Origin of the sequence: Bacillus salipaludis, assembly GCF_030938565.1 — a bacterium.
GTDB classification, from domain to species: domain Bacteria; phylum Bacillota; class Bacilli; order Bacillales; family Cytobacillaceae; genus Neobacillus; species Neobacillus salipaludis_A.
This window is the reverse complement of sequence record NZ_JAVGVR010000001.1, coordinates 4,262,897-4,320,567: the sequence shown is the minus strand read 5'-3', so window position 1 is coordinate 4,320,567 and position 57,671 is coordinate 4,262,897. Positions and strand designations below refer to the sequence as shown.

Genomic DNA, 57,671 nt, shown 5'->3' with positions numbered 1-57,671 from the left:
AGTAGACTAGTACAAAAAGAACGTTAAATTGTACTTAATATTGGAGGGGATTTTTCTATAGAATCAAGAGGACAAAAATTTAAAAACTATTCTTGCTAAGTAATATCAAATTACGTTATACAATTAAAACTGTCAAGCGTAATAGGGAATAGATAAAACACATTCATCAAAATAATAAAGGGGGAACATATGATGAAAGTAGAAATTTGGTCTGATTTTGTTTGCCCGTTTTGTTATATTGGCAAACGTCAATTTGAAATAGGGTTAGAACAGTTTAAACATAAAGAAGAGGTAGAAGTCTTATTTCGTAATTTTCAATTAGATCCATATGCGAAAAAAAATACAGGAATGGATATCCATCAAGTAGCATCTTCCAAGCATGGTATCCCATATGAAAAAGCAAAAGCAAGAAACAATCAATTGAAACAGAAAGCAAAAGAGGTTGGGTTAGATTATCAATTTGATACAATGATTCCTACGAATTCATATGATGCACTTCGTCTTTCTTATTATGCAAAAGAGAAAGGGAAGATACAGGAGTTTATGGAGCGTATTATGAAAGCTCATCTCACGGATTCACTAGATATCGGTGACCATGCAACACTTGCTCAACTTACAAGTGAGATAGGTCTTGATGGCAACGAAGCTTTGGATGTTTTAGCAAATGATAAATATAGCGAGAATATTGCAGCTGATAGAGCCGAGGGATCAAAAATTGGGATTCAGGGCGTGCCCTTTTTCGTAGTGAATGACAAATATGCCATCTCAGGAGCACAACCTAGCCAAGTATTTTTAGAAATATTACAACGGGTTTGGAAAGAAGAGTACGCGAATGCTAAGGTTGAAGAGCATAAATTAGAGCCGTCGCTCGATGATTATTGTTCAGATGGAACATGTGAATTTTAATGAATATTCAAAAAAAGATACAGAAATCTCAAAAGAATAATATAGTATTTCAAGGCTCCGGTATTGTTGTTCTAAATCTTGAAGTAGTGCCAACATCATTTTGGAATTTTTTATCCTATGCAGATTTTAAGAAGGTAATGGACTGTTTTTGAGTCCGCTAAAGACTTTTCAAAAAGGTTTTAGATTTGTTTTGATGGAACTTTGTTTATGGGGAATAAGTTTCGGAACTAAAAACTATCGATTTTCGGTACATTTTAAACTAACTAATTTTTAGTTCCAAAACACTTGTATTGAACCTAATCGGTGCCTGTGTTATATGACTACATTAAATACCACTTTATAATGAATCGTTTATTTCCAAATAAAAAATCAAAGGGGTTTCGCGATATGAAAAACACAATTTTTCAAGGCACAATAGAGCATTCAGGATTTGTAGTACCCAATATCGAAGTAGCTGTTGAATTCTTCACTAACATTTTGGGTTTTGAAGTCTTGTTCCGGCCAAGACGGATGCAGTTTGAAGACGATAGTTTAAAAAGGTACTTTGGGGTTCACGATAATTCAGTTGTAGAAGGGGCGGCATTTTTGCAATACGGCGGTAGAAAGATCGAACTGGTTCAATGGTCGACGCCAGATCAACAGAATGTTCACCTAAAACCCAGTGATATCGGTGTAGCTCATCTAGCTATTACAGTTACCAATTTAGAAGAGGCTTTGAAATATTTTGCAGAACAGTCTGATGTTAAAGTTAGAGAGCTGAGCCCTCTTGGATTTTTCTATATAACAACTTCATGGGGGATGGAGATTCAAATAATGAAACAGAAGTTTTAACTAAAGACCTTCTACTACGTTAAACTTGGGGCAATGGGGGGAAAGAAGACGAATTCCAACCGTCCCTTCTGCTCTTCCAGAAAGAGTTCCTTCATGTATGCCGCCGTCGGCAAAGTTAATTGATCGGAAAAATGCCCATTGAATTCAATAATTATATTAGCTTTAATCTCTTCGGGTCTAATTCCGAGGAGATTGGCGAGACAAGCTGGATTTACGCAGCGAAAAAGTAAGTTCCAGGAAATTCCGAAATAGAAAAGAAAATAATTACGGTATGACGAATGACGTAATAACCATTCCTTCATTTCATCAATCTTTTCAAGTGAACGAATTGGCTCTTTTGCTCCAGGCTTTCGCCCTCCTTTCGACATGTCAATAACCTCCTAACTTTCTGATGTAAACCATTATATGTAAAACTTAATTACATACATAAGGGGACCATACATATGGCGAGACAAGAACTTCTTACAGAAGCACAACGAAAAGAGTTTTATGATGTTCCAGAGTATGTAAGTGATCGCGATGCGATCAGGTACTATACGCTTTCCGATGAAGAATTAAATATTATCTACAAACAGCGTGGTGCTGCAAATCGATTGGGCTTTGCTATTCAAATTGCTTATTTAAGTTTCCCAGGTCGCTCTTTAACACCTGGAGAGAAAATTCCAGAGTATCTCGTGCGTATTATCGCCAATCAGCTTGGGATTGTGCCTTCTGCTATATATAACTATGCACAAGGGCGTGATGTAACACGACGGGAACATCTTAGTAAAATTCGAAAAGAGTTTCATTTTCGCACTTTCACAATTCGAGAATACAGAGAATTAGCACAATGGCTTCTTCCGACTGCAATGGGAACTGATAAAGGTTATTTACTAGTGAAGGCCCTTATTATGGAAATGCGCAAGCGAAAGATTATTTTGCCTGCTATATATGCAGTGGAACATTTAGCATGGTCGGTTCGTGAACGGGCACAAAGACGGACATTCAAACAACTGGTGCAAGGTCTTTCCCCTCATCAAGAGTGGCAATTGGATAAATTACTGCTTGTGAGTCAATCAGGGAAACAATCTGACTTATCCTGGCTTCGCCAGCCGCCTGGCGTTGTTTCTATTAAAAACTTTCATGAACTGATGGATCGATTGGAGTATATTCAAAAGCTAGCTCTACCATTAGACAACGGACGGGAAATACATCAGAATCGATTGTTGCAAATGGCACGTGAAGGCTCACGTTATTCTGCTCAGCATCTCTCCAGGTTTCATACCTTAAAACGACATGCCACCTTAATGGCATTCCTCATTCACATTTATGCATTTTTGACAGACCAGGGGCTACATATGAGTGAGAAACTAATTGGAAGAATCTTTAATCGTGGAGAGAAAGTACATAAGGAAAATTTTCAGAAAGATGGTAAGGCTATTAATGAAAAAGTGCGGCTGTATGCAAAAGTAGGAAAAGCGTTAATTGAAGCAAAAGAAGCGAATTTGGATCCATTTGAATCCTTACAATCTATTATTCCGTGGGAGCAATTTATCCAAACCGTGGAACAGGCGGAAACATTATCACGACCAGTAGAGTTTGATTTTCTAGATCTTTTGGATAATCATTATGGGCAATTGCGTAAATTCGCACCACGGTTACTGAGAACTTATACTTTTAAGGCATCTCATGCGAGTCAATCTCTCTTTCAAGCTATTGAACTATTACGGGAAGCGAATCGTTCAAAGAAACGGAAAATCCCTGAAATAGCTCCCACAAGTTTTATCAAGCAAAAATGGACTAAACATGTATTTAAAGAAGATGGCATTGACCGTCATTATTATGAGTTCAGTGTACTATCAGAGTTATGTAATCATCTTCGGTCTGGCGATATGTGGGTGACAGGTAGTAAACAATACAAAGACTTCGAAGAGTATCTCTTACCTCCGTCCAAATGGAATGCGGTGAAACAAACAGATGGAATTCCTTTGACCATTCCAACCAAAGTAGATCAGTATCTACAAGAGCGAATGGAACAGATGGAAGAGCAAATCAAGCAGGTAAGCTATCTCGTGGAAACACAACAGTTACGGGATGCTACGGTATATGCAAATAAAATTCAGGTGAAATCCTTAGCAAAGGTGGTTCCGGATGAAGTTAAGGATATAACAAGACTGATTTATGATGTATTGCCACGTATAAAACTAACGGAATTACTGATAGAGGTGGATCGTTGGACGGAATTTAGTAAATATTTTGTTCATCTTCATACAGGAGCACAACCAAAAGAGAAGTCTGTGTTATTTGCGGCCATTATGGCGGATGGAATTAACCTAGGTCTTACCAAAATGGCGGATGCTTGCCCCAATATCTCGTATGCGCAATTGGCTTGGATATCTGATTGGTATATCCGGGATGATAGCTATAACAAAGCACTTGGGGCCATTGCAAATTTCCATAACAAGCAGCCGTATTCTTCTTACTGGGGAGATGGATCCACCTCCTCTTCTGACGGTCAATACTTTCGAGCTGGAGGCACCTCAAGTCCACTAGCACAGGTGAATGCAAAGTACGGTCGAGATCCAGGTGTGAGTTTTTATAGTCATATCTCAGATCAATATGATCCTTTTTATGTCCAAGTTATTAGTTCCTCTGAAGAAGCACCACATATTATTGACGGTTTGCTTTATCATGAAACAGATTTACAGATTGAGGAGCATTATACAGATGCAGCGGGCTTTGTAGATCATGTTTTTGCCATGTGTCATATGCTAGGATTTCGGTTTTCCCCTCGAATTAAAACAGTGAAGAATAACAATCTTTATACATTTAATCGATCCTTACAAACACCGTTAAATTTTATGATTGGTGGAACCATCCAAGTTAAAAAGATCAAGGAACATTGGGACGATTTATTACGATTAACAAGTTCTGTCCGGATCGGAACTGTCACAGCTTCTCTTATATTAAAGAAGCTTGCTTCTTACCCTCGTCAAAATGGACTATCAGTGGCTTTACGTGAAATGGGACGTATTGAAAGGAGCCTATACACACTGAAATGGATCCAAAGTCCTGAACACCGGAGACGAGTACAAATAGGACTAAACAAAGGAGAAGCGAAACATGCGTTGGCCCGTGCTGTATTTTTTAATCAGTTAGGCGAGGTACGAGACCGCTCGTATGAAGATCAGTTACATCGAGCAAGTGGCCTTCAACTTATTGTTTCAGCTATTGTATCTTGGAACACGGTATACATTGAACGAGCAATCGAAATGTTACGTTCAAAAGGTATGGAGATTCCAGAGGCATACTTGCAGCACATATCCCCGTTGGGCTGGGAGCATATTACGCTAACGGGAGATTATGTGTGGAACCTAAAACAGGATGGAACTGTTAATCAATTAAGACCACTACGGGTCAAAAAGTAAGAGAATGAACAAAAGCCGGTTCCTTAACCTTAACGTACAGGGAATCGGCTAAAATGTGTCTAAATTGTGTCTAAACGTACAGTTTTTCACTTTTGGTGACGTGACCCCTGATAAGGTAAACGGTCATTTTTTAGATAGTTAATATAATCCCGTAAAATTGAACTTTTGATTTCATCAATGTATTCAATATCTGGATTTAACCAATCCCGGAAATATCGAACTGTATCATAATAACCTTTGATGGTACTGTTCCGTAATCTCTCTGCCTCCTTTGCTTTAATAAAGATTTCGACAGCGTCATGGAGTGTATATCGGTCATCCGGTGTATGTCTGTCATGACGAATCTGTCGGACCCTCGTTTGATTTTTTTTGTCCTCTTTGTGCAACAAATGTACGTCACATAAGTAATTATGCCCTCTATTTTGGTAGATGTGTCCTATAATTACAAAATTTGGTGTCCTACAGTGTGGCGAAAAAAACAACAAAAAAACGCTGATTCTCCGCTACATCTCAACCATCATAAAACAACGGTTAAATAGCGTTAAATCAGCGTTTTCAGGTTTTTGTACGTCCCGAAGAGGATTCGAACCTCCGACCTACAGTTTAGAAAACTTTACGATATGTAATCGCAGTGTCAAACGTTATGTCACCGCATTGTCATTCGGATTGATTGACCGATAGTGTCAGCGGATTGTCAATACGTGTCGATTATAGTTTAGCGTCACCCTAACCAGTGGCGTTTTTTATTAAATTAAAAAAGCGCCAATACTGACGCTATTTTAGGGATCCGAACATTTTGGCCACTTACAATACACTTTTCCCAATATAATTTATGTAACCGTGTCAAATTCGGTATGGTTAAGTAAGGAAACTTCGCTTTTATATTAATGCGAAACGCATGTTCGTGATATAATAAACGCGAGAAGGAGCGGTAAATATGTCCGAATTTACTATCGCGAATGCGATCTGCCATTCGAATGGTTCGCTTATTTTCTATTTGAAAGGGATAAATTCTATGTTTGTTCCGATAACCAAAAGATGACCCGAACATTTGGCCAATATGCTATGGAAGGATTGAGGGTCAGTTTCTAAAAAAATTTTTGAAAACGAATACTCTCTCTATTCCATTTTTAAGGAGGTTTCCATATGATTGGTGTTATTCGTGTATTTACAACGAGCGACTCGACCATTCTCAATCAGACCCAGTACCAGCGTTGCTGTAACCAGGGGCAAAGTGGACATAGTTTAAGCACCGCTTGCCCCATTGGTTACAGTTAGTCTCTTTATTGTTTTGTATCTTACGATACAGAGTTATTCTAGAGATACCAGCTTTATCTGCAGCATCCGTACGATTCATCCTTTGTTCCAAAAGGTACAAGGTATAATTAACCTTTTACTCATCAGTTTTCGGTCTTCCAGGATGTTTCCCTCGTTTCCTTGCAGCCTGAACCCCTTCCTTTGTACGTTCAGAGGTTAAATCTCTTTCAAATTGAGCAATTCCAGCGAAATTGGTAAACAACATTTTTCCATGTGCTGTGGTTGTATCCCGTCATGATTCCTTTAGGCTTTTCAAGTGTGCTCCTTTTTGAGAAATTAGTTTCCGTGATCTCAATCAGATCTTTTGTAGAACGTGGCAATGGAGTTAGATCTGTTAAACTACCGTATCTTACGGACGAAGAAACTCTAACATACGATCCAACTCCCGTCGGTTCCGTTTTGTTCAAGTTACTTTTAATGCGATTGCATCCAAATTCTTCAAGTTGAACTTTTGACAATCTAAATTTTGTTCTTATGTAGAAACACGCATATAGCCAAACTTCATATTCTTTTTTTAACCATAAACGAAAGTTTTTTGTACTTATATACAGATTCTTATGTATCAAGCGATTCAGTCTTAATGTATAAAGTCTGCGAAATGTTGGCGATACCTCAATTGCAGCAAAAAAATTCAAGGCCGGTGGCAAGGAAGAACTTCTAAATGCGAGGAATATTTATTTTAATTAGTATATTGCATATTATCAGAAATCTTGTTATATTATACCTAACTAAATTAGTTAGGTGGAATGTTGATGACGAAAAATAAAATTAAAGAAGTTGCTTACAGGCATTTAGTTGAGAAGGGGTATGAGCGCACGACCCTTTCTAGCATCGCTAAAGAGGTTGGGATTAAGACCCCGTCCATTTATGCCTTTTATAAAAGTAAAGAAGATCTATTTATAGCAGTATACAAAGATCTGTTGCAAGATAATCACCGTCACATTAAAAGTTCAATTGACAACCTATCAAATGGAACGGTCAAAGAAAAGCTCTATCAAATATTAAAAGCGATATGTGATTATCACTTAAGTGAACCTGAAAAAACGGCAGCCTATATGAAATTTACCTTTTTCCTTCCTCCGACTTTGAATGATGAAGTAAGAAAAACGTTTAGTGAGATAGAAGATATGCTTAGTCAGATGCTTAAAGGTATCTTTTCAGAGGGAATTAGACAGGGAGTGTTAAAAAATCAACCTATTGATGATTTAATTGCCTCCTTTCTATGTTTAATGGACGGGATCTTTTTGGAGTTACTCTATCATTCTCAGGAAGAGAAATTTAAAAGACGGGTGGAGCAAACTTGGAGCATTTATTGGAACGGAATTTATAACGATTAAGAATAAGCAGTAAACTCTGACGAAAGTAAAAAGTCTTTGGCAAAAACAATTTGATACTATGAAAAGGGGGCTGCTCTATGAAAGAGGAAAAGGTTATTTCAGATTTTGCAAGGGAGGCCGTACCAAAGGAATTACGAAGGTCTTGGTTATCGATGTTTTTCGTATCGTGCGCTATTGGCGTGGATTTATCTTCGGTAATTTTAGGAGCGGAATTAGCAAATGGAATGCAGTTAAATCAAGCGATCTTATCAGTTTTTATCGGATCGCTTCTTCTTGCCATTTTATGCACGACTTGTGGAATTGTCGGTTCTTACACCAATCTATCTACATCAATGATCACAAAGTATGTATTTGGTAAATATGGTGCTAAAGTGTTTTCTCTGATCCTTGGAACATCCTTACTTGGGTGGTTTGGGGTCCAAGTTGGTTTTTTTGCCACTAACGCACACACGGTTTTACAAGATGCCTTTCACCTATCCATTAATGTTAAGGTCCTTTCTGTAATTGGTGGTTTACTGATGATGACTACGGCTATTTTTGGGTACCGGGCTATTGAGAAATTAAGTGTATGGTCTGTACCGCTAATATTAGGATTAATGCTACTTGCCTTATTTTTAACACTGAAAAGCCACTCATTGCCTGCGAGTGTTCCGAAAGCTGGAGAATTTACATTTGGTAGTGCAATTTCGCTTGTCATCAGTATTTTTATTGTAGGCGCAACGACGCAACCTGATATTACCCGCTGGTCAAAAAGCAGGAAGGATGCTATCATTGCCACCTTTTTCGGTATTTTCATAGGGAATAGCATTATGATTGTCCTTGCCATTTTAATGTTGGAGGCAATGGGGACAAATAATATAATGAAAATTTTTATCACGCTTGGCCTAGCAATTCCGGGAGTACTCGTATTAACACTTGCACAATGGACGTCGAATACAACGAATTTATATTCTTCTTCGCTAGGTTTTTCGTTGATTTTTATGAAAGTTCGTAAAGAATTGTTAACGATTATTTTAGGTATCATTTCAACGATGCTAGCTGTCCTGGGTATTTACGAACAATTTATTTCATTTTTAGATATTTTGGCGATCGTGATTGCACCGATTGGCGGCATTTATGTAGCTGAATTCTTTTTAGTTAAAAAAGAGTTCAAGCGTTATGACCAAAAAATGAAAGCGCAACCAGTTGTAACTCGATCGATCATTTCATGGATAGTAGGAATGCTTATTACATATTTGACATCCGCACAGCCGTTAGGATTATCTTTATTTTCGCTTACTAGTATTTCTTCCCTTGATGGCTTTTTAACCGGGTTCATTGTACAAGCAGTGTTAGGAAAACTATTGAAACACAAGGATTCATTTCAACAAGTGAATATCAATACTGGAAAGAGAGAGGAGTTTGGAGAATGAGATATATAGATGAACAGACAATTGAAAAAATCGCATTAGGTGCAGCCGTTTTAGGAACAGGTGGCGGCGGAGATCCCTATATTGGGAAATTGATGGCGAAAGAAGCTATTCGAAAATATGGACCTGTGAAATTAATTTCATTAGATGAATTAGAGGACGATCAATTGGTAGTAACTGTATCTGGGATGGGTGCTCCAACTGTCGTAATTGAAAAAATACCGTCAGAACATGAAATGACAGCACCATTTGAAACGTTAGAAAAAGTGCTGGGAAGAAAAATCGATGTGGTAATGCCAATTGAAGTAGGGGGAATCAACTCTTTATTTCCAATTATCGCAGCTGCTAAAAAAGGTTTACCAATGTTAGATGCGGATGCGATGGGACGTGCGTTTCCAGAAGCTCAAATGGTGACCTTCTATTTGGAAGGTTTTGACCCATCACCTGTTACAATGGCAGATGATAAAGGAAACACAGTCGTTTTGTATCCACAAGATGGAATGTGGACAGAACGATTATCACGTGCTCTCACGATTGAAATGGGAGGAAGCTCATCTGTTTGCGAGTATAGTCTGTTTGGAAAGGATGTCAAGACATCTGTTATCCCTGATACACTTTCTTTGGTTGAACGAATTGGTGAATTTTTGTTAGATAATCAAATGAAAGAACATGTAAGAATCAATAAAATGTTAGAGGAATTAAATGGATATCGTTTGTTTGAAGGGAAAATTGCGGACATTGAACGGAGGCTTAGTGGAGGCTTTACAATAGGTAGTGCAAAGTTGGACGGTAGTCGTAATGAGCAAGGGAAAACATTTACTATCTATTTTCAAAACGAGTATTTAGTAGCGAAAGAAGGCGAGCATCTATTATGTTCTACACCAGATTTAATTGCTGTATTAGATGTAGAAACCGGTTTTCCAATTACGACAGAACGTATGAAATATGGTGCACGTGTTGTAGTCGTTGCATTTCCTTGCCATGATAAATGGAGAACTCTAAAAGGAATTGAAACAGCAGGACCTCGTTATTTTGGGTACGATTTTGATTATAAACCAGTAGAAGTTCTACGGAAGGAGAGAAGATAATGTATCGTTTAGGAGTAGATGTTGGAGGAACTAATACAGATGCAGCTTTACTAGACGAGTATTTACAAGTCATTCATACGGTTAAAGTACCAACTACAAAAGATGTAGAAAGTGGGATCTTTGAAGCCATCGCAAAAGTGGTAAAAGAAAGCAGAATAGAGCGTAGTGATATTGGATATGCCATGCTCGGAACAACGCATTGTACGAATGCGGTTGTTGAGCGGAAGCGTCTAAATAAAGTAGGTGTCATACGGATTGGGAGGCCGGCAACGACTTCTATCCCGCCATTCACCGACTGGCCAAAGGAACTGAGAGAAAAAGTCGAAGTTGCATCCACGATTATTTCAGGCGGGTACGAGTTTGACGGAAGGTTAATCAGCGAATTAAAAAAAGAAGAAGTCGTTCAATTTTGCAGAGAAATAAAGGAAACTGTGGAAAGCATTGCGATATCGGGTGTATTTTCCCCAGTCAATAAAGAACAAGAACAAGTCGTTGCAAAATGGGCAAAAGAAGAGCTTGGTGATATTCCTGTTTCGCTTTCGCATGAAATTGGCAGCATTGGTTTATTAGAACGCGAAAATGCGACCATTTTAAATGCGGCATTAATGACAACTGGCAAAATGATTGTGATTGGATTCGCTAAGGCTCTAAAAGAACTCGATATTGAAGCAGAAATGTTCTTCAGTCAAAACGATGGAACGCTCATGAATGAGTCTTATGCTCTTCGTTATCCTATTTTAACGATGGGATGCGGCCCAACTAACTCGATTCGAGGATCGGCTCATTTATCAGGTTTGCGAGATGCGATGGTACTTGATGTTGGTGGAACGACAAGTGATATTGGTGTTTTATCAAACGGGTTTCCGAGGCAGTCGTCTTTATCCGTTAATATTGGTGGAGTAAACACAAATTTTCGGATGCCTGATATTTTAGCCATTGCTTTAGGCGGAGGTACACGTATTTGTAAAACAAACGGTAGTTTTACAATTGGACCGGATAGTGTTGGCTATGAAATAACGAAAAAAGCGATTCTTTTTGGCGGTGAAGAACTTACTACCTCAGATATTGTCACTCGTTTAGGACGTGCATTTGAAGGTCATCAGGAACAAGTCGATTTTCTGTCAATGGGCTTCTGTAAGCAAGTATTTGCCAAAATGACAGAGATGCTGGAAGAAGCGATTGATCAGATGAAAACAAGCTCTAAAGATATCCCACTTATTTTATCAGGTGGTGGAAGTATTATTGTAACTGATTCATTAAAAGGAATATCGAATGTTATTTGCCCTGATCATTATGATGCAGCGAATGCGATTGGCGCAGCTCTTGGCCATGTGAGTGGAGAAATAGAAAGAATTTATAGTTTGGACCGGATGAGACGAGAAGAAGCGATCGAAGACGCTAAAAGACTTGCTGCTAAAGAAGCAATGAGAGCAGGAGCAGATGAAAGCACCGTGTCCATTGTTTCGGTCGAAGATATTCCGCTCGCCTATCTGCCGGGGAACGCGTTATTTATTCGCGTCAAGGCGGTTGGGGATCTCGTTAGTTCCCTCAAAGTGTGATTTATGGGTAGTTAAAATATTATAGTATAACTTGTTGACATTTTTCGCATACCAAACATGTGGATTACTGTACATTGATTAAAAGAATTAAAGAGTAAGCAGATGGGTTTTAAGAATCCATAAAAAGTTGATTCATTTGAGTACAATATAATAATCTTACTTCTAGTCATCGTTCATACGATAGGTGCAGGAGCACATAATTATTTAAAAGTAACGATTGATGTTTTGTAGGGTAAGGAGGAAGAAAAATATGATTGAAAGTATAAATAGTCAGTTATTAATTAATACTTACTTGAAAGCCAAAGCATTAAATCTGGATATCCATTTTATTATTTTGTTAGAAAGGGAAAAAAGCAGAAGAGATTTGCATTTTAAAGTTGGGTAAAAATGATATAAGAAAATATGTGACTTTATTTATTTCAATTCATAAATGATTTTGTTGCAAAAAATTATGAGTATCTTATAAAGTCCTATTAAGGTTTCATTAATGGGACTTTACAGGATTAATGATTGAAAAACTGGCCCAGGCTATTCTCTTTTCTTCAGATGATAAGATTGAAGGGACAACTGCATTTTTAGAAAAAAGAAAGCCGCAATATCAAGGAAAATAAGAGATTTTAACTATGAATTAATAAATAGTAACGTATGCTAAGAAAGTAGGACGGTCTTTGCAGTGCCATTGGATTTATCGGACAAACTATAGCTCAACAATATACGACTCCAATGCAAGCGCGCGAGGGGGAATACAGGTAATTTACATAGTGGCGGGGCGTGTATGTTTTCGAGTCTTTGAAATGACTTTAATTTTTTTTTAGCCAATTTGCCTTAGGTGAATCGGCTTTTTAGGTTGTAAATCTAGTCTTTAACACTTTAATAAAATAAAAAACATATTGAAAACTACATTTCAATAATGGTATTAACCCTTCCTGAATGACTTGATCAATCTTATCTTTGTCCTGATACGCTAATATTGCTTTTCCCCCTGCAATGCAGTAGCAAGGAACTTGTTTACCAACCTTTGTAAATACTCGAAAGGGGCGATTGGGCTATTTTGTGAAGATAAACAAGCTTGGTTCCTTCTAGAATTCCGATATGTGCAGTATCGCCAGTTTTTTGTACTAACTTTTGGAGAACAGGGAGGGCTTCTGATGTCCTGGAAACGACCACAATCATTTTTTAGATCGTTTAACAAAGCTTGTCGCAAAGTATTTTTTCAAATATGATATAAATACATTAATTGAAGATGAAAGAATGATGCAGGATGAAAACAATTTCAGATATTGCAAAAATGGCCGGTGTGGCGAAAAGCACGGTTTCCCGTTATCTGAATGGCGGATCTGTTAGTGAAACGACAAAGAAGAAGCTTGAAAATGTGATTAAGGAGACAGGATATATTCCCAATACGTTCGCTCAAAGCTTAAAGGCAAAGAAACCAAATATTATTGGCACCATTATCCCGCGGCTTGATTCCTACGCTACTACGCAAACGCTGATTGGGATTGATGAGGAACTAAGAAAATTAAATCACCAAATGCTTATCTCAAATAGCAGCCAAGACTTGGAACGGGAAATCGAAAATATGTACGAAATGGCAAGGCAAAAAGTAGCAGGAATCATCTTGCTGGCAACGCAAATAACAAATGCCCATTTGGAGGCATTTGAAAAGGTGGACATTCCTGTATTGCTGGTTGGCCAAGAGCACAAAGGTGTTTATAGTATTATCCATAATGATTATGATGCTGCCTATGATATGGGGAAATATGTTCTTGAAAAAGGACACCGGAGAATTGCTTTTCTAGGAGTAACCGAAAAGGATATTGCGGTTGGAGTAAAGAGGAAGGCAGGATTTAAACGGGCCATACAGGAAGTGGATGGGGTCAATGTCAGATTTTATGAAACAACATTTAAAATTGATGATGCTATAGCAATATCATCAACCATTATTGATGAATTTAAGCCTTCAGTATTGGTCTGTGCAACCGATAATATTGCACTAGGTGCGATGAAGGCAGCTTATTTAAAAGGGGTTCGTATTCCAGAAGAGTTATCTATTACAGGATTTGGTGGATATGAAATAACCGAAATCATTCATCCAGCTTTAACAACGGCTAAGTTTTATTATCAAGATGCAGGGAGGATGGCTGCTCAAAGTATGATTCAATTAATAAATTATGAAGAAATAGAGCCATTAATTTTCTCAAAATATAAAATAATTGAGAAAGAAAGCGTTGACAATCTTTAATGCCATGAAATATAATTTCCTAGAACCGGTTTCAAAATACGGTTCTTATTTGAAGGTGAAAATGGAACCGGTTCCGCTCGTATTTATATTTTTTTATTAAAGTTTGGAACCGGTTCCGTCCGTGTGAATATTTTTTTGTGGTTGTTTGGAACCGGTTCCGTATTTTGGGTTTTTATCATGCATTTAAAAGAATTAAATGGGGTTGCAAACTAAAAACTAGAATCAAAGGAGAATGATCATGAATTACAATGATGTTGCTCAAGAAATCCTGGATGCCCTTGGCGGAAAAGAAAATGTTTCTGCAGCTGCACACTGTGCAACAAGGCTGCGGCTCGTCTTGCATGACGAAGAAAAAGTGGACAAAGCTAGGTTGGACAGCTTGGATATTGTAAAAGGAACCTTTTCAACATCTGGACAATATCAAATTATTTTGGGTTCCGGAATTGTAAACGAAGTATATAAGCCATTCATAAAAATGGTCGGAATTTCGGAGATGTCCACAAATGAAGTGAAAAGTGCCAGTACCAAGAAAATGAATCCGCTTCAAAAACTGGTTAAATTACTTTCAGACATCTTTGTACCCATTATCCCAGCCATTGTTGCTGGCGGTCTGTTGATGGGGATTAATAACGTTTTAACAGCAAAAGATTTATTTGTTCATGGGAAATCACTTATTGATGCCAACCCTGGGATTGCGGATTTGGCCGCCATGATTAATACATTTGCAAATGCCGCATTTGTGTTCTTGCCGGTATTAATCGGTTTTTCTGCCACTAAACGGTTTGGCGGCAATGCCTTTTTAGGGGCCGCTTTAGGGATGATTATGGTTCACCCAGATTTATTGAATGCTTACAATTATGGGGCTGCGCAAATTGCGCATAAAGTTCCTGCTTGGCACATCCTTGGATTTACGATAGAAAAAGTGGGGTATCAAGGAACGGTTTTACCAGTTCTTGCATCTTCATTTATTTTAGCAAAAATTGAAACCTATTTACGGAAAGTGATCCCGTCCGCATTAGATAATCTTTTAACACCATTACTGTCCATTCTTGTTACAGCCGTATTAACTTTCACATTTGTCGGTCCCATTACACGGACTGCTGGTGACCTTTTTACAAGCGGACTGGCTTGGTTTTACAATACAACAGGCTTTGTTGGTGGAGGTATTTTTGGTTTATTCTATGCTCCTATTGTTATAACGGGTATGCACCAAAGCTTTATCGCTGTTGAAACACAATTGCTTTCCAATATTGCAAAAACAGGCGGAACCTTCATTTTTCCTATTGCCGCAATGTCAAATATCGCACAAGGGGCAGCAACCTTGGCTGTACTGCTGGTAATCAAGGATAAAAAGATGAAAAGCCTAGCCTCTGCATCCGGAATTTCTGCCCTATTAGGGATAACGGAACCAGCCATGTTTGGTGTGAACTTAAAACTGAAATATCCATTCATTGGGGCCATTGTTGGTTCAGGAATCGCTTCCGCTTTTATTACATTTTTTAAAGTAAAAGCAATTGCATTGGGGGCTGCCGGTCTGCCAGGTATTATTTCCATTAAACCAAATGCGATTGTTATTTATGTAATTGGTATGGTGATTTCATTTGTGGTTGCATTTTCCTTAACACTTATGTTGGCAAAAAGAAACGCCAAGAAGCACCCGGTTGAATTTAAGGAGAAAGCAGCTTAATAAATGAAGAAGTAAAAGGGGGAATCCAACGATTCTCCTTTCATTGTTAAAGGGAGATTGACATTATGTTATGGACAAAAGAACAACGTTATCGGCGTATTGAAGATGCCAGTCAGGAGGAAATCCGAAATTTAAAAAAAGTGGTAAAAAGTTGCCGCTGGCGCCAAAGCTATCACATTCAACCAGAAACGGGTTTATTGAATGATCCCAATGGATTTTCCTATTTTAATGGCGAATACCACCTATTTTATCAATGGTTTCCGCTTGGCCCCGTACATGGGTTGAAATATTGGTATCACACGAAATCAAAAGATCTTGTACATTGGGAAAACGCAGGGATTGCTATTGAGCCCACAAACCAATATGACAGCCACGGGGTATATTCAGGAAGTGCAATCGAGCATGAGGGCAGACTGTATTTACTCTATACAGGAAATACTCGTGATGAGAATTGGGTAAGACACCCCTATCAATGCCTGGCCGTCATGAATGAAAGGGATGAAATTAAAAAGCTGGAAACGCCTGTGATTGCTTCGGTTCCAAATGGATATACAGACCACTTCCGTGATCCAAAGATATGGAAAGAAGGTAGCTTGTTTCATGCCATTATTGGGGCACAACGCGAAAATGAAACAGGCTGCGTTGTATTGTACAGTTCCACAGATTTAGTAAACTGGAATTTTAAAGGTGAGATTAATACAAATTTGAAAGAATTCGGCTATATGTGGGAATGTCCGGACTATTTAGAACTTGATAATCAGGGTATTCTCATTTTTTGTCCCCAAGGTATTAAGCCGGAAGGGGATCATTTTTACAATATCTATCAATCGGGATATATAATGGGTGATAAGATGGATAAAAACAAAATGACAATGGTACATGACGCCTTTCAAGAATTAGACAGAGGTTTTGACTTTTATGCACCGCAAACAATGACGGGCCCGGACGGACGTCGAATTTTAGTTGGATGGATGGGACTTCCAGATATTGAATATCCAACGGACAAAAACGGGTGGGCACACTGCTTAACAGTGCCAAGGGAATTATCGATTTGGAATGGCAAGTTGATTCAACAGCCTGTCAAAGAGCTTGAATCCCTACGTAGGAAACGGCAAGATATTAATGAGGTCCTGGATCATGAAACGAAAGTTTTCGATGAATTTTCAGGAACCGCTTTTGAGATGATTTGTAAGTTCGTGAACTTTGATTCATCTGAATTCGGAGTTGAATTTAGGGCAGGGGAAAAGGAAAAGACCGTTATCAAATATGATGCGATGGAAAAGAAAGTAGTTCTCGACCGAACTTTTTCTGGAGAACCCGTAGCGGAAGAGTATGGAACCGTAAGAAAGTGCTATTTGGATGCCCAATCGATAGAATTTCACATGTATGTGGATACATCTTCCGTTGAGATTTTTGTCAATAATGGTGAAGAAGTATTTACGAGCAGGATTTTTCCGGAAATACAGAGCCAAGAGATTCGCTTTTTTTCGAACGGAAAGACATTATTTCAGGCGACAAAATGGGATTATAAGGGTTAGGATAGGTGGAAGTCATGAAAAGCTTATATTCAATTGGTGAGGTTTTAATTGATTTCATTCCTCTTCAAAAAGGAAGAATGCTTAAAGATGTAGTAGAGTTTGAACGGGCACCAGGAGGGGCTCCAGCCAATGTAGCTGCAACGGTTGCCCGCCTTGGAGGAAAATCCTCGATGATCTCAAAATTAGGCACGGATTCCTTTGGAGATTTTCTGGTTGAGACGCTGCATCAAGCTGGGGTAAAGACAGATAAAATTTTAAAAACGGATAAAGCCAATACTGCACTGGCATTTGTTTCACTACGAAAGGATGGGGAAAGAGATTTTTCTTTTTACCGTAGCCCTTCAGCGGATTTATTAATGAAAGAAGAGGAAATTAACGGAGATTGGTTTACGAGTGGAGACATCCTTCATTTTTGTTCAGTTGATTTGGTTGAAAGTCCTATGAAGTATGCACATATAAAAGCAATTAAAGAAGCGAAACAAAACGGTGCACTTATTAGCTTCGATCCAAATGTTCGGCTTCCGCTCTGGGAGAAGCCGGAAGATTGCAGAGAAACAATATTGAGTTTTATTCCGAAAGCACATCTTATAAAAATTTCTGATGAAGAATTATCATTTATTACGAATATTGAAAATGAAGAAGAGGCGATTCGTTCTTTATTCATCGGTGATGTTACAGTTGTTATTTACACAAAAGGTGCGAAGGGTGCGGAACTTTATCTTAAAAATGATAAATTCACATCGACCGGATATAAGGTTGATGTTCAGGATACAACAGGTGCAGGCGATGCGTTTATTGGCGGCTTCTTGTACCAGTTGCTTTTAAATGAAGTGACTCCTGTTAATTTGAAGGATACTTGTAAAGTTAAATATCACGAATTTCTTCAATTTGCCAATGCAGTTGGAGCTCTTACCACGACAGGAAAAGGAGCGATTAGTTCTATTCCTGATAAAGAACAAGTATTAAAGCTAACTCAGGGATAATCCCTAATTTTTGGATTCGATTAAAACTATTTTACGATAACTTTGTAATGAAAATTGTAATTTTGCTGTGATGCCTACTCCAAATCGAAAAGAATTTTATAAACAGTATAAGAACTATGTAATAGAAGAAAATGAAAAATTCATTTAGCTTGATCAACAAATGAAACTTAAAGTGAAATATAGGAATAAAACCAAAAAGGGACTCCTAAGAATCCCTAGTTTTGTGGAATGGGTTAGTTAGAGTGGCTGAGATGTCACTCTTTTTTTCTGCAGTAAGTTTGCAGTATGCATTCAGTTCTTTAAATGTTATTGTGTAATTGTATTATTGTGTTAGATTAATTGTTATTTACTAAAAAAAATTTTTGGAAAAAATGCTAAAAAACTCTCCCCCCATCATTTTTTCGGTTTAATGGAGATTGTGAAGCATTGTACTTAAACTATCCTGAAAAATAGTAATGGTGAAAGGGCATTTTGGCAATACGAAACTAAACCCTATAAGATCAATTTTTTTAAAAAGATCTGGGTCTCGAGTTTTAGCTATATTTTTTTGACCATAATTACGCTATTGCTTCAACAGTTACTTTACAACCAAGAGTCTCTAATCGTTTGATAGATTGCTTAATTACGATTTCTTTCTTTCGGCGGTCGAAGTAATACAAAGACATGTTGCTTTTTAGGGCTACTAATGGCGCAGTATAACAGAATGATCAGAACGGAAAAACGTTTTCTGTTACTCCGTACGTACCGCTTAGGCATTAAATGGCACGATAACGACGGTCTGTACGGCTAACGCCTACATTACGTAGGTTCCTGTTCCATTTACGGCAGACCGCCGTACCAAACAAGACATAAAATTCTAATTTCAATATGTGCTAAATTCACATTATTATTGTATGTACGCTTGGACAAAATTTGATTTATAATCCAAGTACCACCACCAAACGGTCAGTAAGGGAGGGGTATCGGCAGGATAATAAAACAGAAGGAAAAATGTAAAAACACGGAACTAAGGTAACTTTTTAATCAAACAGCGTACGTTTGGATCGAGAAGGGGAGACCGTCGGCCAAGAAAAATAGAAAAAGGAATTGTTTCCTAATAATAATTATTTAAAACCGCCCGTGAAAAAGTGGATACTTACTTTTTGGGAAATTTCTTCAGATTAATAAAGAAAAACTGGAAAAGATAAAGCTCTACATCCAAAACTCTAAAAGTATGAACACCCAAAGAAGTTACGCGTCGGACTGGAGGCATTTCACAGAGTGGTGTAAGTTGAATGGACAGGATCCGCTTCCGGCATCTGCAAGCACGATCTGTCTTTATTTATCGGAATTGGCCACAACACATAAATATTCGACTATTAAAAGACGAGTTTCTTCTATTAATATTGCGCATAAATTCAAACATCATCTTCCACCTTCCAAGGAAGTTGAGGTTCAAGCCCTACTGGAAGGAATTAAAAGAGAGATCGGTATTCGGCAAGAACCAAAAAAGGCATTGTTGCTACAGGTCCTTCCAGCATAATACAACAAATAAAAAGTATTTATTAGGAACTGAAAGTAAAACTGAGGATCAAATTCTTTTGAAGATACAAGAAAGAATTTATGAAATACGAAAAGCAATTGCTCTTAATGGAAATGGGGGTACTGGATGGATTAATTGTAAGTAAAGATTTTATCCATTCCGTTCAAGAATCGGATGCTGTGTTGCTACCACAAGCAGTGAAGGAAAATGTTAATACATTGGAAGAGTACTTAAAGGTGCGATTACCTGAAGAATTTCAAATGTTACAGTCCGAAGTAGAAGGTATTTTAAAAAGCATTTCAATCGAAGAAATGGAAGACGGTTCCTATGCAACTCCATTTGGTTCTTATCAACACGGAGTCGTAAAATGATATGCCCCGTTTAGAGATTCTGCTACTTTTATTGGAAAAGAAGCAAGGAAGAATTACAGAGAAAAATTGGTTGCCGCTTTAGAAGAGGAACTATCCGAGTTAGATAGAGAGAAAGATGAATTACAATTAATGTTAGAGAAGAATACAAATTCTACTAAAAAATTAAAAGGTGGACACGTTGTGTTAACAAAGTTAACCCAAGAAGAACAAATCCTTTTGCGTAACTGGTTTCAATAAGATTTTTCCGCACAAAAGAGTGCCAAAATTTCTTTAAAAAAATTTGAAAAAAAGTTTGAAGGAACTCGATTTGATGGTGCTATGTTATTCGACGTAGTTGAAGGAGTAATTGGCCGGAAACTGGTCTATAAGAAAGAAGAAAAGGATGTAAATGAGCGTCAAAAAAATCACTTTTTTATAGAATTAGCAAAATCCTATACGTCTGAAGCTACCACTATTCTAACCGCCTCTATTCTTGAAAAACATCCTTTACACGTTGGATTTATTACGGCTTATAACAAAGGTGACCTAAATGAAATAGAAAAAGTTTACAAGGGACTTTCTATTTTACCATCGGGGAAACCCATAAGATTACCACTGTTTGCAGAAAAAGTAACCGGTAATCCGCACGAATTTGATAATGAAGGAAAGATCATTAGTGCTCTACAAATTGTAAGAGAAAAACATTATGGTATAGCTTCTCAAAACAATCCAAATGCAGAATATATCAATCAATTGTTGTTTGACTTTGGAATACTAAAAGATGATGTTACCAATTATGTAACCATATTTGGTCTAATAGGAGAAAGAAATGGAGAAGTTCTACGTTCTTGGAAGGAAACTTTTACTTAAAAATCTGTACGTAATGAGCCTTTAAGAGAAATTGTTAAATTGGATAGGGTATACCCCATACAAAAAGATAATCCCGTTTTTATTGTTGAGAATTCAGGTGTATTTTCAAGTATTGTGGATGAATTGGAAGATTATTCGATTTCGATTATTTGTACACACGGGCAATTTAAATTGGCTGCGGTTCAAATTATTAAATTGTTGGTAAAAGAAAATTGCACAGTCTATTATTCGGGAGATTTTGATCCAGAAGGATTATTAATGGCATATTCTTTAAAACAGAGATATCCAAACAATATACATTATTGGAGATATTCAGTAGAAGATTATATAAAGACGCTATCGAATATAGAGTTATCACCTGATAGATTGAGAAAGTTAGATAACATTAAAGATGTTGAATTGGAAGCTACGATTCAACAAATAAGGGAAATTAAAAAAGTTGCTTACCAAGAAAGACAAATAATAGAATTGGTTAAAGACGTAGCTAACGTACGTAAAGCTTAATTTAGAAACATTTAACAGGCTCTATTTTTAGAGTCTGTTTTTTATTTTTCATAAAAACAAAAACCCCACTCACGGATGAGTAGGGAATTCCAAAACAGTAAATCAAATGGTAATCAAAGTGTAGCATATAATTAGGGAATCTCCTAATTTTTTTCTAACCTGACCTTTATTTTGCAATACTTTATTTCATATTTACTGCATTCTCTTTTATAACCGTTGATAATTTTCCAGTTGTGACACTTGGTAAAGTCAAGGTGATTAAAAATCCAGCCAGTAAGAACACCACTAAGATATAGATTCCAGCACTACTGCTACCCGTTGTGGTAATTAACCAACCAACGATGTAGGGCCCTAAGAATCCCCCAAGGTTACCTAGACCACCAATAATGCCTCGTGAAGCCCCACATACCTCACCCGTAAACAACATTGGAGGAATTGTCCAAAACACACTAGATGCACTTTGCAAAAACACACCACATCCCGTCAAAAACGCGAAGGATAACCAAATATTACTCTTCGTTGCAGTTGCTAGCAAAAAACAAATAGCAAACCCAATGAGCGGAATGGAAACGAAGAGTTTTCGGTTTCCACTTTTATCAGATAGGTTTCCGAATATAAATAGACCAATAATAGTTCCAATATAAGGTATAGTTGACAACCAACCAACTCCAGCAATACCTGAATGTGTTAGTTCCTTAAGTAATGTTGGAAGCCACATGGAAAATCCATAAATACCAACTTGATAACAGAAATAAATACCGATTAGTTTCCATATATTTGACATTGAGAAAATTTGCCCAAGAGTTATGTTTTGCTGTTCATGTTTGGCTGTTAGAGCTCTTTCTGCTGCTATTGTATTAACAATATAATCTCTTTCCTTTTTTGAAAGCCATTTAGCATCTTTAGGAGTTTCACTCATGAATGGTATCCAAACTGCAAGTAGAGCCAACGTAAGTAATCCTTCTACGATAAATGCATATCTCCAATTGGATATAGAGATAATCCAACCGGAAAGCGGTCCTGTTATAATAGAAGCGACTGCAATATTCATAATAAAGTAGGAATTTGCACGTCCCAACTCTTTGCTTGGAAACCAATTAGCAAGCATCCCCAAGATACAGGGCCAAACCCCACCTTCAGCAAGTCCTAACAAAAACCGTACCAAAAGTAATTGCCATGTGTTTTGAACAAAACCGTTTAAAACTGCGATTAGCCCCCATATAAGGATACTGAAGGTGATGAATTTTTTACCAGAACCCCTTTCAGCCATTTTTCCACCAGGAATCTGGAGAAATAAATACCCAAAAAAGAAAATTCCAGCAGCAATACCAGAAACAGTCGCAGATATTCCTAAGGCCTTGTCCATGCCACCTGCCGTAGCAAAACCAATATTTGTGCGATCCATAAAAGCTACAATGTAAATGATGATGCAAGGGGGGATTATGTGGAGCCAGCGTCCATTTGGAATTGATTTCGAAAAGTTAGTCATCAGTTTAACCTCCTGTTATAAAGATATATTTTTGGTGTTAAATTCAATGATAGGAGAACAAATCTGAACCAGTCGATAATACTAAAGCTAGTGCAATCCTACATTTTTTAAAAATTTCAATGTCATAATTGTACTAACAGGCTTAAGATGTAAAAATATGTTGAATCCGCTTTCATAAATTTCCTAATTTAAAACGATATAAAATTAATAAGATTTGAAGTCCTTTTAAGGTTTCCACTAATATTGTTGAATGCATATCTGTATGAAGAACCAATTTCGGGAAGGATGATGAACATATGTAGTTAGATCCAAACGATGCAAACAAAATAGCCTCTTTAAATACATTGACAAAAGTTGAGCCAATTTGATAAAGAAGGGGATTATTAGCCAATTGTCAATGAAGGTTAAATGCTCTTGAATAATCTTTTGAGATGAAAGCCTTATTTATACCAACCGTCTGTTCGAGATAAAATTCCAATTAGCTGCTTCCCCCTCGCTAGGGATGGATTTGTCCTATCATATAAAACTAAATTTTATATGATAGACATGAGAATAGTTAGGTACATTGATAAGGCATCATTTCTTCTTTTTTCCTATGTAACCCTCCTTTGTTCTATAATATAAAACTACGTTTTGTAATATAGCTAAAAAATGAAAACTAAACTTTTATTTAGTTGCATTCACTATAGCATACGCTTACAATTCAAAACAATATAATTATTGGTAAAATTCAAAAAATATTTTATTGAAAAATAATGGCTCTTATAATATAGTTAAGTTGCATCGATTAGAATAGTAGACTGCTATTTTATATTATAAAACAGAAGGAGTGAATGATTATGCCTATTATTCAATCCTTAGATCGTGCCCTTCGAATTCTGGACCTTTTCGATGAACATACGACTGAGCTTAAGATCACACACATAAGTGAGCTAATGGGTCTGCACAAGAGCACTGTCCATTCTTTGTTGAAAACGCTTCAAATGCATGGGTACATCGATCAGGATTTGGAAAGTGGTAAATACAGATTGGGGTTAAAGCTGTTTGAAAGAGGAAATTTTGTCATACACTCTTTGGATATTCGACTTTTGGCGAAGCGGTATTTACTCGATTTGTCTTTAAAAACAGGACAGACTACTCATCTTGTCATTTTGGATGGCAAGGAAGGAGTTTATGTTGATAAAGTAGAAAGTCCTATGGCTACCATCCTTTATTCCCGAGTAGGTAGACGAATTCCTCTTCATTGTTCTGCCGTTGGAAAAGCCTTGATAGCCTTTAGGGAACAAGAAGAAATACAAAAGATTTTACATGGATATAATTATACGAAGAAAACAGAATTTACCATTATAAATGAAACAGACTTTTTAAGTGAACTTGAAAAGGTTCGTCAACAAGAATATGCAATTGACAGTCAAGAAAACGAACCCGGCGTCCGCTGTATTGCTGTGCCAATTCGAAATCATGAAAATCAGGTGATTGCCGCTATCAGCATTTCTACTCTTTTAGCTCGTATAAATGAGACTCAGTTACAGGAGTTTGTGGTATTACTTAAGCAAACAGGCTCCGAATTATCTGAACAAATGGGGTATCCAGTACCTATTCTTTAGGTATGGACCCTATACTTATTGTTTATATAATAAAACTGAGTTTTATAATATAAAACTTTTTAGGAGGATATTATATGCGTATAATTCGATATTCAGATGAAAATTCAGTTCCTGTTCTAGCTGCTTTAACAAAAGATGGGCTCATCTATCAACTACCACAAAGTGACTTCATGGAGTTAGCTCAGCAAGCTCAAGATCAAAATACTTCTATTCTTCACTTTATTGAAAACGCTATCTCAGATTCTACTCCAATTCAACAACCTCTAGAAAAACTATCATTGCTAGTACCAATTAAAGCTCCTGAAGTGTGGGCGTCCGGTGTTACTTATGAAAAAAGCAGAACTGCCAGAAACTTCGAAGCAACAAACGGGAAAATGGGTGCAACTACTTTCTATGACAAAGTCTATGATGCAGAACGCCCAGAGATTTTTTTCAAATCCACCGCTGCAAGAACAGTTGGCCCAAACGAAAAAGTATATATTCGAAACGATTCCCATTGGCAAATCCCTGAGCCAGAATTAGGGCTGGTCATCAATAGCAAGGGAGAAATTTTAGGATATACCATTGGAAACGACATGAGCTGTCGTGATATTGAAGGAGAAAATCCACTTTATTTACCTCAAGCGAAAATATGGAAAAATTCTTGCTCAATTGGGCCTACCATTCTTTTAGCAGAAGTGGTTCAAGATCCTTATCAGTTTGACATTACATGTAGAATCTATCGGAATGATGAAAAAGTTGTAGAAGGTAAGGCTAATACCCGCCAATTAAAACGTACATTTGATGAACTTGTTTCTTACCTCCTTAAAGATAATCAGATTTTTGACGGAACTGTTTTATTGACAGGAACGAGTATTGTTCCTCCTAATGAATTTACTTTAGCGGATGGGGACCAAATAGAGATAGAAATCTCGGATATTGGGATTTTACGGAACTCTGTACGTTTAGCAAACGCAGTTGTACCAAATTTATAAGTATTTCTCTTACCATATTATTAATTAAGCAATATAAAGCAGGGGGAGGTTTATATGAATAAAGCTTATAAAACAGTTATGATGCAACCTAACGATAAAGTGGCAATCGCTTTAATGAATATTCCAGCAGGGAGCCATGTTCAGGTCACATGCAAGGATCAGAAATACTCCATTGAAATAAAAGAGAATATTGAATTCGGGCATAAATTTGCTGTCAAGCCGATTTCCCGGGGGAAGACATTCTTAAATATGGAGAAGTTATTGGCTTAGCCACTACTGATATTGAGCCAGGTGAACACGTTCATATTCATAATCTAGAAGGTAAACGAGGGAGAGGGGATAAAGTTGAAGTTAAATAGTGAAATGAGGTTTTGGGGATATAGACGCCCCGACGGTCGTGTTGGAGTGAGAAACCACGTGTTAATATTGCCTACTATTACTTGTGCTACACAGGCAGCTAAACAAATTACGGAATTGGTACAAGGCACTGTCTCCTTTATTCATCAGCATGGATGTGCTCAAGTTGGAATCGATTACGACCAAACGTTTAGTACATATGTAGGGATGGGGGCTAATCCGAATGTCTATGGAGTCGTTGTTTTAGGTCTTGGTTGTGAAACTCATCAGGCACGTAGTGTAGCGGAAGAACTGGCCAAGACGGGAAAGCCCGTTAGAGTAGTTTCGATTCAAGACTACGGTGGAACACTTGGCGCAATTACTGAAGGAGCAAAAATCGCAGCGAAAATGGTACAGGATGCGTCTGCTCAAAGAAGGGAACTTTGTGATTTCAGTGAGCTTATTGTCGGAACAGAATGCGGGGGGTCGGATGCATGTTCTGGTTTATCAGCAAATCCTGCGGTAGGGGTTGTTAGCGACATGCTTGTTGATGCTGGTGGTACCGCTATTTTAGCAGAAACGACAGAACTAATTGGTGCAGAACATTTATTGGCTAATCGTGCCGTTGATGATCATACAGCAAAGCGTGTATATGAAGTAATTGAAGCTATGGAAAACCGGGCTATTAAGATGGGAGTAGATATCCGCACAGGTAATCCAAGCCCTGGAAATATAAAGGGGGGATTGAGTTCTCTGGAAGAAAAGTCATTAGGTGCCTCGAATAAGGCAGGGAGGAGACCTTTACAAGAAGTTATCGATTATGCTCAGGTCCCAACTAAAAAAGGTCTTGTTTGGATGGATACACCGGGACATGATATTGAGCAATTAACGGGGATGGTAGCTGGAGGAGCCCAAATTGTTTTGTTTACCACGGGAAGAGGCACCCCTACTGGATCTCCTATCGCTCCTGTCATCAAGATTGCGACAAATACAGGAATATTTGAGAGAATGGGAGACAATATCGATTTGAACGCCGGAACCATTATCGAAGGGAAAGATTCCATAGAATCTGTTGGTCAGCAAATCTTTGATGAAATTGAACTTGTTGCTTCCGGAAAGCTTACAAAAGCAGAAATTCTTAAGCAGCATGATTTCGGCATCTGGCGCATTGGACCTACATTTTAAGGATATTGAAGGGAGTTTTTTTATCATGACAACGATCACCCAAGTGAAAAAATATCTTAACTATATTAACGGAGAATGGGTATCATCTTCCAGGGGATGTGTGGAAAGAAGCATTAATCCGGCCAATAAAAACGAAGTCGTTGGATTAATCCAGAGTTCAACAGAAGAAGATGTAAACAAGGCTGTGGCAGCTGCAAAGAGGGCCCAAAAGAAATGGAGAAGCCTTTCTGGTACCGAACGCGGTGACTTTCTATATAAAATTGCAAACAGTATGGAACGACGTCTTGATGAGATTGCCGAAACGATGACAAAAGAAATGGGCAAAACATTGCCTGAAGCTAAAGGGGAAACAATGCGGGGTATCTCGATTCTACGATACTATGCAGGGGAGGGTATGCGCAAAACGGGTGATGTTATTCCGTCATCAGACAGTCAAGCGTTGATGTTTACTACACGTGTTCCACTTGGAGTCGTTGGAGTTATTTCCCCCTGGAACTTTCCTGTAGCCATCCCAATTTGGAAGATGGCACCTGCATTGATTTATGGGAATACAGTCGTAATTAAGCCTGCACAGGAAGCAGCAGTAACTGCGGCAAAGATCATCGAGTGTATAGATGAGGCCGGCATTCCAACTGGTGTGGTAAATATGGTAACAGGATCTGGATCCATAGTGGGTACAGCAATAGTTAACCATTCAGATGTTAACGGCATTACATTCACAGGTTCAAACGCTACCGGAAAAAAAATCGGGCAGGCTGCTCTGGCCCGAGGAGCGAAATATCAGTTGGAAATGGGAGGAAAGAACCCGGTCATCATTGCAGGAGACGCTGATTTGGATCTCGCAGTGGAAGGAACTATTAGTGGCGGTCTCCGTTCGACCGGTCAAAAATGTACAGCTACTAGCCGAGTGTTCGTTCAGGCAGATGTATATGATTCATTTAAAGAAAAACTTCTTGAAAGAGTGAAAGAGATTACAATTGGAAACGGCATGGAAAGCAGTACCTGGATGGGGCCGTGTACCAGTGAAAATCAGCTGAACACTGTGCTTTCATATATTGAAAAAGGTAAGGGTGAAGGTGCAACATTATTATACGGTGGCGAACGCTATACGGCGAACGGAGCTGAAGATGGTTTTTATGTCTACCCGACAATATTTGATGATGTTACCAATGAAATGGTCATCGCGCAGGAGGAAATCTTTGGACCAGTCCTTGCCCTCATCAAAGTAAATACTATTGAAGAAGCCCTTACGCTAGCCAATGATGTAGAATTTGGGCTTAGTGCCTCCATCTACACAAAGGATATTGGCACAATGATGTCTTTCATAAACGAAATGGATGCAGGACTGGTTCGTATTAATTCGGAAACTGCTGGTGTAGAATTACAAGCACCATTCGGTGGAATGAAACAATCCAGCTCACATTCCCGTGAACAAGGGCAAGCAGCAATTGAATTCTTTACCGCCATCAAAACCGTATTTGTTAAAGCGTAGACAAAATGGTTGAATCTATCGTTCCCTAAAAATCTTTACAAAGTTTTTTTAGGGAACGACTGATGCAGAATATACAGTTTTATTAATCTACTAATCATACCATTATTCTGAAGCTCCAAACTTTTTCCTTATATTCAATAACAGATAGAATATCCAAAGGGGTACATAATTTTATTATCATCCTTTGTTTTAAAAATTAGCTCATGTCTGAAAAGAAACCTTTATCATGATGATAAACATTAAAATATATAAGGAGTTATATTATGCAAACAAGAACAAAATTTCATGGAGTTATTCCACCAGTTTCTACAATATTACATAGTGACGGATGCATTGATAAAAAGGGAATGGGAAACCTTATAGATTTTCTAATCAATTCAAAGGTAGATGGGCTTTTTTTTCTAGGTTCTGGAGGTGAGTTCAGTCAAATGTCTTTGGAATTTAGAAAAGAAGTAGCGGAATTTGCAACTCAGTATGTAAATGGGAGGGTGCCTGTTTTAATCGGAACAGGAAGTACAAGTACAAAGGAGTCCATTTCACTAAGCTTACATGCAAAAGAGATAGGGGCAGATGGAATTGTTGTCATTAATCCATATTACTGGTCACTATCTGAAGAAAATCTTTTTCAATATTATGCTGAAATTGCTCAAAGTGTTGACTTACCGATTCTTTTATATAACTTTCCTGAATTGACTGGTCAAGATTTATCGCCGGAATTTGTCCTTGAGCTTGTGGAGGCGTTTCCGAATATCATCGGTATTAAAGAAACCGTTCAGTCAGTGGGTCACACAAAGGAAATGATTCTAAAAGTAAAGCATAAAAAACCTGATTTTGCTGTGTTTTCTGGATATGATGACCACCTGTTAAATACATTATCCCTTGGAGGAGACGGTGCAATTCCTGCAACTGCGAATTTCGCACCGGAACTTTCAATAGGTATCTATCAGGCTTTTAAGCAAGAAAACTATGGAAAAGCAATTGAATTGCACCGTAAGTTGGCTCAATTAACGCTTTTATATAAACTTGATTCACCTTTAGTTAGTATTGTTAAAGAGGCGGTTAGTATAAGAGGAATAGAAGTTTCTACAGAGGTATTAGCACCGGCTCATTCGCTTAGTGACGAAAAGAAAGAACAAGTAAAAAGTATGTTAAATCAAATTGTAGATAAATCTTGTATTTTATGAAAACTGGGTGCTTAGTATCCTTCAGAAAGCTATTTTCCTTTTAGTTATAGTTCATTTCGTTAACATGATAGCTGAGTAGAGATACTCTTAAATTTATTAGAATTATTTATCTGAAAATATTTAATAAATAGAAAATATACTGTTTTATTTATATACAAGAACATAGTTTTATAATGTAAAACAAATAATGAGTTATTATTTTTTTGCGATTTGATTTAAAACTAATAATGATCCCCCATAATTTGACTGTTATCCGTATGACTTAGATTAAACAATAACGCTTTTAAAGCACATAACTTATTTCATTGGGTTTAGTGCCTTGAGAGAAGCGAAAGGAATGGGAATAAAATTGAAACCAAAAGTATTTATTGCGTTGCCGATTCCTCCTCAGGCAGAGGCTTTTATAGCAGAACATTGTGAGTACCGCAAATGGGATTTTAAAGAACCGATCCCTCGTGAAGTCTTGTTAAAGGAGATTGTGGATATGGACGGACTGCTCACGGTTGGGGGGGAAATAGACCATGAGCTGCTCAACTCTGCTCCCAAATTAAAAGTTGTCAGTAATATTTCAGTTGGTTACAACAACTTTGATCTAGAAGCCATGAAGAAAAGAGGAGTTTTAGGAATGAATACTCCTTCTGTGTTAGATGATACAGTTGCAGATTTGATACTGGCGTTAGTGCTGGCATCAGCAAGAAGGATTCCAGAGTTGGACAGGTACGTGAAAGAGGGAAGGTGGAGAAGAGGATATGATGGAAGTTTTTTTGGAGTGGATGTCCATCATTCCACGATTGGAATCATTGGGTTGGGTCGAATTGGTGAGGCGATCGCCAAAAGAGCTAAATATGGTTTTGATATGAATATTCTTTATTATAATCGGACGAGAAAGTTTAAAGCAGAAAAAAACCTTGGTGCCCAGTACTGTACTATGGATGAGCTCCTGCAAAAATCCGATTTTGTAGTGTTAATGACCCCATTAACACCGGAAACAACACGTATAATGGGACATCAGGAATTTTCTCTCATGAAGAATAGCGCCTTTTTCATTAATGCTTCCCGAGGTCAGACCGTCGATGAACAGGCTTTGATTGAGGCACTTTTGAAAGGGAAAATACGCGGGGCAGGACTGGATGTATATGAACAGGAACCAATTGATCCTGGGCATCCTTTATTAAAAATGGATAATGTCGTGACCCTGCCTCATATCGGTTCAGCCACGGAGAAGACCCGTTTTGATATGGCGATGCTTGCTGCTAAGAATTTAGTTCAGGCTTTGAAGGGAGAACAGCCGCTAAACATCGTCGATGAACTCAGTGGAGTAAAATTTTGATTACCGTTCTTTTTTCAGAGGGATAATAACTTGTTTAGGGTGTTAGAACAGAAAGAAGGATTTTAGATGTTCTTCTACACTAGCTGTATATCTCGAAATACCTGCTTCTACAATCGTTATGAAACTGATTGCTCAGGGAGAGAAGAAGAAGTATAAGAAAATTTGGCTAACATTGACTTCCCCATTAGTTGGAGTAAAACAATATTTATTTAATGGTGAAAGCGGAGACTGCTTATTAAATACCTATAGGGGCTAAAGTGATTTCAGAGGATCCGGATCAACATGAAATTCTTCCAGAAAGAGATCTTACTACTAATATTCTGGAGGAGATATTATGAGGATGGAACTGAAAGATAATCCAACGAAGATAACTATGAAGTCTAAAGGTAATTACCGATGGACAGTTGTTATCTGGCTTTTGATTGGAGGGGTAATTAACTATTTAGATAGGACTAACCTATCGATTGCCGCTCCCGAAATGATTAAGGAACTACATTTGAATAATACCGATATTGGTTTGATGGGGACGGTTTTCTCTTGGACTTATGCTATGATGCAGTTACCATCTGGATGGTTAATAGACCGTTTTGGCGCAAAGCGTGTCTTTTCAATCGCAGTTATTTGGTGGAGTTTTGCGACAGCTTTAACAGGAGCGTGCAACAAACTTGGAACATTGTTAGGCGCAAGATTTTTATTGGGAGTCGGTGAAGCTCCTTGCATGCCATCAAATGCTAAGATTACATCTTACTGGTATCCGAAAAAGGAGCGTGGATTGGCTACAGGAATTTGGGATTCATCATCAAAATGGGGTCCAGCTTTAGCCCCGCCCATTTTAGTATATCTCATGACAGCTTATGGTTGGAGAATCATGTTCTACATCACAGGATTAATAGGAATTATATTTATCCTTATCTTCATGAAATTTTACCGAAACCCCGAGCAAAGTAAAGTTCTTTCCAAAGAGGAGCTGGATTATATTCAGTCTGGAGGAGGAGGGTCAGCACAAGCGGACCAAAGTTCACAGATTAAGTGGGGGCAACTGTTCAAACATCGTAGTATGTGGGGAATGATCCTCGGCTTTTTTTGCACAATTTGGATCTGGAATATTTTCTTGAATTTTCTTCCTCTATATCTATTGAAGACTCATCATGTTCTGCTGAAAGATCTTGGAATATATGCGAGTATTCCTTGGATCGGCGGTATTGTAGGAGATATCCTTGGAGGATATATGACTAAGATTCTAACTGATAAAGGGATTGCCTCACCTATTAATGCAAAGCGTATAATGATTTCTGTTTGTGCTATTTTGTCGGCTGTTTTAGTTATCCTGGTTCCATTTGTTCAAAGCTTGGCAATAACAATTACCTTGTTAACATTTGCTCTTGCTTTTATTTCTGCCATTACAGGAAGTGCCTGGGCACTTGCCGGAGATATTGCCCCAGCTACGATGGTCGGTTCTGTAGGAGCCATTCAAAACTTTGGAGGATATTTTGGCGGCGCTTTCTCTCCGGTTATTGCCGGAATGATTGCTGATTCTACAGGATCGTATTCTTTGGCTTTTATCTCTGGTGGAATCATAGCAGGCTGTTCGGCCTTGTGCTACTGGTTCCTCGTGAAAAAGCCAATTGAAGAATCGGCCGGGTGACGCATTAAAAAAGATAGGGTGATACGGGCAACAAGAGGAGTTAGGAGTACAATGGATCTCTTCCGGATTGAACTTTTCAAAAAAATTATTAAAAAGCGGAGCATGAAATTATAACATTCTAACCTTATAGATTTTGAGAAAGGAGAAATATACGATGAGCGAGCGATTACACTATATTATGGGAAAGGACCGGGAGGAGCTGTATCGGGTTCATCCTCATGCCCCCGGTCCTACCGGTTCTCTTCCGTTAACACCTGATATGCTGTTACATTCTCCAAGTGGAGATTTATTCGGATTATCTCAAAATGTCGGTATGGGATGGAAGCCTAGCGAATTGTTAGGAAAACAAATTCTTATCCTTAGTACACAAGGGGGCATTCGAGCTGAGGATGGGACTCCAATTGCTTTAGGGTATCATACAGGGCATTGGGAGGTAGGATTGCTTATGCGGGCGGCCGCAGAAGAAATTCGAAAGAAAGGAGGCGTACCATTCGCCGGATTTGTGAGTGATCCGTGTGATGGAAGATCCCAAGGCACCACAGGGATGTTCGATTCTTTCCCTTATCGTAACGATGCCGCAATAGTTTACCGCAGATTAATCCGTTCCTTACCAACCCGCAAGGCGGTTATTGGTGTTGCCACTTGTGATAAAGGCCTTCCGGCTACCATGCTTGCCTTGGCCGCAATGCATGATTTACCCTGCATTATTATTCCTGGCGGGTAACTCTTCCGCCTACGAATGGAGAGGATGCCGGTAAGGTACAAACGATTGGTGCGCGTTATGCACAGAACGAGTTGTCTTTAGAGGATGCCGCTGATTTAGGATGCAGAGCTTGTGCTACACCAGGAGGCGGATGTCAGTTTTTAGGGACAGCGGCTACATCTCAAGTAGTAGCTGAAGGATTAGGAATGTCTTTACCACATTCGGCCTTGGCACCATCTGGACAGCCGATTTGGGAGGAGATGGCCCGTCAATCTGCTCGGGCAGTGATTACCATGGAATCCAAGGGCCTGAGGATGAAGGATATTTTAACAGATGCAGCGATCCAAAACGCGATGGTCCTTCATGCCGCTTTTGGAGGATCGACAAACTTGTTGCTGCATATTCCAGCAATTGCTCATGCAGCCAAATTAAACATTCCAACGGTTCAGGATTGGATTCACATTAACAAAGAAGTTCCCAGGTTAGTAAGTGTTTTGCCTAATGGACCCGAACACCATCCTACCATTCGGGCTTTCATGGCTGGCGGGGTGCCAGAGGTCATGCTTCATCTTCGTAGGCTGGGTGTTTTAGAAGAGTCTGTTCTTACCGTCACGGGAGAGAAGTTGGGTACAGTATTAGACTGGTGGGAATCTTCAGAACGACGCGCTGAAATCAGAAAACGGCTTAAGGAAACAGATGGAGTAGATCCGGATGATGTGATTATGAGCCCGGATCAAGCAAAAGTCCGTGGATTAACTTCTACAGTAACGTTTCCAACCGGAAATATTGCACCTGAGGGATCTGTGATTAAGTCCACGGCAATTGATCCATCTGTTGTAGATGAAGACGGAATTTATCGCCACACAGGAAAAGCGAAAGTCTTTACTTCTGAAAAGTCTGCTATTACGGCAATTAAAAGCGGGAAAATTGAAGCTGGAGATATCATGGTCGTAATCGGCCGCGGTCCTTCCGGTTCAGGAATGGAAGAAACCTATCAGCTGACATCAGCTTTAAAGCACTTGTCGTTTGGAAAGTTTGTGTCGCTCATAACGGATGCTCGTTTTTCAGGAGTTTCGACCGGTGCTTGTATAGGTCATGTAGGTCCAGAGGCGTTAGCAGGCGGTCCTGTAGGAAAACTACGGACAGGAGATGTGATTAAGATAGTAGTAGACCGAAATAAGCTAGAAGGAAGTATTAATTTTATTGGAGAAGGGAAACAAATCTTTACTCCGGAAGAAGGAGCATTGATTCTGGAAGAGCGGGAGCCCAATCCAAATTTAGAACCGGATCCGAATTTACCGGATGATACCCGCTTGTGGGCTGCATTGCAAGCCGTAAGTGGTGGAATTTGGAAAGGGAGCGTCTATGATGTGGACCAAATTATTAAAGTGTTAGAAGCTGGTAAAAAGGCACTTGAAGTAGAATCGAACAATTTTGAGATAGTACAAAACACGGATCACTAAAAGAATTATATACTAGAAAAGTTTAACAGATGATAGGCAGGGCAGATCATACGAAAATAGATGTTATTATTCGCTTTGAAATCAAACCTATGAAACTAGGGGTGAAAAAAGGAATGGAATCTCTTGATTTAACTGTATATCCGGAAATACAATTACCTAAATTTTTGAAAATTAAACAACATTTCAATAGTCAGCGGTTAGATAATATCCCTGGTGAAATTTGTAAGAATATGGCGCCTTATTTAGCTGGACTCCAAGGAAAACGAATTGCTGTGGGTGTTGGCAGCCGGGGAATCAGGAACATCGCCAAGATTACAAAATGTGTGATTGAAAATTTAAAGCTAGCAGGAGCTGAACCTTTTATTATCCCAGTCATGGGCAGCCATGGTGGAGCTACACCAGAAGGCCAAGCGGGCATTTTGGAGGCTTATGGAATTACTGAGGAGAAAATGGGAGTGACTATTGATGCTTCGATGGATGTGGAGTCTATAGGGGAGATTGAACCTGGATTAAAGATTTATGTAGCTAAAAGTGCTCTGCAAGCAGACGGTATCGTGATTATACCAAGAATTAAACCACATACAGCGTTTCGTGGCGAAGTTGAGAGCGGCATTTGTAAAATGCTAGTGATTGGTCTTGGTAAACAGAGGGGTGCAGACTGTGTACATAGTAAAGGATTTGGACGATTTGCAGAACTCATTCCTAAAATCGGGTGTATGATTGCTGAAAAAACAAAATTTCTGTTTTCAGTTTCAATTGTAGAGAATGCCTATGAAGAAACGTACAAAATCGAAGTCATACCTAAGAAAGATGTTTTGACATTGGAACGAGAAAAATCACTGCTTCTAGAAAGTAAAAATATTATGGGGAAAATATTATTTCAAAAATTTGATGTTTTGGTGATTGAAGAAATCGGAAAAAACATTAGTGGTGATGGACAGGATCCGAATGTCACCGGGCTTTACATTACGAAGTATGCCAGCGGAGGTCCAGAGTTTCAAACGTCATGCATTTTCGATTTAACCAAGGAATCACATGGAAATGCGAACGGATTGGGACCAGCGGATGTAATCACACAGAAACTGTTCAATAAGATTGATTTCATTTCGATGTATACTAATGCTTTCACAAGTACCGAATCAGTTACTGTAAAAATCCCGATGGTCGCAGCAACTCCAGAAGATGCACTGCGTATCGCTGTAAAGATGTGTAATGGTGTTGAACCTTGCCAACATAAAATTGTTTGGATTAAAAGCACATTGGAACTAAGTGAAATTATTATTAGTGAACCATTACTATCAGAAGTGGAAGCTAATCCAAATATTGAGGTTATCTCTAAGCCAGAGAATCTTTCTTTCATGAATGGAGAACCGTTGCTTGGTTTTGGCTTAGTTACCAAATAATCACGATCCCTGTATGGGGGAAGATGGGAAATGTAGATCTCAATGTTAGGCCGGGAACTATTACCATTTGATATATATAGCAGAACTTCCTTAGAAATAACCTTCACTTTTATCGAATATTGAATTGAAAGAAGGTCGAAATAATGAAAGAATCTAGAAATTTGCTAGAAAGACTGGGTTACCCGTCCACAGATTTAACAGAACTTCCTACATCCCTTAAAACATTTCCTGACGGTGCACAGTACCGGATTGAACTGCCAAGTGTGGAAGGACCAGCAGCTTTAAAAGAAACTTTAAAAGAAATCGATCGTTATGGATTGACAGTACATCGTATTTCTCAAGGAAGCGGTATCATGCTTCAAACAGATGAGGAAATTCTTGAAATGTGCAGGCTAATTTCAGAAAGAGGAATGGAACTTAGTTTGTTTGTCGGGCCGCGGGGCACCTGGGATATCAGTTCCGGGCCATTGACAAGCGCTGGTAAGTCTCAAGCTTTACGTCATGAAGGCGCCGATCAGTTAGTCTATGCAATGGAAGATTTAAAAAGAGGGGCTAAGTTGGGACTTAGAGGTGCATTGGTAGCCGATGAGGGACTTTTAATTTTGACAAAAGAAATGAAAAAAGCAGGACAGCTTCCAGAAGATTTTGTTGTAAAAGTATCCGTGCAAATGGGGTCAGCTAACCCTGTTTCTATAAGACTAATGCAAGATCTAGGGGCAGGAACTTATAATGTTCCATCTGCACTCACCTTGCCAAAACTAGCATCCATTCGCAAATCTATTGATATACCAATAGATTTATATGTTGAGGTTCCAGACAATTTCGGCGGTTTCTTACGCTACTATGAAATTCCGGAAATTATTCGTGTGTTAGCACCGGTTTATATTAAATTTGGTCTGCGTAATCACCCGGATGTTTATCCTTCTGGAAAACAGTGGGAATCAACAAATATTTCACTTGTACAAGAGCGTGTACGCCGTGCTGCAATCGGTGTTCAAATGATCGAGCGTTATTATCCTGAAGCCAAAATGTCAAAATTAGGTGCAGAAGGGCTTGGAATTCCAAAGATCATCACTGCAACTGCAGCAAATAATTAAAAAGGAGTGATTTAAATGAAATTTGTGGCTTTTAGAACCCAATCGGAAACACATCTTGGTGTAGTAAAAGAGAATCATATTTTAGACTTACACACTTTAGAAAAACTATCTAAGAATAATAATTCTGCGGCATTTTTTATCGCCAATGATTTGAAACAGCTTATTGAACAGAGCGAAACAGTCCTTCCATATGTTAGAACGCTTCTTAAGAATAAAGATGAAGTTTCGGAAAAGAGCGGAGATGTATTATTTCTCATTTCCGAAGTGGAGATTTTAGCTCCAATTGCCCAGCCGGAAAAAATCATTTGTGTAGGTTTAAACTATCTGGACCATTGCAAAGAAACAGGATTGGAACCGCCTGCATCACCGGTTATTTTTTCAAAATATGCGAATGCAATTATTGGAGAAAACGCTGCAATTGAACTGCCGATCAACTCCAATCAAGTAGATTTTGAAGCAGAGTTGGCAATTGTTATTGGGAAGGAAGCGAAATGTGTTACTGAAGAAGAAGCGGAAGATTATATCTTTGGCTATACCATAATGAATGATGTTAGTGCAAGAGATCTTCAATTTACCGATGGTCAATGGTCACGCGGAAAGTCAGCTGATACGTTTGCTCCAATTGGGCCAACGGTCGTAACGAAAGACGAAGTAGGAGATCCGCATAATTTAGATATTTCTTTATGCTTGAATGATGAAATCATGCAACAGTCCAATACGAAGAATTTAATTTTTAACATTCCATACATTGTATCTTTTCTATCCCAGTCAATGACCTTAAAGCCGGGCGATATAATTGCAACAGGTACTCCACCAGGAGTAGGAATGGGAAGAAATCCACAAATATGGTTAAAAGATGGAGATCAGGTGTCCATTACTATTGAAAAAATTGGAACTTTATCCAACCATGTTAAAAAAAATCATTCTAAATTAAGAGCAAGCATAAAAAAGGAAATACAGATCTAATTTCTTAAAACGGATACATTCCTGATTGATTCTGATTTACAAAACCCTTTATTTGTTTCGGATAGGTGCATACTAAGTTTGCCGATAGCAATTGATCTTTGCAAAGCATTTCCCTCATGAGTCCCTTAGAAGCAGGATAATACAAGCGGTCAGCTATGGCCATAAGGAACGAAATACCATATAGGACATAAAGATGAAAGGTCCCTGTCAGTAAAAGAATAGGAACAGTAAGCAGGAGAATCCCTTTTAATAATTGAATGACTACTACTATCAGCCTTCTATCCCAATTATCGATTAAAACTCCAAAGAATGGGGAGAGAATAATGACGTGTAGGGTTGACAAGGATAACAACCAGCCCAAGGAAGAAGTGGATTCCGTCAGGTCCAGAACTAACCAAGACATGGTGAATAAGTGAATGCCTAACCCAATGTTTGAAAGAGTATGACTGAAAAGATAGAGAAAGAAGGGCCTGTTCTTGATTAACTGGAGCATACGATGACTCCTTCAGTTTCCTCATCTTCAATGACAAATTTGATCTTGTTGAGTGCACATTGAGTATTTAGTAGTGCAACATCTGTGTTTTCTCCTGTGGCCAGCACGCATGCGGAACGTGAGAAACTGTCTTTCATACCCGTAATCTTAAGTCCCTGTTTTTGCAAGATTTCAACTCTAGAAACTCCGGCTTGCGATTTAGCTTCTTCTTCACCTAAAGCCTCTTTTACTAGTCCAACGGAAGAAGGAGTTCCATACCAGATAGCGGCCGATTTTTTCATACTCGGGGTTTGTGGAATCTCATTTATAATGCTTTCACCCATTGCTTGTTTTGCCCATAAATCTAGCAAATCTATATCACTTACCATGTTAATTAGCTCTGGAATATAATCTCCGCCTAAGCGGGTGTGTGTTTCGACGATTTTAGGACCATCGATTGTGAAAATGATTTCTGTAAGGCTCGGGCCATGCGTAATTCCGATCGAGGTGAGGGCGTGTTGAACAAAATCATAGTCGCAGCCTAGTCGTAAAGAGTAGGTAACCAATCAGCAAATTTCGTTTCTCCAATTGTTCACGATTCCTTTTACCTTTACCACTTTAGGAAAAAAGGTGATAAGAAATTCAGCATCTCTTTGATTCACCTCCCTGACTTGCTAACGAGTTTGAACTTCCTTGTGACGAGTTTCTTCTATTATATAGTGTCCTTTTTTAGATACTGGATAGAGAATCTAGTTGAAAGGTGGGCTTTGTAAAATTGAGTTTCATAACCGAAATCGAGTAACCTAAGAAAACCAAAATACCGAAAGGAAAGGGAATGATCTGTCAAAAAAATGAGTAGCGTTTTTGCATCTGAACGGTATTTTTTGTTCGTGAGGAGAGAGATATTTTATTTTGAGGTAAAAGTTTCTCAAAAAACAATTCAAGAAAATCCTGTTTAGAATTATTTTCGAGAGTAAGGTTTCTATTTTAATTAAGTAGTTGACGATTTTTTAGATTCTCCTGTAAATGTGTTAAGTATATTTAGCAATTATATTTTGAAGAAGAGTCAAGTAATTCATATACGATGTCCAATTTGATTATTAACAATAATTATATTATGTAAAGTAAAGACAACTAAATCTTTTACAAAAGAAAAATATGGAGATATAAATGTTTAATCTTGTAATAATTCTAATCAAACCTGGATTTGATTATATCATTAATTTTCTAAATTCGATATGTGCTAAATTTACATAAACTTTTTATATGTACGCCCGGACAAAGAATGGATTTTAATCCAAGTAACACCTCCATACGGTTATCAAGGAGAGTTTATTTTAGAGGATAATATAATAGAAGAAAAAAGAAATAAAGTTACGAAGCCCGAGATAACTTTTAAATAACCATCTTGCGTTTGAAGCTGTTACATCCCCAGGCACTTATTAAATTGAAGTATTTCAATTGGATATTACCTATGTTAAATAAAGGGTACAAACGTACCCTAATATTTAAAAATAGTTGTAAACAGGTAGCTAAGGAATTCCAGCGTTTTTGCATTCAAGCTATAAATCAATAAATAAATTAACAACCAGAAAAAAACTTTTGTAGGAATTTCTGTCCAAAAGAGTTTAGAACGTTAATCATATTATTGGAAAGATTAGAACAACTAAGAATATTTATAGTATTAAGTAAGTAATTAAAACAAGTTAACTTTATTTAAATGAAGGTATGAGTTATCTTGGTTGATTCGTTCTAAATAAATATTCGTAGTAGATATATCAGAATGGCCAGCCCAATCCTTAACAACCGCAAGAGGTACATCATTTTCCAGTAGAAGAGTCACAAAAGTATGACGGAACCAATGGGGCGTTACTTTTAAATTATTACCAGCCAGATGCACTGCTTCTTTTACAATTTTATATAGGGCAGGGTATGTTAATCGTTTTTTATTTACAATAGGTACATTTTTATTATATATAGCGAAAAAAAGAGGATTTGTATCTTGCATGTTAATCTCAACTGATTCGCCCATGCTTTTCCGATAGCTAAATAGAATATCCTTGGTTTCATCTCTAATAGGGATTGATCGCGGCTTATTTCCTTTTCCAATAACATCTGCAAATAAAAACCCTTTTCGGTTATACCGAAAACTTCCCCAATTCAAACTCAAAAGTTCACTTGCTCGAAGCCCTGTGGTATAGAGTAGATAGCCAATCAGTAAATTTCGCTTCTCCAATTGTTCACGATTTCTCGTTGCTTTCACAATTTTAGGAAAGAAGGAGATCAGAAATTCTGCCTCTTTTTGATTCAATTCCCTTACTTGTACACGAGTTTGAGCTTCATCGTGACGAGTTTCTTCTATTATATAATGTCCTTTTTTAGATACCGGCTTAGTGATCCAAGTAGACAGGTGGGCTTTATAAAATTGAGTTTCATAACCAAAATCGAGCACCCTTCTGAAAAACTCTAATTTCCTGATGGCTGACTTAGCTGCATACTTTTCTTTAATAAATTTGTTATAAGCTTTTACTTCTGGAAATCCAATATCCCGAAAGGATAGGGAATGGTCCGTTAAAAAGGTGAGCAGCGTTTTCGCATCTGAACGGTATGCTTTTATGGTATGAGGAGAGAGCTTTTTATCTTGTGGGAATATTTTCTCTAAAAAAAACAATTCAAGAAAATCCTGTTCAGAACTATCTTCGAGAGTGAGGTTTCTATTTTCATCAAGTAGTTGACGATTTTTTAGATTCTCCTGTAAATGAGTTAAATACTGTTCACCATTTATATTTTGAAGAAGAGTCAAGTAATTCATGTTTGATCTCCTAAGTTTTCTAGTTTGAAATAATAATATTATGTATAGTAAAGATAATACCTAATTATCTTTACTTGAAAATATCACAGAATATCCGTTCTATCTATTATCTAAGTTCCAATAAGATATATTTATTCTGAACTTTAAATCAAAAAAATCAGCTAGGGGGTAGGGAGATACGCTGATTGGAAAAATGAAAATATATTACCAAAAGGAAAAGAAAATTTACCATTTTTTAGTGTGTTGGAGATTTGCATTCTAACAAATTTATTTTTCGTTTTATGTATAGTAGTTCATCTAAATTCGTCGTGCGGGATTTATTAGAAAACTCGAAAACTAAATCTGTTCCTATTGTAGATCAGCTAAAAGTTCAGTCATCCCCATAATCTAACATTTCAAAAAGAAAACAATATTAAAAGTACTTATAAAACAAATTATGACACCACTATATAAGCGGTGTCATAATTCTTTATCATCACTAGCCTTTAATTTTAATGAGCATTTGTATTAATTGAAAGTCCCACCGAATTGTTGTTCAGCCATTCTTACTAAGCGTTTTGTAATTTCGCCACCGACAGAACCGTTGGCTCTTGAAGATGTCTTGGCCCCGAGCTGTACACCAAATTCTTGTGCAATTTCAAACTTCATTTGTTCAAGTGCTTGCTCTACTCCTGAAACTAAAAGCTGATTGTTATTGTTGCTTCGTGCCATATGTATCATCTCCTAGGTGTAATTTATTTACACTATTAGTTTGGAGTAAATAGGTTAGATTATTCCTAACATAGAATTGGTAAATTTTAGCCACACTTAAATAATTTTTTAATTGATTTTATAAGCAAAGGGTTGTTGCTGGTATTAATACTTTTTTAGGAGATATATGATAGGAGAAAGGCTCTTGCTGCACAATGAGAGTTAGTAAAAGGATAAGTTTAATATTTTTCTTTACTTAAGTAGAGAACACACCAATTTTCATAATTAGAAAAGGCTTTACTTAAAGTTAATTTTATAAAAGGTATTTGATAATATAACATATATATCAACATATATTATAAATAATAAAATATTTTATATGATAATTGTATGAATAATAACAACATCATAATCACTATTAATTTATAAAATTTCGTTGTTTATAAATAAAAGTTATGATTAACTTCTAGAGAACACCTTAAACTATGACAGTAATTACCCTATAATACCTGTATATTTATTTTGAATTATAGAGTAGAAATTGTGAAACATTTCACTTAAACTAATGGGGCAATTTAGTGGAAGAATCGTCTTTAGCTCTTATTCAATAATTGGGCCAGATTGTTTAACAACACGTTTAAATAAAATTGGTAAGGGAAGAAGTTGTGAAGATTTTCGCTTAACTGATCATTTAGTTAAATAAACCCTTGCTTATGTATCATAAAATTGAAATGTGATAAACCCATACAAAATATTTACGAGTTCTTTTCAGAAAATTATGGTAAATTAAAGAGAGGTGATAAGAAGATGGAGTACATACAAAAAAACATTTGGGAGCCATCAAGTCATAATCGTACGAGAAAAAATTCATTTTTTATTTCTATGTGTATAAGATTTGGCGCTCTCGTTAGACAGCAGATATTTCTTTCCATTTGTTGAACTTATTTGGGGAACAACGTATGTAGCCTCGAAAGATATTGTTTCGAATGTTGCCGTAATGCAATTTATATTCCTCATTTTCTGTACAATCCCTTAGCGTATGTTTTGAGCTTTTAGTTGGTAGGACCCCAAAAATTAACAATTTGTACACAGATATTAAACACTACCAGGTGTATAATAAAATTGAAAATAGGATTTATTGGGGAAGGATGAAATAAATGTTAACAGTATGCACTAAAGTAGTGGTCCCATATGATAATTCTGAATTAAGCAAAAAAGCATTGGAAACGGCTATGATGCTAGCAAAACAGGATGAAAGAATCGAATTGAATGTTATCACGGTTATTGATGTAACTGGTTCCATCTATTACTACGGTAACGGGGATCCAGTACGTGAAGCTCAACTTAAAGAGGCAAAAGAAGCACTCAATGAAGTAGAACAGAAACTGAAAGCTCTACCAAACAAGATAAAAACATACCTATTAGAAGGAAACCCTGCTAGTTCGATTGTGGATTTTGTCAAGCAAGAGAATGTTGATCTTATTGTTATGGGAAGCCGTGGCTTAAGCGGATTGAAGGAAATATTCTTAGGTAGTGTCAGCCATTATGTCGTACAAAAGTCCTGTTGCCCAGTATTCATCGTTAAATAGTCGACACCTTTACATTAATTAAACAGGATATTCTGTTTTAATATTCTAGTGAATATATTTTTACACCAGAACTTTATTTTTTGTTACTTTATGTAGTTTGTCAAAGTTTGATAGATAGCTTGAAAGCAGCACCCTAATTTTTTGAAATATGTTTTTGAATAAAAATAAAACTAAAAGTAAGAGGGTACAAGATGAAAAAGCTAATGGAAGGAAAGAAAGGGCTAGTTCTTGGAGTAGCAAATGAACATAGTATTGCATGGGCAATTTCGAAACGGTTAGCTGAGGAGGGGGCTGAACTTGCTTTTACCTATCAAAATGAAAAGACGGCTTCTTATGTAATTCCATTATTTCAATCGATTGATAGTCCATTTTATGAAAGGATGGATTTAACAGATCCACACCATGTAACAGAGGTTCTCGAACAGCTGGAACACCAATTTAAAGGTGAACTTGACTTTATTGTACATGCTGTAGCAGGTGGTCCCCACAAGGGAGAACTATCAGGAAAGTATATGGATATCTCGTTAGAGGGCTTCGTTCAATCAATGATTATTAGCGTATATTCACTTACGGATATTGTCAGAAGAACTTTTAAAATGATGGAAGGGCGCAATGCCTCTATATTGACACTCTCGTATTACGGTTCAGAAAAAGTAGTGAAAAACTACAATGTTATGGGAGTGGCAAAAGCTGCGCTTGAAAGCAGTGTTCGTTATTTAGCATCAGATGTAGGAGAATTTAATATCCGGGTGAATGCGTTATCTCCAGGAACAGTAAAAACCCGTGCAGCAAGTGGAATCGGTGATTTCGATGACTTATATGAATACACAAGTAAACATTCTCCCTTAAAGCATAATGCTACGATAGAAGAAATCGCAAATTCGTCACTCTTTCTTTTAAGTAATTTGAGTTCCGGGATAACCGGTCAAACCATTTATGTCGATGCAGGCTATAGTATTATAGGGGATAATCATTAATAACGAAGAGAAAGGGATGTACATAAATGCAAAAAGAGTTGACCTATGAGGATATTCAAATAGGAGATAGCGCTGTTTTTTCCAAAACCATTTCTGAATTTGATATTTATCAATTTGCAGGTCTTACAGGTGATTTTAACCCCATGCACATAGATGGGGAGTTTGCTAAAAATACATTCTTTAAGGAAAGAATTGCCCATGGTCTTTTAACTGGAAGTTTTATTTCCACTGTTCTTGGAATGAAGCTTCCTGGCCCGAACTCGATCTATCTGTCTCAAAACTTTACATTTACAGCTCCTGTCAAAATGGGTGATACGATTAAAGCAACCGTAGAAGTAGTGGAAAAACGGGATGACAAGAAATTAATTAAATTAAAAACACAGATTTGGAATCAGCACGAGGAAATGGTTGTAGATGGTGAAGCTTTGGTAATGAAGAAATATTAAGAAAGCAGAAAGGGGATTGGGATGGAGAATTCATTTAAGCAATGGTTGAAGATAAAAAAGAAAGAACCAGAAGATGTGTTATACTTCATCCAGGATGGAGATGATCTCCTTCTTCCTATTGCCAACGGAGAACCGAGAGTATTAATGGATATAATAGAGGAAAATGCTGTTCACTTTCAAAATGTTAGAATCCATCAAATGCATGCATTAAGGGAAAGATCGTATATCTATGGGAGAATGAAACCGTCACTTTCCTATGTTTCTTATTTTTTAAGCGAGGCTTCACGAAAGGCTTTTTTACAAGGACAGTGTGAACTTGTCCCAAATCACTTTCATGAAGTTCCTCGTCTTTTGCGTGAAACGACGAAAACTTCTCTGGTTTTATCTTGTGCATCTCCAATGGATGAACATGGGTTCTTCTCTTTAGGTACCCAAGCGGATTATGTTGCTTCTTTTATAGGGAAAGTTCCTTTTTTCTTAGAAGTTAATCAACAGATGCCGCGAACCTTTGGAGCTAATCAAATCCATATTAGTCAAATAGAGGGGTATATTCCTGTTGATTATCCTTTACATGAAGTTCCTCCTCCTTCTATCACGGATATAGATCAACGTATAGCATCTTTCATTTCGGAGCAAATCGAGGACGGGTCAACAATTCAATCTGGCATTGGGGCAATTCCAAATGCAGTCATAAGTTTGTTAGGTAGCCATAAAAACCTGGGGGTACACACAGAATTATTGTCTGATGGAGTAGTTGACTTAGTGGAAGCGGGAATTGTAAATGGAATCGAGAAAAAGACATATCCAGGGAAAATAATCGCGACCTTTGCATTAGGAACAAAACGGTTATATGAGTTTATCCACGAAAATACAGGCGTTGAATTTCTTCCCGTTGAATTGGTTAATGATCCCCGGGAAATCGCAAAAGAGGACCAAATGATTTCCATTAATGCGACAACAGAGGTCGATTTCTTCGGACAATGTGCGTCGGAAACAATCGGCGGTAAATATTATAGTTCAAGCGGGGGACAAGTTGATTTTGCTCAGGGAGCTCGTTTTGCTAAAAAAGGAAAAGGATTTATTTGTCTGCATTCTACGACAAGGGATGGCTCTATCTCAAAAATTCGTCCTTGTCTGACTACTGGATCAGTAGTTACGACTTCTAAAAATGATGTCGATCGCATTGTAACTGAATATGGTGTAGCCGAGTTACGAGGAAAAAGCATTTCGCAACGAGCAACGGAATTAATCAATATTGCCCATCCAAAATTTCGAGAGGAGCTAGTATATGAAGCGAAAAGTCTAGGATTTATTTTTTAAATGATTACGATTTTGTACTAGGAAAACCCAATACATTTTTGTGCCCAATCGAACCCCCATTTCAAGTTAAAAATTTTTTAAAGTCGATTCTTAAACTGGGAAATCGGCTTTTTTATTCGTTAAATAAAAGAGATTCAACTTGGATGACGGATGAAATAAGAGAGTATTTATTACCTAAATTCCCAAATGGGACGTATTGGACTACCAGAAGATGCTGCACACATTGTAGCATTTCTTGCTAGTGAAGATGCTAATTGGATAACAGACCAGGTTATCCATTCGGAACATGGATTTTATCAAAATTAAAATGACAACTGTCGGTCATTCATATAGAAATTAGTTAATTATTTATTAAATTAAAGGGCGCGTTTATTTTAGGAACGCGCCTTTTTCTTTTATAGGGCCATATTCTTGAATAGACTTCCAAACGAAACTGGATATTTATGTTAATATTGGTATGATATTGTGAAGAAATGCTTAAACAATTATCCTTAAAAGATGTCTTATTATGGAATTTGTGTCTAATAACATTAATTCAAGACCTAGGAGAGGACAATGTTAGCTAACTTAAATGGCTACTTAAAAGATTTAATGGTGTATATTCCTGAAGGCGAAATCAGCCTACGAGATTTTCGAAACGAGCAAAAATGGATTAGTTCAAACTATAAATTTGGAATGCCGGGTATTAGGAAAAATTTAAAGGAAGTTATTTGGAATGTTGAAATTAAGCCATTTTATCTTGCCAAATATACGGTGACAGAAGAGCTTTATGCGAATATTACGGGGGAGAAATTTTTAACAACAACTGAGGCTCGAAAACCAGTTGTTAATGTTTCATGGATAGATGCAGTGAATTTTTGTAATTTATTATCTGATACACTGGGTTATGACAAGTTTTATGATTTTGATAATGAAAGAAAATCAGTTCTTTGCAATTATAATACTAATGGTTTTCGTTTACCGACAGATGCTGAATGGCAATATGCATGTAAGGCAAAATCAAATGGATATCGGTATGGTGAAATTGATGAAATCGCTTGGTATAAAGATAATTCTAACGAACGAGTACACGAAGTTGGTAAGAAAAAGTCTAATGATTGGGGCTTATTTGACATGATCGGGAATATTTGGGAGTGGTGCTGGGATTTATACGATGAAGAGACATTTGGTAATTACAGAATAATTCGTGGAGGAAGTTGGGCAGAAGAAGAACGTGGATGTGGAGCTACTTGTCGTCGTAAGAGTATGCCTGATTTTTATATAGATGATATCGGATTTAGAATTGCTAGATCAATCGTTTAATAATTTGAAATTCTGAATTGATATAAGTTGTTGGGGATATATGGGTGGGTACAAGGTTCATAGAACCCAATAGACAATATGAGAGGATAATTTCTCTTAAACTTTCTAGGATGCTTTTCTGCAATATCTTTTGTAAGTAGCTAGAGGGCCCTTAATAATGTTGAACGGTCTTCCATTAAAGGGCGCTTTTCTCTAATAAGAAGGCGTCTTTTTGCATGGACAACACATTTAAGGGATTGAGTTTATTGAGGTGTAAAAAAGATTGTGAAGTATTGTACTTAAAGTAAACCAGCTAATAGTTTGTCAACATTTTTCAATAAAAACATAAAACTTTTTATGTTATACTAAAATGCGCATGACAAACAACCCTCCTAGATTCGACTTTTGGAAGGTTTTGTATTGTTTGGTTTTATTTATAAATTAAGCGATATCTTGGAAAGTAGTGTTGGTTTTTAATAGTGCGTAAATCCAGTGTAAGAGCTTATTTGCACAAGCGATTACAGCTACTTTATAAAGTTTTCCTTCTTCGCGTTTCTTATCATAGAACTCTCTTAACCTCTTGTTGCGTGGAATGATTTCTTTGGTTGTTTTCTTTTTACGACAATCACGTATAGCGCATTTTACAGCCAAATATAAGGCACGCCTTAGCCTACTTGACCCTCTTTTTGTTATTCTGTTTACGGTTCCCTTGAACCTTCCAGACTCAAAGATACTAGGGTCAATTCCGGCAAAGGCTACAAGTTTTTTAGGGTGATTAAACTGATCAATCTCACCGATTTCGGAAATAAACATTGCCGCGATTTTTTCTCCGATACCAGGGATTGATTGGATAATCTTATATTCTATAAGTTCTTTTGCTAAAGCATCTATCTCAGCTTGAAACGAAGATAGGTGTCTTTGGTATTCTAAAAGCATATTGATATACATTTTTAGGGTTAAAATATGGCTTTGATATAAAGTCCTCTGAAAAGGATTCCTAGCTGCCGCATCTATAAGTTCCTTTGCCTTGGTATTTGCCCATTTGCGAGAGCGACTTTTACAGTGCTCTTTGATTCTAACTGTTATCGTTTCTTCTCCTGCTTCTAAGACATCGTTAGATGTAGGATAATCTAATAAAGTTAGTAAAGAAACAACAGAATATAAATCCCAAAAACACCTACATATTCAGGGAAAACCTGATCAAGAACTGCTTGAAATTGTAGTTTGGCTTACGAGATCTATGTCCCAACCAGCCAAATCATGTTTAAGCAAGTAGGGGGCGAACGGTTTACTTGACGGGTTCTAAGTCCCACGGGTGCTTACGTTCTACCCCGGCTACCGTTATAATAAAACCAAATAAAAATTGGTCAACCAGAAATATCTGGCTGACCTTATAATACGAACGGGTGTTATAGTTAAAGAATTAGGGCTATTTGCAAATAATTTCAAAAAATGATATTTTAAAGAAGAATTATTTTTGTTCGGTGTAAAGGATAGTATTAGTAAAAACTTATCGTCTTGATGATCACTGAGAGCAAGGATAGTAATACATTGTGTGTGCTTAGCACACTAGGAGGCAACAAACATGGAAAAAGGTAAAGTAAAATGGTTCAATGGCGAAAAAGGCTTTGGATTCATCGAACGTGAAGGTGGAGAAGACGTATTCGTTCATTTCTCAGCTATCCAAGGCGAAGGGTACAAAACATTAGAAGAAGGTCAAGAAGTGACTTTTGATGTTGAGCAAGGTCAACGTGGAGCACAAGCAGCTAACGTTCGTAAAGCTTAAATAAAATACCAAACCGGACAGACTCTTTTTTCGAGTCTGTTATTTATTTTTCTTAGAAAAAAATAACCCCACTCAAAAATGAGTAGGGTACTTAAAAACAGTAAATCAAATGGTAAACCAAGTGTAGCATATAAATTGTGGATCTCCTAATTTCATTGTATTTTTTACTCAGAGAAAAACTCTGTTGGCAACATAGAAACAGACTGAAACAAATCATGTGCTATGATTCAATAACATATCACTTTTTCTAATTGTGCTAACTGGCAGGATAATGGAAGGTGAGAAATTACTCCATTATATCGTAATCGACTCAAAAAGCTAAAAAAAATAAGACTAGGATTGTAAACTAGTCTCAAGTAATAAGTCATATATGTCTCTTTCCACAATTTCGTCAAACAACAATTTTAAAAAAGAATCATTTAATTTTTGTTCATAAGCCGTTAAATATATATCAATTAACGCTTCATTAGACAGTGTTTTAAATCGCATTACTATCTCCTTAGTATTCAATCCAATTTTATTACATAAATTTTCCACCCTAACCTTATAAAAAAGATTTCGAACAACATCTGCTTTATTATAGGGTAATTCTAGAAGTTTTTTAAATTTCTTTATTAAATTAAAGAGAAGTCTAACCCTTTTTATTATTCCAAAAGAAACAATGTGAAATATTGCACTTAAACTAACGGGTGTTTGTGGGGCCGAGCATAGGTCGTATCATATAGCGGGTGGGATTCCCGTCGAGTAAGAACTAGCCATTCGCTCGTAGCGAGTCTTGGAGGGCTAAAGATAACTTTAGTCTTTAAGCGTAGACAGTTAAAAGTAAAATTTAATGAAATTACTAAATGGTCGCTCCTTTTATTTGTAAAAAAACAAACCCCAACAATATTGATGGAGTTTAGAAAAAGGGGAGTCCGATAAACTATACAATTTTAAGGTACAAACCTTACATTTTTATTATGCTCAAATGCTTTACAAAATATACGAAGAAATCCAACCATCCTTACTCATTATGAAAAAGGATGTAGATGAGAGTGGCTCAACAGGGCTACTCTTTTAATATTGACTTCGTCTTACACTATAAAATCTAGAAATCAGTTTTTGAACTGAATCCTCGATTACTTGTTAATTGCTTAAATGTTCAACCTATTGTTATTAAATTTGTTGTCCCATTTGCTGAGCTTGTTGTGCTTGGTTAAATTGTTGTGGTACTGCTCAATTACTCGTATGAATGTCACGTTCATACAGAGGTTGTACAGGACGATGATTATCCGGGAAGATTCTACCGAAAGCATCGATTTGTGCTTTGGACATCTCAATTGGTTGCTCTAATATTACCCACTCAACTTTTTCAGAACAAGGAGGTGTTGTTAGCGAGCCATTATATTGAAATGAATTCCTACTCTTCGGTAGCAGGCTTGTCAAATTAATCGGTTGAATTAACTTGGTCTCCTCTTTGGTTTCTTTTTTTGGCAACTTGCCCCAAATCTCTGCCAAAGATTTGTTCTTGCTTCCTTCTTTGATCATAATGCCGAGTACCGCTAGCTTGTTATTTTTATCTTGATGCACTAGATGAATCTCCATTTCAAAGTTTTTCCCATTAAACTGGTGCTCACTTGGCTGGTGGAAATGAAATTGAGCAAGTTTGTATTCTGTTCCTTCCACTACTATGCTATTAATTGTTTCAGATGTATTGGCTTGTACAGTATGACTGTTATTCTTGAGAGAAAATATCGTTGGTTGGTAAGTGGTTTTAACATCATCCAATGCGTGATTTGATTGAACCCCAGATATTTCAATATTAATAGGTGATTGTTCCTTGCCATCGACACATTCAGAGTATAACGTATCTAATTCCCCCCAATTTTTTGGACTTGTTTCTCCTTCATATGACCAATGAGTAGATTGTTTGTTCTCTGCTTCAAAAGCTTCCTCTTCTTTTGGTTCAGATGCTTCCTTCGTTTGACCTGAGCAACCGCCTAGTGAAAAACTTAAAGATCCAGCTAAAAAAGCATAAAAGAGTTTCTTTTTCATAATTAGTAATTATCTCCTTTTTAATATTGATATAATCCAAGAAATCAAGTCTTGGTTATTAATAAAAATCTTATCTGTAAGGTTTTTTCTCGTCTGATCCAAACGTAGCAGGCTATTAACTTTCCAAGTCATAAATGTTAAATTTATAAAAAAAACGATTGTATTAAGTTATTTTAGGATACCAGCGGCACTATATAAGTGATCATTGATTGTATTAAAACTGCCTTCTATAGGGTAGTTTTTTCCTTATGAAAAGAACCTCCATTAAGTGGTTCTTTTCATCTAGCAATTTATCTATAAAATTAGGGGTGTTTTAATTATACCAATATTAACCAATGAAAAAAGAGGAAAATATACTAGTATTTTCTAGGTAAAAATAACTTGAAATTTCATTCTGTAGAAAATCTAATATCCAACGTTTTAGGAAATGAAATTGCAAAAGTTTAAAGAAAATACATAAGGTAGTAAAGCACGGATAAAATTTATTCCAATATATAAATAAAACTAAGGACCCCTCTCGAAAGCATAAATGTACAAAACATTCATAAGGAGTATTTATAAAAATACAGAATTACTCTGTATTCTCCGAAAGGTTGTGGATTAATAAAAAAACCAATGGCAGCTGTTTTTGCATGTTTGGATTTGTAATGGGGATTGCACAACTTGCTGGTACGATTTGCGGTTATATACAAATAAAAATACAAAAGGACTCCTTGATATGGGAGCCCTCATGTGTAGTAACTTCTCAGATATAGAAAAGTTATTTATAATTATACAATGAATTGCAAAAATATGATTAATAATTTTTTGACTACATTAGGATAATCACATGAAAATACTAATTCCTTGGTGGCTTTTATTTCTAAAATGAAAAAGAACTCCCGATCAGGAGTCTATTTCATGTAGCGTTTACTATTATATTACGCTTTTTAAACTACCAATATCTACTTATTTAAAAAAGAGGAAAGGAAACTAAGGGTTGTTAGTCCATTTTATTTAAGGGTTTCCAAGACAGTCCTCTTCAGCGTTCTAAACTAAATTTTTTTAAAAACAAGTGTAAACTCATCACCCCCCCATGTGTTGCCAAAGCACCCCTAATAAGTGCTTTTGAAAAAATCTAATTGGAAATCTCCCAGTTCCTTTTATCCAATATCCGTTCAACCCAAAAGCTCTAGCTCTAGACTTTTAATAAATAATTATTATTTAGGGTAGAGGGAAATGCACTCCTACCCTAAATGCTTTTTTCCTTTACAAAGATACTGTGAAAGTATCAAGGCGGAAAGGATTTTATATAACTAGAAGGCGAACAGAATAATAAATATAAGTAAATAAAAAACAAATTTTGAAAGTTTGAATAACGCTATCTTAATTAATGAATCACTTTCGGCAAGCTGGCAATAAGGACTAGCAACTGCTCTTCAGTGTTTGTCCTCGGGTGTGTCCTCGTCGTTATTAAAAATTATTTAAATGTATTTCAGGTGAAATTTTAAAAATGGTTGATATGCTGAAGTTTTCCACATTTTGACCACAAAACATATAGAATGGTTAAGAATTCCATTATAAAAAGGATTTAAAAAAAGCCTGGTTGACAGGCTTTTTAGGAAAAGTCTTTTTCCGTTTTTTTCATATTATATATATAAATTAAAGAACGTAAGGAATATGGTCTTAAATGTGGCCGCCGCGCACCTCAGTTCTCAAAACGTTAATTATCAACGTTTCAAGGCTCTCAACCGAATCGGTTGGGTTTTTTTGGGGGTCAAAAAAGCGCTTGTGACCATATTTTGACCATATGAATTTTTTTGACCTTGTATTAGACAGTAAACAAAAAGAATCTAATTAGATAAAATGCGGGTACAGGATATTTAATAAAGGGTGAACAATGTTTCAATATATCATTAGTTGTTTTCTAATTTTATAGAAAGTATTTACATCCTATTAGCCGTTTTTGTTCAATATGGCCTTGAAATGATCTGCAAAAATCGGGCGCTATACTGGAACAAGGATAAGCCTTATTTTTCATTTTACGGCTATTATATTGAATATGTAGATGCATAAAAATTCTACTTTTTATCGTCTGACAAGCTTCTTTAGAAGCCGAAAAACTTGATATATCAACGAAGTATAAAATCATGCATAGTCGATAAACGGCAATCCCTTATGTATGGGATTGCTGTTTTTGCTAACTTCATATTTACGATTAACTGATAATGAATAAGATACGCAGTTAGTATTTTTCTTTTACCTTTATCGTAAGATATCACAGGTCTAAAGATTTATAAAAAAATTTCCAATTTAGGAAATTATTACCTTAAAATCACGAAATAAATAAATTAAACTAAAAGCTACATAAGAAGAGGTTCATTGTGCATTGCTTACCGATTCCACCCACCACAAACCATATTTATCCAGTGGTGACAGCGTAGCGTACCTAACTAATGTAAGAGTTTCGCATATTTATAAAATAATGTTAATCAGAGTGTCAAAAAATATTTTTTTGACACCCCACCAACGGGTAAAACCGTTGATATATCAATATTTATAGAGGGAGTTGATTTAATGACATTATCTCAAGGATTTTGACAATACTTCTTTGGACGGGGACCACGATATCGTATGCTTTTATCATTAAACCAAATAAGTTTTATAAGTATCCACCATAGTAAATGCATGTAGCTTATCTAAATATCGTTATATTTTTATTGGTTAAATTAATATTTTTATAGAGGAGATTTTCATTTTGAATAATAAAATAAAAAGTATACTGATTATTTTATTGAGCTTTTCAATTGTTTTCGGCGGAATTGGGCAAACAGTGGTGGCAAAGGGTATTAAGGATGCTAATCAAGGACAACAAATGAATTCTAGTAAGGAAAATGTAAAACAGTGGTTAAGTGAATATGAATTCTATGAGGACACCAGAATTGCAAAAATTTATGATCAGATGGCAATAAATGAATTAAAGCGTTTCGCGACAGTCATAAAAGAAACTAATGCTAATTTTGATTCTAAACGGATAGCGGAAATTGATGAAACCGGAGAATTTAAACAAAAAGATATTAATGATGTACTTCAACAATTGATTAACCAATATGAACAAGCCGTTCAAGAGGAGTACATACAAGAGGTGGTTCTTAAAAGTGATCTGCTCTTGAAAATCAAACATAAGTTAACCATATGTCTATGGGGTTATTTATCAGAAAACGATTTTAATGAACCAACTGAAGTTTTACTTGCAGATATACTCTTTAATTTTTATTTATCGGATAAAATTGTCAATAAAAATGCAATCGGTATCTTAAAGGATATCTCCGATCAAGCAGATTACAAAGAAAATCGGGTAAAAGCTCATTTGAATAACGCGGTGAAAATGTCTGAAAAAGGTAATGAGTTTCTAGAAAAAGATCTAGCTATCCCTGCCTCAAAATCCTATCAAAATGCATATAAACAAGTGTTATTCGGACTTGAAAAAGCTGGCTACTCATTTAATAAAGAGTTCTTTGAATCTACCTCAGACACTGATGGTGACACTATAACAGAGGGAATAGAATTCCTGGAGGGACTGAATCCATATAAAAAGGATACAGATGGTGATGGATTGCAGGACAATATTGAATATGAGGTTAAATCATTAATTTCTCCGACAAAATATGATACAGATGGTAATGGCATAAGTGACGCCGATGAAGATAGCGATGAAGACGGCCTGAGTAATAAAGACGAGCAAGCTTATCAAACAAATTTGATTAAGGGAGATTCAGACCAAGATAGTTTAACTGACGGATTTGAAGTACATCAGTTTAAAACATTACCTAATAAGGTTGATACAGATGGCGATGGGTTAAGTGATGGAGATGAATATGCTTTAAAGACAAATCCGAATGCTGCAGACAGCGACAATGACGGAATTGAGGATTCACAACAACTCTATAAACAATCGATTCGTCAATCATTGACTCAGCCTGATCAAGCAGAAATTAAAAGCGTAGAAGTTGAGTTTAGTGCAAAGGATAATATCAATCAAACAACTAGAATTAGCAGCACAAACAACGTTAAAACAACTAATTTACACGGTATGATTGGTTCTCCTGTAAGCATCACTACGAAATCAGCATTTGAGAAAGCAAGCATTACATTTACGTATGATAAAGTGAAGCTAGGAGACACAGCGGAAAATGATTTAGGCATCATTTGGTACAATGAAGAGAAGGAAATGTATGAAGGCCTTAACGCGGAATTGAATGCAAGTAAGAATACAATAAGTGTGAAAACGACTCGCTTTGGCGAATTTCTGATTGTTGATAAGAAAAAATGGCTGGAGCTTTGGAGTAGGGAAATAGATTACTCGGGGGCGAAGGGAAAGAACGATCAAGCTGCAAGCAGCAATAAGTTGAATGACATTGTCCCTAGCGACGAATCAGGTGATGGAGGGATCGATACAACAGATTCCGATGGTGATGGCTTATACGATATCTATGAAATAAAAGGAATGAAGACACCATACGGAATCATCTACTCAGATCCTAACAAGAAAGATAGTGACGGAGATGGATTAACCGATGGCGAAGAAATGGGTCCATTCCAATCATTCACGGTAACTATTTTTGGAGTTCCTATTCACTTTGAAGGTTTCTTTCCAAAGAGTTTTCCTGACCGAAAAGATAGTGACGGAGATGGAAAGCCTGATAAGGAGGATTTGAAACCGTTGTACTCTGATTTATCCAATACGGTCATTTTTCAATCAGACCGACCAGAAGGCCATGATGAAAATGGAAATGTCGCGAATGATATGAAAACAAATGATTATACTGAAGATGAAATCAAAGACATTAGCTGGATGTTCAGACTCCAATTACTGGAATCTTATTTCCCAAGTATCCTCTTTAATGAGTTCGAAGATATGTCAACAAGTTTGTTTGCCATGGGAGATATGGAAGATGTGATTGTAGATATGATTAATCATTTCAGGGATGGAACTGGTAAAGAATACAGAAACAAGACGTTAACGAAAGAAGCGAGTGAGCATGAAACAACGAAAGCCTATGTTGAATTTGTCAAAAAGGCCTTAGTCGATGAGCTGAAGAAAAATGGAGGAAATTTGGCAGCACTTAAGTTTGATCAAAGTACAAAGGATATAAATGCATTTTATAATTTTATCCAGAGAAATGCTAGTTATCCGACGTTTAGCACATGGAGTGACCGAGTAGGTGGACTGACCATTACGGTAAATGATACGTGGGGGAATACTGTATCCGTAAAAGATTTTCTATTAGAACGGAATCACTTTAAAGGAGTCATGCGTGTTCGTTTATATGATCATTTTGGGTTGGATCAGCCAGATGTTGAGAAGGTGTATAAGAACTTAGCAGGATTCCGTTCCTGGTTTGTCCTACAGCACTTTGATGAATATGATGGGAAATATAAGCCTTTTGTGTCTGTAATGGAAATGGATATACCATTTGAGGGAGAATTATGATTAAAGTTAATGTGAAAATTATCGTTTTGATGATTTGTACACTCTTTATTCCATTAAGCTTAATTGGATGTACAAAGAATGAGGAATCAAGCGGGGAAACAAAGATTTTCGAAATTGCCAATACAGAAGAGGTCGTTGGTCAAAAGGGTGAAGAAGTGGAGACTCTTAGAAAGCATTTTATGATTCTAAATCCACCAAAAGATTTAATAGAGTTGAAAGAATTAGTTGAAAAATACAGTAAGAATCATCCAGTTGAAGATGAGATGAAAAGAATCAAAGGAAAAAACAGGATTTTCGATCTGTCCTTTTATCGGGAAAGTGAGGATTTGCCAAGAGATTGGCAGCCTGATGAAAGGTACATGGACAC

43 protein-coding genes and 7 pseudogenes (1 of these 50 cut by a window edge) are annotated in these 57,671 nt (G+C 37.0%); 38 read left to right on the top strand and 12 right to left on the bottom strand.

Features of this window, described 5'->3' with window-relative positions:
• Nucleotides 1-192 precede the first annotated feature (192 nt).
• On the top strand, nt 193-906 hold the full coding sequence (locus tag RCG21_RS21440) for a DsbA family oxidoreductase (protein WP_133338804.1): 714 nt from the start codon (nt 193-195) through the stop codon (nt 904-906).
• A 387-nt stretch (nt 907-1,293) separates the two neighbouring features.
• Nucleotides 1,294-1,737: a VOC family protein gene (locus RCG21_RS21435; RefSeq protein WP_133338806.1), complete on the top strand. Its 444-nt coding sequence runs from the start codon at nt 1,294-1,296 to the stop codon at nt 1,735-1,737.
• A gap of 14 nt (nt 1,738-1,751) precedes the next feature.
• On the opposite strand, the gene RCG21_RS33610 is transcribed toward RCG21_RS21435, so the two are convergent.
• Nucleotides 1,752-2,105: a hypothetical protein gene (locus tag RCG21_RS33610; RefSeq protein WP_372512721.1), complete on the bottom strand. Its 354-nt coding sequence runs from the start codon at nt 2,103-2,105 to the stop codon at nt 1,752-1,754.
• A 75-nt stretch (nt 2,106-2,180) separates the two neighbouring features.
• Between RCG21_RS33610 and RCG21_RS21425 the strand changes: the two genes are divergently transcribed.
• Nucleotides 2,181-5,144, top strand: coding sequence for a Tn3 family transposase (locus RCG21_RS21425; RefSeq protein ID WP_308913748.1), 2,964 nt, complete (start codon nt 2,181-2,183; stop codon nt 5,142-5,144).
• 86 nt (nt 5,145-5,230) lie between these two features.
• Here RCG21_RS21425 and RCG21_RS21420 read toward each other — a convergent pair whose 3' ends face one another.
• Both RCG21_RS21420 and RCG21_RS33600 read right to left on the bottom strand, forming a co-directional pair.
• Nucleotides 5,231-5,533 (bottom strand): site-specific integrase, encoded by a 303-nt coding sequence (locus tag RCG21_RS21420; protein WP_165976369.1) that lies wholly within the window; start codon nt 5,531-5,533, stop codon nt 5,231-5,233.
• A 1,004-nt stretch (nt 5,534-6,537) separates the two neighbouring features.
• Nucleotides 6,538-6,678: pseudogene (locus tag RCG21_RS33600) on the bottom strand (recombinase family protein); the annotation flags it as partial.
• A 535-nt stretch (nt 6,679-7,213) separates the two neighbouring features.
• Between RCG21_RS33600 and RCG21_RS21410 the strand changes: the two are divergent.
• The 5 genes from RCG21_RS21410 (at nt 7,214) to sda (RCG21_RS21390) (ending at nt 12,239) form a co-directional block, all read left to right on the top strand.
• Nucleotides 7,214-7,798, top strand: a complete 585-nt coding sequence (locus RCG21_RS21410; RefSeq protein ID WP_165976370.1) for a TetR/AcrR family transcriptional regulator — start codon at nt 7,214-7,216, stop codon at nt 7,796-7,798.
• Nucleotides 7,799-7,875: 77 nt separating this feature from the next.
• Complete coding sequence (locus tag RCG21_RS21405) at nt 7,876-9,210, top strand: cytosine permease (protein WP_308913747.1); 1,335 nt, start codon at nt 7,876-7,878, stop codon at nt 9,208-9,210.
• The gene (locus RCG21_RS21400) at nt 9,207-10,295 is read left to right on the top strand and encodes an S-methyl thiohydantoin desulfurase family protein (RefSeq protein ID WP_308913746.1); all 1,089 of its coding nucleotides are present in this window, start codon (nt 9,207-9,209) and stop codon (nt 10,293-10,295) included. Before RCG21_RS21405 ends, RCG21_RS21400 begins: the two co-directional genes overlap by 4 nt.
• Entirely contained in the window at nt 10,295-11,854 is a 1,560-nt protein-coding gene (locus RCG21_RS21395) for an ROK family protein (RefSeq protein ID WP_308913745.1), read from the top strand. The genes RCG21_RS21400 and RCG21_RS21395 overlap by 1 nt, the downstream gene beginning before the upstream one ends.
• Before the next feature lie 250 nt (nt 11,855-12,104).
• Nucleotides 12,105-12,239 (top strand): sporulation histidine kinase inhibitor Sda, encoded by a 135-nt coding sequence (sda, locus tag RCG21_RS21390; protein WP_308913744.1) that lies wholly within the window; start codon nt 12,105-12,107, stop codon nt 12,237-12,239.
• Between the two features lie 457 nt (nt 12,240-12,696).
• On the opposite strand, the pseudogene RCG21_RS33720 reads toward sda (RCG21_RS21390), so the two are convergent.
• A pseudogene (locus tag RCG21_RS33720) lies at nt 12,697-13,027 on the bottom strand (IclR family transcriptional regulator domain-containing protein).
• Nucleotides 13,028-13,115: 88 nt separating this feature from the next.
• On the opposite strand from RCG21_RS33720, the gene RCG21_RS21385 reads away from it, so the two are divergent.
• The 9 genes and pseudogenes from RCG21_RS21385 (at nt 13,116) to RCG21_RS21345 (ending at nt 21,550) form a co-directional block, all read left to right on the top strand.
• Nucleotides 13,116-14,096, top strand: a complete 981-nt coding sequence (locus RCG21_RS21385) for a LacI family DNA-binding transcriptional regulator (RefSeq protein WP_308913743.1) — start codon at nt 13,116-13,118, stop codon at nt 14,094-14,096.
• A gap of 238 nt (nt 14,097-14,334) precedes the next feature.
• The gene (locus tag RCG21_RS21380; protein ID WP_308913742.1) at nt 14,335-15,783 is read left to right on the top strand and encodes a sucrose-specific PTS transporter subunit IIBC; all 1,449 of its coding nucleotides are present in this window, start codon (nt 14,335-14,337) and stop codon (nt 15,781-15,783) included.
• 65 nt (nt 15,784-15,848) lie between these two features.
• Nucleotides 15,849-17,321 carry a glycoside hydrolase family 32 protein gene (locus RCG21_RS21375; RefSeq protein ID WP_308913741.1) on the top strand — a complete coding sequence of 491 codons (1,473 nt, stop codon included), beginning with the start codon at nt 15,849-15,851 and terminating at the stop codon, nt 17,319-17,321.
• 14 nt (nt 17,322-17,335) lie between these two features.
• Nucleotides 17,336-18,304 (top strand): carbohydrate kinase family protein, encoded by a 969-nt coding sequence (locus RCG21_RS21370; RefSeq protein WP_133338826.1) that lies wholly within the window; start codon nt 17,336-17,338, stop codon nt 18,302-18,304.
• 1,159 nt (nt 18,305-19,463) lie between these two features.
• On the top strand, nt 19,464-19,826 hold the full coding sequence (locus RCG21_RS21365; protein WP_308914292.1) for a site-specific integrase: 363 nt from the start codon (nt 19,464-19,466) through the stop codon (nt 19,824-19,826).
• Nucleotides 19,827-19,906: 80 nt separating this feature from the next.
• The gene (locus RCG21_RS21360; RefSeq protein WP_133338830.1) at nt 19,907-20,197 is read left to right on the top strand and encodes a hypothetical protein; all 291 of its coding nucleotides are present in this window, start codon (nt 19,907-19,909) and stop codon (nt 20,195-20,197) included.
• Between the two features lie 66 nt (nt 20,198-20,263).
• A complete protein-coding gene (locus RCG21_RS21355; protein ID WP_165976371.1) occupies nt 20,264-20,434 on the top strand; it encodes a hypothetical protein in 171 nt (56 codons plus the stop codon).
• A 21-nt stretch (nt 20,435-20,455) separates the two neighbouring features.
• Nucleotides 20,456-21,046 (top strand): annotated as a pseudogene (locus tag RCG21_RS21350) (TIGR02679 domain-containing protein); the annotation flags it as partial.
• A gap of 30 nt (nt 21,047-21,076) precedes the next feature.
• Nucleotides 21,077-21,550 carry a DUF2399 domain-containing protein gene (locus RCG21_RS21345; RefSeq protein WP_133338834.1) on the top strand — a complete coding sequence of 158 codons (474 nt, stop codon included), beginning with the start codon at nt 21,077-21,079 and terminating at the stop codon, nt 21,548-21,550.
• A 181-nt stretch (nt 21,551-21,731) separates the two neighbouring features.
• On the opposite strand, the gene RCG21_RS21340 is transcribed toward RCG21_RS21345, so the two are convergent.
• Nucleotides 21,732-23,039, bottom strand: coding sequence for an MFS transporter (locus RCG21_RS21340; protein WP_133338836.1), 1,308 nt, complete (start codon nt 23,037-23,039; stop codon nt 21,732-21,734).
• 839 nt (nt 23,040-23,878) lie between these two features.
• Between RCG21_RS21340 and RCG21_RS21335 the strand changes: the two genes are divergently transcribed.
• From RCG21_RS21335 to RCG21_RS21275, 12 genes and pseudogenes are all read left to right on the top strand, one after another.
• Entirely contained in the window at nt 23,879-24,646 is a 768-nt protein-coding gene (locus RCG21_RS21335; protein WP_133338838.1) for an IclR family transcriptional regulator, read from the top strand.
• Between the two features lie 74 nt (nt 24,647-24,720).
• Nucleotides 24,721-25,620: a fumarylacetoacetate hydrolase family protein gene (locus RCG21_RS21330; protein WP_133338840.1), complete on the top strand. Its 900-nt coding sequence runs from the start codon at nt 24,721-24,723 to the stop codon at nt 25,618-25,620.
• 54 nt (nt 25,621-25,674) lie between these two features.
• Nucleotides 25,675-25,979: pseudogene (locus tag RCG21_RS21325) on the top strand (UxaA family hydrolase).
• A gap of 4 nt (nt 25,980-25,983) precedes the next feature.
• Nucleotides 25,984-27,141 carry a UxaA family hydrolase gene (locus RCG21_RS21315; protein WP_133338888.1) on the top strand — a complete coding sequence of 386 codons (1,158 nt, stop codon included), beginning with the start codon at nt 25,984-25,986 and terminating at the stop codon, nt 27,139-27,141.
• 25 nt (nt 27,142-27,166) lie between these two features.
• Complete coding sequence (gene gucD / locus RCG21_RS21310) at nt 27,167-28,633, top strand: alpha-ketoglutaric semialdehyde dehydrogenase GucD (RefSeq protein ID WP_133338844.1); 1,467 nt, start codon at nt 27,167-27,169, stop codon at nt 28,631-28,633.
• Between the two features lie 263 nt (nt 28,634-28,896).
• Nucleotides 28,897-29,817 carry a dihydrodipicolinate synthase family protein gene (locus RCG21_RS21305; RefSeq protein ID WP_133338846.1) on the top strand — a complete coding sequence of 307 codons (921 nt, stop codon included), beginning with the start codon at nt 28,897-28,899 and terminating at the stop codon, nt 29,815-29,817.
• A 337-nt stretch (nt 29,818-30,154) separates the two neighbouring features.
• Nucleotides 30,155-31,147 (top strand): 2-hydroxyacid dehydrogenase, encoded by a 993-nt coding sequence (locus RCG21_RS21300; RefSeq protein ID WP_133338848.1) that lies wholly within the window; start codon nt 30,155-30,157, stop codon nt 31,145-31,147.
• 334 nt (nt 31,148-31,481) lie between these two features.
• A complete protein-coding gene (locus RCG21_RS21295; RefSeq protein WP_133338850.1) occupies nt 31,482-32,792 on the top strand; it encodes an MFS transporter in 1,311 nt (436 codons plus the stop codon).
• A gap of 154 nt (nt 32,793-32,946) precedes the next feature.
• Nucleotides 32,947-34,958: pseudogene (locus tag RCG21_RS21290) on the top strand (YjhG/YagF family D-xylonate dehydratase).
• A gap of 29 nt (nt 34,959-34,987) precedes the next feature.
• Nucleotides 34,988-36,361, top strand: a complete 1,374-nt coding sequence (locus tag RCG21_RS21285; protein ID WP_308913739.1) for a nickel pincer cofactor-dependent isomerase, group 22 — start codon at nt 34,988-34,990, stop codon at nt 36,359-36,361.
• A 143-nt stretch (nt 36,362-36,504) separates the two neighbouring features.
• Entirely contained in the window at nt 36,505-37,458 is a 954-nt protein-coding gene (locus RCG21_RS21280) for a U32 family peptidase (RefSeq protein WP_133338856.1), read from the top strand.
• Between the two features lie 15 nt (nt 37,459-37,473).
• On the top strand, nt 37,474-38,424 hold the full coding sequence (locus tag RCG21_RS21275; RefSeq protein ID WP_133338858.1) for a fumarylacetoacetate hydrolase family protein: 951 nt from the start codon (nt 37,474-37,476) through the stop codon (nt 38,422-38,424).
• Nucleotides 38,425-38,428: 4 nt separating this feature from the next.
• On the opposite strand, the gene RCG21_RS21270 is transcribed toward RCG21_RS21275, so the two are convergent.
• From RCG21_RS21270 to RCG21_RS21255, 4 genes are all read right to left on the bottom strand, one after another.
• The gene (locus tag RCG21_RS21270; protein WP_133338860.1) at nt 38,429-38,917 is read right to left on the bottom strand and encodes an MFS transporter; all 489 of its coding nucleotides are present in this window, start codon (nt 38,915-38,917) and stop codon (nt 38,429-38,431) included.
• Nucleotides 38,905-39,462, bottom strand: a complete 558-nt coding sequence (locus RCG21_RS21265) for an ATP-grasp domain-containing protein (protein ID WP_308913738.1) — start codon at nt 39,460-39,462, stop codon at nt 38,905-38,907. The genes RCG21_RS21270 and RCG21_RS21265 overlap by 13 nt, the downstream gene beginning before the upstream one ends.
• A 1,130-nt stretch (nt 39,463-40,592) precedes the next feature.
• Entirely contained in the window at nt 40,593-41,708 is a 1,116-nt protein-coding gene (locus tag RCG21_RS21260; RefSeq protein WP_133338864.1) for a tyrosine-type recombinase/integrase, read from the bottom strand.
• Between the two features lie 507 nt (nt 41,709-42,215).
• Complete coding sequence (locus tag RCG21_RS21255) at nt 42,216-42,419, bottom strand: alpha/beta-type small acid-soluble spore protein (RefSeq protein WP_133338866.1); 204 nt, start codon at nt 42,417-42,419, stop codon at nt 42,216-42,218.
• Nucleotides 42,420-43,555: 1,136 nt separating this feature from the next.
• Between RCG21_RS21255 and RCG21_RS21250 the strand changes: the two genes are divergently transcribed.
• The 6 genes and pseudogenes from RCG21_RS21250 to RCG21_RS21225 all read left to right on the top strand — a co-directional run bounded on the left by RCG21_RS21250 (nt 43,556) and on the right by RCG21_RS21225 (nt 48,032).
• Entirely contained in the window at nt 43,556-43,987 is a 432-nt protein-coding gene (locus tag RCG21_RS21250) for a universal stress protein (protein ID WP_133338868.1), read from the top strand.
• 191 nt (nt 43,988-44,178) lie between these two features.
• A complete protein-coding gene (locus RCG21_RS21245; protein ID WP_133338870.1) occupies nt 44,179-44,964 on the top strand; it encodes an enoyl-ACP reductase FabI in 786 nt (261 codons plus the stop codon).
• 26 nt (nt 44,965-44,990) lie between these two features.
• On the top strand, nt 44,991-45,410 hold the full coding sequence (locus RCG21_RS21240; RefSeq protein WP_133338872.1) for a MaoC family dehydratase: 420 nt from the start codon (nt 44,991-44,993) through the stop codon (nt 45,408-45,410).
• A 21-nt stretch (nt 45,411-45,431) separates the two neighbouring features.
• A complete protein-coding gene (locus RCG21_RS21235) occupies nt 45,432-46,730 on the top strand; it encodes an acetyl-CoA hydrolase/transferase family protein (protein WP_133338874.1) in 1,299 nt (432 codons plus the stop codon).
• 131 nt (nt 46,731-46,861) lie between these two features.
• Nucleotides 46,862-47,036: pseudogene (locus RCG21_RS21230) on the top strand (SDR family oxidoreductase); the annotation flags it as partial.
• 249 nt (nt 47,037-47,285) lie between these two features.
• The gene (locus tag RCG21_RS21225) at nt 47,286-48,032 is read left to right on the top strand and encodes a formylglycine-generating enzyme family protein (protein ID WP_133338876.1); all 747 of its coding nucleotides are present in this window, start codon (nt 47,286-47,288) and stop codon (nt 48,030-48,032) included.
• A 420-nt stretch (nt 48,033-48,452) separates the two neighbouring features.
• Here RCG21_RS21225 and RCG21_RS21220 read toward each other — a convergent pair.
• Nucleotides 48,453-49,237, bottom strand: a pseudogene (locus tag RCG21_RS21220) (IS110 family RNA-guided transposase); the annotation flags it as partial.
• A 359-nt stretch (nt 49,238-49,596) separates the two neighbouring features.
• Here RCG21_RS21220 and RCG21_RS21215 point away from each other — a divergent pair.
• Nucleotides 49,597-49,797: a cold-shock protein gene (locus RCG21_RS21215; protein ID WP_027322326.1), complete on the top strand. Its 201-nt coding sequence runs from the start codon at nt 49,597-49,599 to the stop codon at nt 49,795-49,797.
• A gap of 333 nt (nt 49,798-50,130) precedes the next feature.
• Here the strand turns inward: RCG21_RS21215 and sda (RCG21_RS21210) are convergent, their stop codons facing one another.
• Complete coding sequence (gene sda / locus RCG21_RS21210) at nt 50,131-50,286, bottom strand: sporulation histidine kinase inhibitor Sda (protein ID WP_133340383.1); 156 nt, start codon at nt 50,284-50,286, stop codon at nt 50,131-50,133.
• Between the two features lie 726 nt (nt 50,287-51,012).
• A complete protein-coding gene (locus RCG21_RS21205; RefSeq protein ID WP_165976430.1) occupies nt 51,013-51,831 on the bottom strand; it encodes a carbonic anhydrase in 819 nt (272 codons plus the stop codon).
• Between the two features lie 2,737 nt (nt 51,832-54,568).
• Between RCG21_RS21205 and RCG21_RS21200 the strand changes: the two genes are divergently transcribed.
• Both RCG21_RS21200 and RCG21_RS21195 read left to right on the top strand, forming a co-directional pair.
• Nucleotides 54,569-57,304, top strand: a complete 2,736-nt coding sequence (locus RCG21_RS21200; RefSeq protein ID WP_308913737.1) for a DUF3289 family protein — start codon at nt 54,569-54,571, stop codon at nt 57,302-57,304.
• On the top strand, nt 57,301-57,671 hold the 5' portion of the coding sequence (locus RCG21_RS21195; protein WP_133340377.1) for a hypothetical protein. It continues 151 nt past the right edge of the window; the window shows 371 of its 522 coding nt (coding positions 1-371); the start codon lies at nt 57,301-57,303; its stop codon lies off the right edge, out of view. The genes RCG21_RS21200 and RCG21_RS21195 overlap by 4 nt, the downstream gene beginning before the upstream one ends.

Excerpts from the sequence above, each read along its gene's own strand:
- RCG21_RS21440 (WP_133338804.1), top strand. The coding sequence starts at position 193 with ATGAAAGTAGAAATTTGGTCTGATTTTGTTTGCCCGTTTTGTTATATT.
- RCG21_RS21435 (WP_133338806.1), top strand. The coding sequence starts at position 1,294 with ATGAAAAACACAATTTTTCAAGGCACAATAGAGCATTCAGGATTTGTA.
- RCG21_RS33610 (WP_372512721.1), bottom strand. The coding sequence starts at position 2,105 with ATGTCGAAAGGAGGGCGAAAGCCTGGAGCAAAAGAGCCAATTCGTTCA.
- RCG21_RS21425 (WP_308913748.1), top strand. The coding sequence starts at position 2,181 with ATGGCGAGACAAGAACTTCTTACAGAAGCACAACGAAAAGAGTTTTAT.
- RCG21_RS21410 (WP_165976370.1), top strand. The coding sequence starts at position 7,214 with ATGACGAAAAATAAAATTAAAGAAGTTGCTTACAGGCATTTAGTTGAG.
- RCG21_RS21405 (WP_308913747.1), top strand. The coding sequence starts at position 7,876 with ATGAAAGAGGAAAAGGTTATTTCAGATTTTGCAAGGGAGGCCGTACCA.
- RCG21_RS21400 (WP_308913746.1), top strand. The coding sequence starts at position 9,207 with ATGAGATATATAGATGAACAGACAATTGAAAAAATCGCATTAGGTGCA.
- RCG21_RS21395 (WP_308913745.1), top strand. The coding sequence starts at position 10,295 with ATGTATCGTTTAGGAGTAGATGTTGGAGGAACTAATACAGATGCAGCT.
- sda (WP_308913744.1), top strand. The coding sequence starts at position 12,105 with ATGATTGAAAGTATAAATAGTCAGTTATTAATTAATACTTACTTGAAA.
- RCG21_RS21385 (WP_308913743.1), top strand. The coding sequence starts at position 13,116 with ATGAAAACAATTTCAGATATTGCAAAAATGGCCGGTGTGGCGAAAAGC.
- RCG21_RS21380 (WP_308913742.1), top strand. The coding sequence starts at position 14,335 with ATGAATTACAATGATGTTGCTCAAGAAATCCTGGATGCCCTTGGCGGA.
- RCG21_RS21375 (WP_308913741.1), top strand. The coding sequence starts at position 15,849 with ATGTTATGGACAAAAGAACAACGTTATCGGCGTATTGAAGATGCCAGT.
- RCG21_RS21370 (WP_133338826.1), top strand. The coding sequence starts at position 17,336 with ATGAAAAGCTTATATTCAATTGGTGAGGTTTTAATTGATTTCATTCCT.
- RCG21_RS21360 (WP_133338830.1), top strand. The coding sequence starts at position 19,907 with ATGAAATACGAAAAGCAATTGCTCTTAATGGAAATGGGGGTACTGGAT.
- RCG21_RS21340 (WP_133338836.1), bottom strand. The coding sequence starts at position 23,039 with ATGACTAACTTTTCGAAATCAATTCCAAATGGACGCTGGCTCCACATA.
- RCG21_RS21335 (WP_133338838.1), top strand. The coding sequence starts at position 23,879 with ATGCCTATTATTCAATCCTTAGATCGTGCCCTTCGAATTCTGGACCTT.
- RCG21_RS21330 (WP_133338840.1), top strand. The coding sequence starts at position 24,721 with ATGCGTATAATTCGATATTCAGATGAAAATTCAGTTCCTGTTCTAGCT.
- RCG21_RS21315 (WP_133338888.1), top strand. The coding sequence starts at position 25,984 with ATGAGGTTTTGGGGATATAGACGCCCCGACGGTCGTGTTGGAGTGAGA.
- gucD (WP_133338844.1), top strand. The coding sequence starts at position 27,167 with ATGACAACGATCACCCAAGTGAAAAAATATCTTAACTATATTAACGGA.
- RCG21_RS21305 (WP_133338846.1), top strand. The coding sequence starts at position 28,897 with ATGCAAACAAGAACAAAATTTCATGGAGTTATTCCACCAGTTTCTACA.
- RCG21_RS21300 (WP_133338848.1), top strand. The coding sequence starts at position 30,155 with ATGGGAATAAAATTGAAACCAAAAGTATTTATTGCGTTGCCGATTCCT.
- RCG21_RS21295 (WP_133338850.1), top strand. The coding sequence starts at position 31,482 with ATGAGGATGGAACTGAAAGATAATCCAACGAAGATAACTATGAAGTCT.
- RCG21_RS21285 (WP_308913739.1), top strand. The coding sequence starts at position 34,988 with ATGATAGGCAGGGCAGATCATACGAAAATAGATGTTATTATTCGCTTT.
- RCG21_RS21280 (WP_133338856.1), top strand. The coding sequence starts at position 36,505 with ATGAAAGAATCTAGAAATTTGCTAGAAAGACTGGGTTACCCGTCCACA.
- RCG21_RS21275 (WP_133338858.1), top strand. The coding sequence starts at position 37,474 with ATGAAATTTGTGGCTTTTAGAACCCAATCGGAAACACATCTTGGTGTA.
- RCG21_RS21270 (WP_133338860.1), bottom strand. The coding sequence starts at position 38,917 with ATGCTCCAGTTAATCAAGAACAGGCCCTTCTTTCTCTATCTTTTCAGT.
- RCG21_RS21260 (WP_133338864.1), bottom strand. The coding sequence starts at position 41,708 with ATGAATTACTTGACTCTTCTTCAAAATATAAATGGTGAACAGTATTTA.
- RCG21_RS21255 (WP_133338866.1), bottom strand. The coding sequence starts at position 42,419 with ATGGCACGAAGCAACAATAACAATCAGCTTTTAGTTTCAGGAGTAGAG.
- RCG21_RS21250 (WP_133338868.1), top strand. The coding sequence starts at position 43,556 with ATGTTAACAGTATGCACTAAAGTAGTGGTCCCATATGATAATTCTGAA.
- RCG21_RS21245 (WP_133338870.1), top strand. The coding sequence starts at position 44,179 with ATGAAAAAGCTAATGGAAGGAAAGAAAGGGCTAGTTCTTGGAGTAGCA.
- RCG21_RS21240 (WP_133338872.1), top strand. The coding sequence starts at position 44,991 with ATGCAAAAAGAGTTGACCTATGAGGATATTCAAATAGGAGATAGCGCT.
- RCG21_RS21235 (WP_133338874.1), top strand. The coding sequence starts at position 45,432 with ATGGAGAATTCATTTAAGCAATGGTTGAAGATAAAAAAGAAAGAACCA.
- RCG21_RS21225 (WP_133338876.1), top strand. The coding sequence starts at position 47,286 with ATGTTAGCTAACTTAAATGGCTACTTAAAAGATTTAATGGTGTATATT.
- RCG21_RS21215 (WP_027322326.1), top strand. The coding sequence starts at position 49,597 with ATGGAAAAAGGTAAAGTAAAATGGTTCAATGGCGAAAAAGGCTTTGGA.
- sda (WP_133340383.1), bottom strand. The coding sequence starts at position 50,286 with ATGCGATTTAAAACACTGTCTAATGAAGCGTTAATTGATATATATTTA.
- RCG21_RS21205 (WP_165976430.1), bottom strand. The coding sequence starts at position 51,831 with ATGAAAAAGAAACTCTTTTATGCTTTTTTAGCTGGATCTTTAAGTTTT.